Origin of the sequence: Peribacillus acanthi (assembly GCF_003073175.1) — a bacterium.
In the GTDB taxonomy this organism is placed as follows: domain Bacteria; phylum Bacillota; class Bacilli; order Bacillales; family DSM-1321; genus Bacillus_BN; species Bacillus_BN acanthi.
Genome location: NZ_QBBX01000008.1, coordinates 95,116 through 152,786, shown reverse-complemented (window position 1 = coordinate 152,786; position 57,671 = coordinate 95,116). Strand labels below are relative to the sequence as shown.

General features: G+C 37.5%; 60 protein-coding genes (1 of these 60 running past the window's edge). 23 read left to right on the top strand and 37 right to left on the bottom strand.

Translation table 11 applies throughout. The features are described 5' to 3' along the window. On the top strand, nt 1–631 hold the 3' portion of the coding sequence (locus DBX25_RS10380) for a potassium channel family protein (RefSeq protein ID WP_108670722.1). 140 nt of this gene lie to the left of the window's left edge; the window shows 631 of its 771 coding nt (coding positions 141–771); the start codon falls outside the window, past its left edge; its stop codon occupies nt 629–631. 43 nt (nt 632–674) lie between these two features. Here the strand turns inward: DBX25_RS10380 and DBX25_RS10375 are convergent, their stop codons facing one another. From DBX25_RS10375 to DBX25_RS10365, 3 genes are all read right to left on the bottom strand, one after another. Next, on the bottom strand, nt 675–1,079 hold the full coding sequence (locus DBX25_RS10375) for a YugN-like family protein (RefSeq protein ID WP_108670721.1): 405 nt from the start codon (nt 1,077–1,079) through the stop codon (nt 675–677). 262 nt (nt 1,080–1,341) lie between these two features. Next, nucleotides 1,342–2,688: a glucose-6-phosphate isomerase gene (locus DBX25_RS10370; protein ID WP_108670720.1), complete on the bottom strand. Its 1,347-nt coding sequence runs from the start codon at nt 2,686–2,688 to the stop codon at nt 1,342–1,344. 135 nt (nt 2,689–2,823) lie between these two features. Beyond that, nucleotides 2,824–3,987 carry an iron-containing alcohol dehydrogenase gene (locus DBX25_RS10365; RefSeq protein WP_108670719.1) on the bottom strand — a complete coding sequence of 388 codons (1,164 nt, stop codon included), beginning with the start codon at nt 3,985–3,987 and terminating at the stop codon, nt 2,824–2,826. Nucleotides 3,988–4,131: 144 nt separating this feature from the next. Between DBX25_RS10365 and DBX25_RS10360 the strand changes: the two genes are divergently transcribed. Continuing rightward, nucleotides 4,132–4,365, top strand: a complete 234-nt coding sequence (locus tag DBX25_RS10360; protein ID WP_108670718.1) for a DUF378 domain-containing protein — start codon at nt 4,132–4,134, stop codon at nt 4,363–4,365. Nucleotides 4,366–4,402: 37 nt separating this feature from the next. Here the strand turns inward: DBX25_RS10360 and DBX25_RS10355 are convergent, their stop codons facing one another. The 9 genes from DBX25_RS10355 to DBX25_RS10315 all read right to left on the bottom strand — a co-directional run bounded on the left by DBX25_RS10355 (nt 4,403) and on the right by DBX25_RS10315 (nt 17,859). Continuing rightward, a complete protein-coding gene (locus DBX25_RS10355; protein ID WP_157950940.1) occupies nt 4,403–6,262 on the bottom strand; it encodes a S41 family peptidase in 1,860 nt (619 codons plus the stop codon). Nucleotides 6,263–6,384: 122 nt separating this feature from the next. Then, nucleotides 6,385–9,429 carry an efflux RND transporter permease subunit gene (locus DBX25_RS10350; RefSeq protein WP_108670716.1) on the bottom strand — a complete coding sequence of 1,015 codons (3,045 nt, stop codon included), beginning with the start codon at nt 9,427–9,429 and terminating at the stop codon, nt 6,385–6,387. A 264-nt stretch (nt 9,430–9,693) separates the two neighbouring features. Next, on the bottom strand, nt 9,694–10,884 hold the full coding sequence (locus DBX25_RS10345) for an ornithine--oxo-acid transaminase (protein WP_108670715.1): 1,191 nt from the start codon (nt 10,882–10,884) through the stop codon (nt 9,694–9,696). An 18-nt stretch (nt 10,885–10,902) separates the two neighbouring features. Next, the gene (gene pruA, locus DBX25_RS10340; RefSeq protein ID WP_108670714.1) at nt 10,903–12,450 is read right to left on the bottom strand and encodes an L-glutamate gamma-semialdehyde dehydrogenase; all 1,548 of its coding nucleotides are present in this window, start codon (nt 12,448–12,450) and stop codon (nt 10,903–10,905) included. 485 nt (nt 12,451–12,935) lie between these two features. Next, nucleotides 12,936–13,346, bottom strand: coding sequence for a S1 domain-containing post-transcriptional regulator GSP13 (yugI, locus tag DBX25_RS10335; protein ID WP_108670713.1), 411 nt, complete (start codon nt 13,344–13,346; stop codon nt 12,936–12,938). 292 nt (nt 13,347–13,638) lie between these two features. Then, nucleotides 13,639–15,291 (bottom strand): hypothetical protein, encoded by a 1,653-nt coding sequence (locus tag DBX25_RS10330; protein ID WP_108670712.1) that lies wholly within the window; start codon nt 15,289–15,291, stop codon nt 13,639–13,641. After that, the gene (locus DBX25_RS10325) at nt 15,281–15,841 is read right to left on the bottom strand and encodes an RNA polymerase sigma factor (protein WP_108670711.1); all 561 of its coding nucleotides are present in this window, start codon (nt 15,839–15,841) and stop codon (nt 15,281–15,283) included. The genes DBX25_RS10330 and DBX25_RS10325 overlap by 11 nt, the downstream gene beginning before the upstream one ends. 351 nt (nt 15,842–16,192) lie before the next feature. Next, nucleotides 16,193–17,362, bottom strand: a complete 1,170-nt coding sequence (locus tag DBX25_RS10320) for an aminotransferase (protein ID WP_108670710.1) — start codon at nt 17,360–17,362, stop codon at nt 16,193–16,195. Next, nucleotides 17,359–17,859, bottom strand: a complete 501-nt coding sequence (locus DBX25_RS10315) for an Lrp/AsnC family transcriptional regulator (protein WP_108670709.1) — start codon at nt 17,857–17,859, stop codon at nt 17,359–17,361. Before DBX25_RS10315 ends, DBX25_RS10320 begins: the two co-directional genes overlap by 4 nt. A 175-nt stretch (nt 17,860–18,034) precedes the next feature. Here DBX25_RS10315 and DBX25_RS10310 point away from each other — a divergent pair, with 175 nt between their 5' ends. Then, nucleotides 18,035–18,862, top strand: a complete 828-nt coding sequence (locus DBX25_RS10310) for an alpha/beta fold hydrolase (RefSeq protein WP_108670708.1) — start codon at nt 18,035–18,037, stop codon at nt 18,860–18,862. Between the two features lie 715 nt (nt 18,863–19,577). On the opposite strand, the gene DBX25_RS10305 is transcribed toward DBX25_RS10310, so the two are convergent. Beyond that, nucleotides 19,578–19,832 carry a DUF1871 family protein gene (locus tag DBX25_RS10305; RefSeq protein ID WP_157950939.1) on the bottom strand — a complete coding sequence of 85 codons (255 nt, stop codon included), beginning with the start codon at nt 19,830–19,832 and terminating at the stop codon, nt 19,578–19,580. 122 nt (nt 19,833–19,954) lie between these two features. On the opposite strand from DBX25_RS10305, the gene DBX25_RS10300 reads away from it, so the two are divergent. Further along, the gene (locus DBX25_RS10300; protein WP_108670706.1) at nt 19,955–21,124 is read left to right on the top strand and encodes a MalY/PatB family protein; all 1,170 of its coding nucleotides are present in this window, start codon (nt 19,955–19,957) and stop codon (nt 21,122–21,124) included. Between the two features lie 92 nt (nt 21,125–21,216). On the opposite strand, the gene DBX25_RS10295 is transcribed toward DBX25_RS10300, so the two are convergent. The 3 genes from DBX25_RS10295 to DBX25_RS10280 all read right to left on the bottom strand — a co-directional run bounded on the left by DBX25_RS10295 (nt 21,217) and on the right by DBX25_RS10280 (nt 23,464). Continuing rightward, nucleotides 21,217–21,732 carry a superoxide dismutase family protein gene (locus tag DBX25_RS10295; protein ID WP_108670768.1) on the bottom strand — a complete coding sequence of 172 codons (516 nt, stop codon included), beginning with the start codon at nt 21,730–21,732 and terminating at the stop codon, nt 21,217–21,219. Nucleotides 21,733–21,831: 99 nt separating this feature from the next. Continuing rightward, on the bottom strand, nt 21,832–22,050 hold the full coding sequence (locus DBX25_RS10290) for a hypothetical protein (protein WP_108670705.1): 219 nt from the start codon (nt 22,048–22,050) through the stop codon (nt 21,832–21,834). A 673-nt stretch (nt 22,051–22,723) separates the two neighbouring features. Then, nucleotides 22,724–23,464, bottom strand: a complete 741-nt coding sequence (locus tag DBX25_RS10280; protein WP_108670703.1) for a peptidylprolyl isomerase — start codon at nt 23,462–23,464, stop codon at nt 22,724–22,726. Nucleotides 23,465–23,610: 146 nt separating this feature from the next. Here DBX25_RS10280 and kapB point away from each other — a divergent pair, with 146 nt between their 5' ends. Continuing rightward, a complete protein-coding gene (gene kapB, locus DBX25_RS10275) occupies nt 23,611–23,997 on the top strand; it encodes a kinase-associated lipoprotein KapB (protein ID WP_108670702.1) in 387 nt (128 codons plus the stop codon). A gap of 265 nt (nt 23,998–24,262) precedes the next feature. Here kapB and kapD read toward each other — a convergent pair whose 3' ends face one another. Continuing rightward, complete coding sequence (kapD, locus tag DBX25_RS10270; RefSeq protein ID WP_108670701.1) at nt 24,263–24,886, bottom strand: 3'-5' exonuclease KapD; 624 nt, start codon at nt 24,884–24,886, stop codon at nt 24,263–24,265. Nucleotides 24,887–25,132: 246 nt separating this feature from the next. Here kapD and DBX25_RS10265 point away from each other — a divergent pair, with 246 nt between their 5' ends. Then, nucleotides 25,133–26,986: a transglycosylase domain-containing protein gene (locus tag DBX25_RS10265; protein WP_108670700.1), complete on the top strand. Its 1,854-nt coding sequence runs from the start codon at nt 25,133–25,135 to the stop codon at nt 26,984–26,986. Nucleotides 26,987–27,024: 38 nt separating this feature from the next. Here the strand turns inward: DBX25_RS10265 and DBX25_RS20595 are convergent, their stop codons facing one another. Continuing rightward, nucleotides 27,025–27,186, bottom strand: coding sequence for an N-acetyltransferase (locus tag DBX25_RS20595; protein ID WP_157950938.1), 162 nt, complete (start codon nt 27,184–27,186; stop codon nt 27,025–27,027). A gap of 4 nt (nt 27,187–27,190) precedes the next feature. Then, nucleotides 27,191–27,748: a DUF5366 family protein gene (locus DBX25_RS10260; protein WP_108670699.1), complete on the bottom strand. Its 558-nt coding sequence runs from the start codon at nt 27,746–27,748 to the stop codon at nt 27,191–27,193. 207 nt (nt 27,749–27,955) lie between these two features. Here DBX25_RS10260 and DBX25_RS10255 point away from each other — a divergent pair, with 207 nt between their 5' ends. Genes DBX25_RS10255 through DBX25_RS10240 form a run of 4 tightly spaced genes read left to right on the top strand, consistent with a single transcriptional unit; the run spans nt 27,956 to nt 31,845 of the window. Next, a complete protein-coding gene (locus tag DBX25_RS10255; RefSeq protein ID WP_108670698.1) occupies nt 27,956–28,663 on the top strand; it encodes a response regulator transcription factor in 708 nt (235 codons plus the stop codon). Further along, on the top strand, nt 28,660–30,129 hold the full coding sequence (locus tag DBX25_RS10250) for a sensor histidine kinase (RefSeq protein ID WP_108670697.1): 1,470 nt from the start codon (nt 28,660–28,662) through the stop codon (nt 30,127–30,129). The genes DBX25_RS10255 and DBX25_RS10250 overlap by 4 nt, the downstream gene beginning before the upstream one ends. Then, the gene (locus DBX25_RS10245) at nt 30,129–31,250 is read left to right on the top strand and encodes a LolA family protein (protein WP_108670696.1); all 1,122 of its coding nucleotides are present in this window, start codon (nt 30,129–30,131) and stop codon (nt 31,248–31,250) included. Before DBX25_RS10250 ends, DBX25_RS10245 begins: the two co-directional genes overlap by 1 nt. Nucleotides 31,251–31,260: 10 nt before the next feature. Continuing rightward, complete coding sequence (locus DBX25_RS10240) at nt 31,261–31,845, top strand: hypothetical protein (RefSeq protein ID WP_108670695.1); 585 nt, start codon at nt 31,261–31,263, stop codon at nt 31,843–31,845. A 41-nt stretch (nt 31,846–31,886) separates the two neighbouring features. On the opposite strand, the gene DBX25_RS10235 is transcribed toward DBX25_RS10240, so the two are convergent. Continuing rightward, nucleotides 31,887–32,144: a hypothetical protein gene (locus tag DBX25_RS10235; RefSeq protein ID WP_108670694.1), complete on the bottom strand. Its 258-nt coding sequence runs from the start codon at nt 32,142–32,144 to the stop codon at nt 31,887–31,889. Between the two features lie 371 nt (nt 32,145–32,515). Between DBX25_RS10235 and DBX25_RS10230 the strand changes: the two genes are divergently transcribed. The 7 genes from DBX25_RS10230 to mnhG are packed head-to-tail and all read left to right on the top strand — an operon-like array spanning nt 32,516 to nt 38,264. After that, on the top strand, nt 32,516–34,918 hold the full coding sequence (locus DBX25_RS10230) for a Na+/H+ antiporter subunit A (RefSeq protein WP_108670693.1): 2,403 nt from the start codon (nt 32,516–32,518) through the stop codon (nt 34,916–34,918). Further along, on the top strand, nt 34,915–35,340 hold the full coding sequence (locus tag DBX25_RS10225) for a Na(+)/H(+) antiporter subunit B (RefSeq protein ID WP_108670692.1): 426 nt from the start codon (nt 34,915–34,917) through the stop codon (nt 35,338–35,340). Before DBX25_RS10230 ends, DBX25_RS10225 begins: the two co-directional genes overlap by 4 nt. Further along, nucleotides 35,340–35,681 (top strand): Na(+)/H(+) antiporter subunit C, encoded by a 342-nt coding sequence (locus tag DBX25_RS10220; RefSeq protein ID WP_108670691.1) that lies wholly within the window; start codon nt 35,340–35,342, stop codon nt 35,679–35,681. Before DBX25_RS10225 ends, DBX25_RS10220 begins: the two co-directional genes overlap by 1 nt. Continuing rightward, the gene (locus DBX25_RS10215) at nt 35,674–37,152 is read left to right on the top strand and encodes a Na+/H+ antiporter subunit D (protein WP_108670690.1); all 1,479 of its coding nucleotides are present in this window, start codon (nt 35,674–35,676) and stop codon (nt 37,150–37,152) included. Before DBX25_RS10220 ends, DBX25_RS10215 begins: the two co-directional genes overlap by 8 nt. 5 nt (nt 37,153–37,157) lie before the next feature. Further along, nucleotides 37,158–37,634 carry a Na+/H+ antiporter subunit E gene (locus tag DBX25_RS10210; protein ID WP_108670689.1) on the top strand — a complete coding sequence of 159 codons (477 nt, stop codon included), beginning with the start codon at nt 37,158–37,160 and terminating at the stop codon, nt 37,632–37,634. Beyond that, the gene (locus tag DBX25_RS10205) at nt 37,634–37,918 is read left to right on the top strand and encodes a Na(+)/H(+) antiporter subunit F1 (protein WP_108670688.1); all 285 of its coding nucleotides are present in this window, start codon (nt 37,634–37,636) and stop codon (nt 37,916–37,918) included. Before DBX25_RS10210 ends, DBX25_RS10205 begins: the two co-directional genes overlap by 1 nt. Next, nucleotides 37,902–38,264 carry a monovalent cation/H(+) antiporter subunit G gene (mnhG, locus tag DBX25_RS10200; RefSeq protein ID WP_108670687.1) on the top strand — a complete coding sequence of 121 codons (363 nt, stop codon included), beginning with the start codon at nt 37,902–37,904 and terminating at the stop codon, nt 38,262–38,264. The genes DBX25_RS10205 and mnhG overlap by 17 nt, the downstream gene beginning before the upstream one ends. Before the next feature lie 76 nt (nt 38,265–38,340). On the opposite strand, the gene DBX25_RS10195 is transcribed toward mnhG, so the two are convergent. The 5 genes from DBX25_RS10195 to DBX25_RS10175 form a co-directional block, all read right to left on the bottom strand. Continuing rightward, entirely contained in the window at nt 38,341–38,727 is a 387-nt protein-coding gene (locus DBX25_RS10195; RefSeq protein WP_108670686.1) for a hotdog fold thioesterase, read from the bottom strand. 15 nt (nt 38,728–38,742) lie between these two features. Continuing rightward, a complete protein-coding gene (locus DBX25_RS10190) occupies nt 38,743–39,354 on the bottom strand; it encodes a DedA family protein (protein ID WP_157950937.1) in 612 nt (203 codons plus the stop codon). 500 nt (nt 39,355–39,854) lie between these two features. After that, nucleotides 39,855–40,076, bottom strand: a complete 222-nt coding sequence (locus tag DBX25_RS10185; protein WP_240620240.1) for a hypothetical protein — start codon at nt 40,074–40,076, stop codon at nt 39,855–39,857. A gap of 165 nt (nt 40,077–40,241) precedes the next feature. After that, complete coding sequence (locus DBX25_RS10180) at nt 40,242–41,552, bottom strand: Na+/H+ antiporter family protein (protein WP_108670684.1); 1,311 nt, start codon at nt 41,550–41,552, stop codon at nt 40,242–40,244. Between the two features lie 340 nt (nt 41,553–41,892). After that, complete coding sequence (locus tag DBX25_RS10175; RefSeq protein ID WP_108670683.1) at nt 41,893–43,389, bottom strand: leucyl aminopeptidase; 1,497 nt, start codon at nt 43,387–43,389, stop codon at nt 41,893–41,895. 534 nt (nt 43,390–43,923) lie between these two features. Here DBX25_RS10175 and DBX25_RS10170 point away from each other — a divergent pair. Further along, the gene (locus DBX25_RS10170; protein ID WP_108670682.1) at nt 43,924–44,406 is read left to right on the top strand and encodes a divergent PAP2 family protein; all 483 of its coding nucleotides are present in this window, start codon (nt 43,924–43,926) and stop codon (nt 44,404–44,406) included. 12 nt (nt 44,407–44,418) lie between these two features. Next, nucleotides 44,419–45,207: a cobalamin-binding protein gene (locus DBX25_RS10165; protein ID WP_108670681.1), complete on the top strand. Its 789-nt coding sequence runs from the start codon at nt 44,419–44,421 to the stop codon at nt 45,205–45,207. A gap of 54 nt (nt 45,208–45,261) precedes the next feature. On the opposite strand, the gene DBX25_RS10160 is transcribed toward DBX25_RS10165, so the two are convergent. The 6 genes from DBX25_RS10160 to DBX25_RS10140 all read right to left on the bottom strand — a co-directional run bounded on the left by DBX25_RS10160 (nt 45,262) and on the right by DBX25_RS10140 (nt 49,258). Beyond that, nucleotides 45,262–45,957: a 3D domain-containing protein gene (locus DBX25_RS10160; protein WP_108670680.1), complete on the bottom strand. Its 696-nt coding sequence runs from the start codon at nt 45,955–45,957 to the stop codon at nt 45,262–45,264. A 107-nt stretch (nt 45,958–46,064) separates the two neighbouring features. Next, a complete protein-coding gene (locus DBX25_RS20590) occupies nt 46,065–46,223 on the bottom strand; it encodes a hypothetical protein (protein WP_157950936.1) in 159 nt (52 codons plus the stop codon). A 45-nt stretch (nt 46,224–46,268) separates the two neighbouring features. Beyond that, a complete protein-coding gene (locus DBX25_RS10155; RefSeq protein ID WP_108670679.1) occupies nt 46,269–46,592 on the bottom strand; it encodes a YuiB family protein in 324 nt (107 codons plus the stop codon). Nucleotides 46,593–46,868: 276 nt separating this feature from the next. Next, on the bottom strand, nt 46,869–47,000 hold the full coding sequence (locus DBX25_RS20585) for a YuiA family protein (protein WP_205685207.1): 132 nt from the start codon (nt 46,998–47,000) through the stop codon (nt 46,869–46,871). A gap of 147 nt (nt 47,001–47,147) precedes the next feature. Next, entirely contained in the window at nt 47,148–47,630 is a 483-nt protein-coding gene (locus DBX25_RS10145) for an NUDIX domain-containing protein (protein WP_108670677.1), read from the bottom strand. A gap of 401 nt (nt 47,631–48,031) precedes the next feature. Further along, the gene (locus DBX25_RS10140; protein ID WP_205685204.1) at nt 48,032–49,258 is read right to left on the bottom strand and encodes an NAD(P)/FAD-dependent oxidoreductase; all 1,227 of its coding nucleotides are present in this window, start codon (nt 49,256–49,258) and stop codon (nt 48,032–48,034) included. A gap of 452 nt (nt 49,259–49,710) precedes the next feature. Between DBX25_RS10140 and DBX25_RS10135 the strand changes: the two genes are divergently transcribed. Continuing rightward, on the top strand, nt 49,711–50,706 hold the full coding sequence (locus tag DBX25_RS10135) for an NAD(P)/FAD-dependent oxidoreductase (protein WP_108670675.1): 996 nt from the start codon (nt 49,711–49,713) through the stop codon (nt 50,704–50,706). Between the two features lie 60 nt (nt 50,707–50,766). On the opposite strand, the gene DBX25_RS10130 is transcribed toward DBX25_RS10135, so the two are convergent. Further along, complete coding sequence (locus DBX25_RS10130) at nt 50,767–51,129, bottom strand: HesB/IscA family protein (protein WP_108670674.1); 363 nt, start codon at nt 51,127–51,129, stop codon at nt 50,767–50,769. A 210-nt stretch (nt 51,130–51,339) separates the two neighbouring features. On the opposite strand from DBX25_RS10130, the gene DBX25_RS10125 reads away from it, so the two are divergent. Next, nucleotides 51,340–52,032, top strand: a complete 693-nt coding sequence (locus DBX25_RS10125; RefSeq protein ID WP_108670673.1) for a DUF2225 domain-containing protein — start codon at nt 51,340–51,342, stop codon at nt 52,030–52,032. Between the two features lie 128 nt (nt 52,033–52,160). Here DBX25_RS10125 and DBX25_RS10120 read toward each other — a convergent pair whose 3' ends face one another. After that, nucleotides 52,161–52,400 (bottom strand): YuzB family protein, encoded by a 240-nt coding sequence (locus tag DBX25_RS10120; protein ID WP_108670672.1) that lies wholly within the window; start codon nt 52,398–52,400, stop codon nt 52,161–52,163. 323 nt (nt 52,401–52,723) lie between these two features. On the opposite strand from DBX25_RS10120, the gene DBX25_RS10115 reads away from it, so the two are divergent. After that, nucleotides 52,724–53,791, top strand: a complete 1,068-nt coding sequence (locus DBX25_RS10115) for an NAD(P)/FAD-dependent oxidoreductase (RefSeq protein ID WP_108670671.1) — start codon at nt 52,724–52,726, stop codon at nt 53,789–53,791. A 383-nt stretch (nt 53,792–54,174) separates the two neighbouring features. Here the strand turns inward: DBX25_RS10115 and DBX25_RS10110 are convergent, their stop codons facing one another. Then, a complete protein-coding gene (locus tag DBX25_RS10110) occupies nt 54,175–54,498 on the bottom strand; it encodes a YuzD family protein (RefSeq protein WP_108670670.1) in 324 nt (107 codons plus the stop codon). Between the two features lie 136 nt (nt 54,499–54,634). Between DBX25_RS10110 and DBX25_RS10105 the strand changes: the two genes are divergently transcribed. Beyond that, nucleotides 54,635–54,871 (top strand): NifU family protein, encoded by a 237-nt coding sequence (locus DBX25_RS10105; protein ID WP_108670669.1) that lies wholly within the window; start codon nt 54,635–54,637, stop codon nt 54,869–54,871. A gap of 60 nt (nt 54,872–54,931) precedes the next feature. Here DBX25_RS10105 and thrB read toward each other — a convergent pair whose 3' ends face one another. The 3 genes from thrB to DBX25_RS21300 all read right to left on the bottom strand — a co-directional run. Further along, a complete protein-coding gene (gene thrB, locus DBX25_RS10100) occupies nt 54,932–55,846 on the bottom strand; it encodes a homoserine kinase (RefSeq protein ID WP_108670668.1) in 915 nt (304 codons plus the stop codon). Then, nucleotides 55,843–56,904 (bottom strand): threonine synthase, encoded by a 1,062-nt coding sequence (thrC, locus tag DBX25_RS10095; RefSeq protein WP_108670667.1) that lies wholly within the window; start codon nt 56,902–56,904, stop codon nt 55,843–55,845. The genes thrB and thrC overlap by 4 nt, the downstream gene beginning before the upstream one ends. Next, on the bottom strand, nt 56,901–57,671 hold a 771-nt coding region (locus DBX25_RS21300; RefSeq protein WP_240620239.1), incomplete at its 5' end, for a homoserine dehydrogenase. The genes DBX25_RS21300 and thrC, both read right to left, overlap by 4 nt.

Here is a 57,671-nt window from a genome sequence, read left to right as displayed (position 1 = left end):
AATTTGGTGGGCAGTTGTTACAACTTCTACAGTGGGATTTGGCGATTATGCTCCTAAAACTGTCGCAGGCCAAGTGGTAGGGGTGCTGTTAATCATTACAGGCGCTGGATTCGTCACCACATATTTTGTAAGCCTAGCTGCAATCGCCGTAAAATCGGAGGAGAGTTTTATGCACGGAAAGCTTGATTATAATAGAAAAGATCACACGATTGTTGTAGGTTGGAACGAAAGGTCTCGAGTCATTATTGATGCTCTTCTAGAAAGGCAAACACATCCATCCATCGTATTAATCGATCAAACACTTCAAGATCATCCCCTAAGAAAAAAGGACGTTCATTTTATCAAAGGGAATGCCACTTCAGACGAGATTTTAAAAAAGGCAAATGTCCAAAGCGCCGAGAGTGTAATTATCACGGCAGACTTCCAACAAAACGAATTCCAAACAGATATGTTTTCCATTCTTGCCCTACTTTCAGTAAAAGGGTTAAACCCAAGAATTTTTTGTATTGTTGAAATATTAACGACAGACCAAGTCGCTAATGCATACCGGGCTGGTGCTGACCGTATCATCCAAACGAATTCAATCAGCAGTAAAGTGATTTTAGACCAATTAAAAGAATTAACTAATTAATAAAGACCGCTAGCCCATTTTTTGCTAGCGGTCTTTAAACCGATTAAATCCCTAATAAGGTTTCCAGTTCTTTCACAAGTTCTTTGCCAAGGTCGATGTATTTTTCAGGGAAAGTCGCATCAGGATCCTGAGGCTCAGAAAATTGATTGAATGAAGCAGAAAAATTCCCTGAGTCCGCATTATCATCTAAACCAATTTGATACTTGTGGGATAATAATAATGGACGCCCCATTCTCACGGTTGCTCCCCTCGCATCCAGCTGTCCATCTATGGATGTAAAAGGAACCCTTAAGTATTGATAACCAACTTCACTATCTATTTTATAATCAAAATATCCGTGGTCATAATCCCAGTTCCCACCTATATCATAACCTGCTGGTTTTAGCTTCTGTTCCAAATCATATAAGGTATACGTTTTCCCTTCGATCCTTGATGGAATTTCAATCACTCTGCTCACTCCTTGTAGCATTTTCCCTTAGGATAACCAAAACTCGGAAAATAAAACAAAGAAACGAAGAGCAAGCATGGCTGAAAAAGCCGTATGCCTATGGTTATTCCCGACTTGCTGTCAGATAATCCTAACTTCGAATAATATTTTCCCGACTTTCCGCAATATATTCCCGACTCCTAACACTTTAATCCCAACTTGTCGAAAATCCAAAATTCTATTTTAAAAAGGGAACTAGAATAGCCCCTAGTTCCCAAATCGATTATAATCTTTTTTCTAATTCCGCTTTCTTTTCTTCGTACCCAGGTTTTCCAAGTAAAGCAAACATGTTTACTTTGTACGCTTCTACACCTGGTTGATCAAATGGATTGACCCCTAATAAATAGCCGCTCATCGCACATGCTTTTTCAAAGAAGTATACAAGGTATCCGAAAGTGTATGCGTCCATCGCTGGAATACTTACAATTAAATTAGGCACCCCACCGTCAGTATGTGCAAGCATCGTACCCTCAAATGCTTTATTATTAACAAAATCTACTGTTTTACCAGCCAAATAATTTAGCCCATCTAAATCACTTTTCTCTTCCTCAATTGTAAGTTCATGACGTGGCTTTTCAACTTTGATGATGGTCTCAAATAGATCACGTCTGCCTTCTTGAACATATTGTCCTAATGAATGAAGATCTGTCGAGAAGTTCGCAGATGCAGGGAAAATTCCTTTTTGATCTTTACCTTCCGATTCTCCAAAAAGCTGCTTCCACCATTCCGAGAAGTATTGGAGTCCTGGCTCATAATTTATCAGCATTTCGATTGTTTTCCCTTTATTATAAAGAGCATTTCTAACAACTGCGTATTGATATGCAGCATTCACCTCTAACTCAGAAGAGCTATATTCTTCTTGAGCTGCACTTGCACCATTCATCATGCTTTCGATGTCCACTCCACCTACAGCAATCGGCAGTAATCCTACTGCCGTTAAGACAGAATATCTACCACCGACATCATCAGGAATGACGAACGTTTCATAACCTTCTTCATCTGCTAACGTCTTTAAAGCACCTCGAGCTTTATCAGTTGTTGCATAAATCCGTTTACGAGCTTCCTCAACACCATATTTCTCTTCTAACATTTTCTTGAAAATACGGAACGCAATAGCAGGTTCTGTAGTAGTACCCGATTTAGAAATTACATTAACTGAAAAATCCTTATCCTTTAGAACATCCATCAAATCCTTCATATAGGAAGAGGAGATATTATTGCCTGCAAATACGATTTGTGGCGTTTTTCGTTGCTCTTTTGAAAGCACATTATAAAAACTGTGCCCCAGCATTTCGATAGCCGCTCTTGCGCCTAAATACGATCCACCAATCCCAATAACAATTAGAATTTCAGAATCATTTTTGATCTTTTCTGCAGCCTTTTGAATTCGGTCAAATTCTTCTTTATCATAGTTAGTAGGCAGCTCAACCCAGCCTAAAAAGTCGTTTCCAGCACCTGTTTTTTCATGTAAAGAGTGATGTGCTACCTTTACCGCATCACGCAAATATGTAAGTTCATGTTCACCAAAAAAAGACAATGCTTTTGAATAATCAAATTGAATGTGCGTCATCTGAACCCTCCAACTATAAAGATTTACATAATCACTTTAACCAATGACTCATATATAATCAAGAAAACATGGTAAAGTTTAATCGAAAAGGATGGTCAGGTTTAACTGCCAACCTAGACCATCCTGACATAATTTTTATAATGATGCTCTATAGATAGCTAGAACATCCTTACGAGTCAATTTTTTAAAATTCCCAAACTCTCCATATACCATCGCTTTATCAGCCATGGAATCCAACGTAGACTCATCAATATTGTAATCTGCTAAGCAGTTAGGCGCTCCTAACGAACTCCAGAACTCACTAATTTTATCGATTCCTTCTATAGCAATCTGTTCATCCGTTTTTCCTTCAGGATCAACCCCAAATACTCGAAGGGCTAATTGTGTGAAACGCTCGATTCGTTCATGCATCGTATGTTTCATCCAATTAGGGAAAAGAATAGCTAATCCACCTGCGTGAGGGATATCATGAATAGCTGATACCGCATGCTCTATATTATGGGTTGCCCAATCTCCTCGAACACCCACTTGAAGATAACCATTAAGAGCGATTGTACCCGAATATAGAATCGTTTCACGATACTCATAGTTTTCTAAATCATTCAATAGCTTTGGTGCAGTTTCAATAACTGTACTCAAGACCGCTTCACACATACGGTCTTGCAAAGGTGTGTTCGTTGTTTGGTGGAAATACTGCTCAAACACGTGAGACATCATATCAACGATTCCATAAATGGTTTGGTCCTTAGGCACTGTAAAGGTATGCGTAGGATCAAGGATGGAAAACTTCGGATAAACAAGTGGACTTCCCCACCCGTACTTCTCCTGCGTTTCCCAATTTGTGATAACAGAACCAGAATTCATTTCCGATCCTGTCGCAGCTAGCGTCAACACTGTGCCAAAAGGTAGAGCATCTTTGACCTCAGTTTTTTTTGTAACGATATCCCAAGCATCTCCTTCATATTTTGCACCAGCAGCAATCGCTTTTGTACAATCAATGACTGAACCGCCGCCAACTGCTAATAAAAAGTCGATTCCTTCACTTTTACAAATCTCTACACCTTTACGTACTGTAGAAATACGTGGATTCGGTTCGACACCAGCTAACTCATACACTACTGTGTCAATACTCTGTAATTCTGCAATCACCTTATCGTACAAACCACTTTTCTTAATGCTTCCTCCACCATATACGAGAAGAATTTTTTTACCGTATTCTGGGATTTCATTCTTCAATTCGATTAATGTATCTTTACCAAAAATTAATTTAGTCGGATTTCTATAAATAAAACTTTGCATTTTCGCACCTCCACTTTTCATTATGTACATCTACCCTCTCAAATACAAAAAATATGTCCTAAAAAAATTTTTCCTCCATGTATATAATTCTCTCTGGGATACATTCTAAAAGTAAATGAAACATACTTAAGGAGGATTATCACCATGAGTGGAATTCAACGCATTGCACTTGTTTTAACTATCATCGGTGCAGTAAACTGGGGGTTAATTGGATTTTTCCAATTTGATTTAGTAGCTGCCATTTTTGGCGGTCAAGATAGCGCTCTAGCACGTATTATTTATGGTTTAGTCGGAATTGCAGGTCTAATCAACCTTGGTTTACTGTTTAAACCGAGTGAAGAATTTGAACGTGAACCCGAAGCAAGACCAACAAAATAACAAAAATGCAGGCTGATTACTCAGTCTGCATTTTTGTTTAATTCCGAATCACATCCACCCAAGGATCTGATTTTTTCAACAAGGAAGCTTTTGTCCATTCAACTTCAATATCCGGCTTTATTGGGACGTATTGTTCATTTGAAGGTAACGGGGCCTTAGCATGGTTGGTTGGAATAACAGCTGTCAAACCACTTTGGTCCAAATATACGTTTTGAATATTTCCTCCAAAAGATGCATTGTTCCCTGGTGATTGCCCAATAATCTTTCCTAGATTATTGGCCTTAAACACAGTTGCAAAATCTGAACCAGAACTGAATGTCTTGTGTGAAGTTAGTAAGTACACTTTTCCATTAAAACTTCTTATATCAGACACTTTTTCATTCTTGGTGATTACATCGCCAATATTTTTATACTGATTGACATTCAAGTGAGCGATAAACCAATCAATAGTTAAATCTGACCCACCTGTATTCTCTCGTATATCTACAGCTATTTTTTTTACATTTTGTTTATGCACTTCTTTAAAGAATTCTCTTAATGACTCCCTATACCCCTCAGAGGCTATACTCTGGTTAAGTGTGAAAATACCAATCCTATCTTTAATCTCCCAAGAATACGGAGGAATCACCTTTTGCGAAAACAACCTTTCCTCTATGCTACTTTCACTAACTTTGCGTTCTTTAACAAAAATCTCTATTTTTTTATTTCCACGCTTTACTACAATAGGGAGATTTGGTTGCTCTTCGGAAATTAAACCACGATTCATAGCAAATTGTTTTATGCTCAATCTTTCAAATCCAACAGCACGAATCCAACCATCATGTTCAGCAGGTACAATTTCTTTAGCCAACAAAAATAATTCTTCTTTATTTTTTCCTCCAACGGATAGGATTTCATCACCTAAACGGAATTCCCCACTATCTTCCATTACCAAGATTCCTTCATTCCCCCAAAAAACTTTCGGGACTTGAAAGGCTGTAAAACCAATTCCAATTACATTCGTATGTCCATCATGAAGGTTTACCATGATATCTGTAATTAGATGAAAAAATTCCAACTTAGACATAGGCTGAGTTATCTTATTGACAGATTGTTGCCTTAAACTCTCATCAGTGCGCCTTTGATACACATAATGCGTATTTTCTAAAGATGTAAATAATACATCTAAATCCTTTTTCATTTCTTCAGGTTGAAGAACTAGTTCTGGGTTATCCTCTTTTTTAATATTCCCACTGTATATGAATGGGAGAGCCATTCCCCCACTAACCACTCGGGCAAAAAATCTCACTCCCTGGGATGATTCTTCCACGTTCACTAAGTCTACCGGTGCTCCTAATTTTATCTTTGATCCTTGCGGTAATCGAGCCACGATCGCACCAATTTCCGATACAAGGATATAGTCTCCTTTAGCATCTAATTGTTCTAATTGAATGGATACGTTCCCCAGCTCTGTTTTTAGATTTAATTTTTTGATACTAGGTAAGGACGCCCACCAATTCCCCTTTTCAATGGTTCCTCCAATCTCCTCTATAGAGGCAGGGACTAAAATGGTAAGATTCGCTTTACTTTTTCCCTTTTGACCAATAATAATTTCCTCACCATTATCTTTTATAGTGAAAAAGGTATCGGACTTCTCAGACCTATCAGTCAAATTGATTACTAATTTGTCATTGTTAGAAGGTTTGATTTCCACATTTCCAACCCAACTATCCAGTCTCAACGCGGTCTCACCCTTCAAATTATACTCATGTGTGACATAGCTAGTTTCTTCCGAATCCACTGGAACTGAAACTTCCTTTGAAGGAGTCGGAGTTTCTGGCTTTTGATAAATCATGATAATACCTGAGACTGACAATAATAAGATTACTAAAAAAATTAGATTTTGTTTATGTTTCATAATGTACCTATCCGTTTCTAAAAACATTATTCCACTAGATAATTCAATATTATGTTTCTGATTCCCTTCCCATAATAAAGAAAAAGGAGCACATCAGATACAATCCAATGGCTCCTCTGTGATTAAACTGCTTTAGGCAGAGATTCCTCAACGATTTTCTTTTGTTTCTTTTGAGGATGGAATAGACTATATAATACTGGAACGATAATTAAAGTTAACATGGTTGATGTTGCTAGACCTCCAATAACAACCACGGCAAGTGAGGACGAAACGATTCCTGCATGGCTCGAAACTGCCATAGGAATTAATGCTCCAACAGTTGCTACAGCTGTCATAAGAATTGGTCTTAAACGTACCGCTCCTGCTTCTATAATTGCTTCTCGACCGAATATGCCTTTTCTTTCATTTTGTTTCACTCGGTCTATTAGTACGATTGCATTTGTTACAACGATTCCATTTAACATGAGTAGCCCAATCATGGCAGGCATCCCGATTGGCTCTCCTACAGCATACAACCCTAATAATGCCCCAATGATTGAAAACGGAATTGCGAATAAGATGACAAATGGGGCTTTTCCTTCACCAAACGCGATAACCATGGTAATGTATACGAAGAAGATACTCACCCCAATAGCCAATGCCATATTGATGAAACCTTCTTCCATCGCTGCTGATGCACCTTCTTTGTAGTAAGAAACACCTTTAGGAAGTTTTAACCCAGCGATAGCTTCATCCGCTTTTTTCGTCACTTCCCCTGTATTAGCATCAGTAATTTGACCAACAACCATTACATATTCATTTCCATTCAAGTGGGAAATGACCATTCTATTTTCTACTTTTTTAAGCGTTCCAATATCCTTAATTTTCACAGGAAGCCCAAAAGCGTTCTTAATAGTAAGCTCCCCAAGATCCTCAAGTGAATCTAACTGATCCATCTTTACTGTTAAGGCAATATCCTGCTTCTCTTCCTGGATAGTCATAGTTGAAATGGTATCTCCTACAATGACTTCGCGTAATCCTTTTCCGACTAGCGCTGGCATCAAACCATTATTCTTAAGCTTCTCTTCGTTCATTTCCAATTCAATTTCAGGTTCGTCACCTTCCATGGATGTACGCACATCTGCCATACCTTTAATATCCTTCAAGGAATCAACCATTTGATTACTTGCTGTTTGTATGTCTTTTAAGTCAGAACCATTTACAATCAACATAAATTGTGACTCTCCGCCACCCATACCTCCTACACCAGTCAAGGAGACTTCTTTCGCCTTTTTATATCCTTTTAAATCTTGTCTTAATCCCTCGATGAAACCTTCAATATTCTCTGTAGAATCTTTTACTTTAAAACTGATTAAGGCACTCTCATATTCACCATTCACACTCGTACTAATCTTCTCAATCTCTTTCATTTTTAATAACGATTCTTCTATTTCAGCAGCTACATCACTTGTTATTTTTGGTGCTGTCCCTTTTTCCATAGTAACCTTAATATCATAGTTAACAACTTTCTCCTGTGGAAGGAATGTCGTTCCTAGCTTTGGTGCAATGACCGCGACTGAACTAGCAAGTAAAAGAATCGCTACCGCAAGAGTGATTAAACGATGATTTAATACTTTATTTAAGATATTTCGGTATGCTTTCTGTAAAAAACCTTCTTTGTGTTCTTTTTCTGTAATTTTCAAAAGAAACATCTTTGATAGCAATGGAACAATTGTTATCGCTACTAATAACGAGAATAACAGTGATATCACAATAGTCCAAGCAAGCGGAGCAAACATCTTCCCTACAATGCCAGGAACAAATGCCATAGGCAAGAAGACAGCTACAGTTGTAATAGTTGAAGATGTAATTGCTGAAGCCACTTCTCTCGTGGATGTTTCAACCAATTCTTCGTTTCTTTCCTTAGCAGCACGAACTCTTCGAAATACGTTTTCGATTACGACAATGGAGTCATCAACAACTCGACCAACCGCAACTGCTATTCCAGCCAAGGTCATGATGTTCAACGTGTATCCAAGCATGTTCAAGAATGTCAATGAAGCTAAAATGGATAACGGAATGGAAATGACCGCAATCAGTGTAGATCGTATGTTTCTTAAAAATAGCAATGTGACTAAAACAGCCATTCCAGCACCTAAAACTGCTTCTCTTAACATCGCATAAACAGACTCTTTAATCTCTTTAGATTGATCACTTAGAGTTTCAATATCAATATTATTTGGTACTGAAAAATCTTTTAGTTCTTTTTCAATATTTTCTACGATACTTACAATATTTGCACCTGTTTCAGCAGTGACCCTTACACGCAGACCTTCTTTTCCATTGATTCTTGTAAAATTCATGCTGTTTACAGGTTCGTAAACAACTTCAGCAACTTCTTTCAAACTAATAGTTACAACAGCTGGTTTTCTATCTGTTGTAGGAGCTCCAGGTGCAAACATTGTAATGTTCTGTATGTCTTCCACACTGGTAAGCTCTTTGCTAACTCTGACAGGAAGAACTTGACCTGATAATGTAACGTCACCAGTAGGGATAGAAAGGGAGTTTGCTAGGATGGCATTTTTCACATCATCCATGGTCAATCCTTTTTCAGATAATTTATCAGGCAGCACACGAACGAATACTTTTTTGTCTGTAATCCCATCCGCTTCAACCTTGTTCACACCTTCAATACCTTCTAAAAGTGGAATCATTTTACTTTTGACTAGTTTTTCAGTTTCCTCTTGCGCACCACCATATACCCCTAATGTATAAATAGATGGATCAGGTTCAATGCCTTGTTGAACAACTTCAATATCTTTTGCTCCTTCAGGCAAATTGACTTTTTCTGCAGCTGTACGTACTACACTTTCTACTTCCTTCATATTCACACTCATGTCGAACTCGATCGTGGAGTAGGCTGCGTTCGCTACGCCATCTGTATATACATTTTCAACTCCATCAAGCTTCATCAATTCTCGTTCTAAAGGCTCTCCTATATCCGTAATGGATTGCTCTGGAGATGCACCAGGATACGGGACAATTACCGTCATATAAGGGATGTCTACATTCGGATATTTTTCGATGTTAATCATTTTGACCGAATAAATCCCTCCCCCGATAATCATAAACGTTAGCAACAATAAAGCTACTGTGTTTTTCAAACTAAATCTAATAATTGATTTCATGTCAAAATCCCCTTTAAATACACGTTTTCCTTTACCTTCTTTATCTTAATCGAAAAAACAACAGGAATAAATTGGTACTGTAGGTCATTTTTGTCTACGTCTAGAGACCTAGAAGCGGGTGCTACTTCAACTTTTTATGAAATGGTTATCCCCTTTATACTTTTTTTGGGGGAGAGCATTGTTTTTCAGATATCATTCAGAAAGCATAAAGAAAACCCCAAGAAATCCTCAGTTAAAGGGATTCCTTGGGGTTTTTCACTTAAATTATCCTAATATCTTTTGAATTCTTTCAATTGCCCAATCCAACTCTTCTTTTGTAATTACAAGTGGAGGAGCAAAGCGAATTACTGTATCATGAGTTTCTTTACATAGTAAGCCTTCTTCTTTTAACTGCTCGCAGTATTTACGAGCCGGCTCATGTAATTCAACACCAATAAATAAACCACGACCACGAACTTCTTTAATGATTGGGTTTTTGATTTCTTTTAATTTTGAAGCGAAATACTCCCCTAGCTCCAGAGAACGAGCTGCTAAGTTTTCTTCCACCAATACATCCAGTGCAGCTATTGAAACCGCACATGCCATTGGATTTCCACCAAAAGTAGAACCATGGGAACCTGGATTGAAGACACCTAATACATCTTTATTAGCTACTACACAGGAAATTGGGAAGACCCCTCCGCCTAGTGCTTTTCCAAGAATGTACATATCCGGATCAACGTCTTCCCATTCACACGCAAACATTTTACCAGAACGAGCTAAGCCAGCTTGGATTTCATCAGCAATAAATAAGACATTGCTTTCTTTACAAAGTTCGAATGCAGCTTTCATGAAGCCTTCTTTTGGAATGACGATTCCCGCTTCACCTTGGATTGGTTCAATTAAAAATGCTGCTGTATTAGGAGAGATCGCTTCTTTCAAAGCATCCAAATCACCATAAGGAATTAGCTTAATTCCAGGAAGCATCGGTCCGAATCCACGTTTGTACTCTTCTTCAGAAGATAGCGATACAGCCGTCATCGTACGACCATGGAAGTTTCCAATACATGCGATGATTTCAGCTTGATTATCCGCAACACCTTTAACGTCATATGCCCAACGTCTAGCAGCCTTCACAGCTGTTTCCACCGCTTCAGCACCTGTATTCATCGGTAAAGCCATGTCTTTTTTCGTCAGTTCACATACTCTTTCATACCATGGTCCCAATTGATCATTGTGAAATGCGCGTGAAGTCAATGTTACGCGATCTGCTTGGTCCTTTAATGCTTGAATGATTTTCGGATGGCGATGACCTTGGTTTACTGCAGAATATGCACTAAGCATATCCATATATTTTTTTCCTTCAGGGTTCTTGACCCAAACACCTTCCGCTTCTGAAATCACGATTGGAAGTGGATGATAGTTGTTTGCACCATATTTCTCTGTTTGAACAATTAAATCTTCGCTTCTACTCATACTCGTTCCCCTCTCTATTTAAAACATTTCTGAAGTTGTTTTACCTTGCATGTGTTGTACTAGGTAGTCTGGTCCGCCCGCTTTTGAGTCTGTACCTGACATGTTGAATCCACCGAATGGTTGGTATCCAACAATCGCTCCTGTACATCCACGATTGAAGTATAGGTTTCCAACATGGAACTCTTCACGTGCTTTTTCGATGTGTGCACGGTTGTTAGTAATAACTGCACCTGTCAAACCGTATTCTGTGTTGTTCGCAATTTCAAGCGCATGGTCGAAATCCTTCGCTTTGGAGAAACCTACGACCGGTCCGAAGATTTCTTCTTGCATTAAACGTGCTTTCGGGTCTAGGTCCGCAATGATTGTAGGTTGAACGAAGAAACCTTTCGAGTTGTCTCCTTCTCCACCTGCCATGAATTTACCTTCTTGCTTCCCGATTTCAATGTAATCCATGATTTTCTTGAATGAATTGTTATCAATCACTGGACCCATGAAGTTACTTGTATCTACTGGGTCACCTACTTGTAATTCCTTCGTTAATTCAACTGCACGAGCCAATACTTGGTCGTACACATCTTCAACGATAACTGCACGAGAACATGCGGAACATTTTTGTCCAGAGAAACCGAATGCAGATTTCACGATGGATTGTGCCGCTAATTCTAGGTCTGCGTCGCTGTCTACTACGATAGTATCCTTACCACCCATTTCAGCGATAACACGTTTCAACCAGATTTGGCCTTCGTTCACTTTAGAAGCACGCTCGAAAATACGGATTCCCACATCACGAGATCCTGTGAAGGAAATGAAACGAGTACGTGGGTGATCGACTAGGTAGTCCCCAACTTCAGCACCGTTACCAGGAACGAAGTTTAATACGCCTGCAGGAAGACCTGCTTCTTCCATTACTTCTACGAACTTAGCCGCAACGATTGGCGTAGTAGAAGCTGGTTTTAATAGAACTGTGTTACCAGTTACAATCGCCGCTACCGCCGTACCAGCCATGATTGCAAATGGGAAGTTCCAAGGAGAGATAATGATACCTACACCTAGTGGAACGTAGTTGTATTGGTTGTATTCCCCAGGACGGCTTTCTACAGGAACTCCGTCTTTTAATTTCAACATTTGACGAGCATAGAACTCTAAGAAATCGATAGCTTCAGCTGTATCTGCATCCGCTTCATTCCAAGGCTTACCTGCTTCTTTCGTTAATAACGCAGAGAATTCATGCTTACGGCGACGAATGATTGCAGCAGCACGGAACAGGATATCAGCGCGAGATTCTGGCTTTACTTTTTTCCACGTTTTGAACGTCTCATCCGCCACTTTCATCGCTTGTTCAGCTAAATCACGACTTGCTTTCGAAACGCGACCGATTACTTCTTCTTTATTTGCAGGGTTGTAAGAAACAATTTTATCTTCAGTTGTGATTTTCTCTCCGCCAATTACCAATGGGTAATCCTGGCCAAGATAAGACCCGACTAATTTCAAACCTTCTAGATATGCAGCTTTATTTTCTTCATCTTTAAAATTTGTAAATGGTTCATGTTTGTATGGCAGTACCATGTCTGAAACCTCCTAATTTCATGAAGATTAATTTTTCTAATATTTTTTATATGCAAGATATGTGCCAAAGAAAAGCCAGAAACACTAAAACAGAAAACTTGGTTGTACATCCTGTCCTAACTAGCCTTCAAATGATTAGTATTTACTACTTCTTCTTAACAAATCCGATATTTAACGCAAAATATTTTTGCCCCCAAAAGGGGTTCGAGGTGCAAAAAAGCAAAATATTATTGCACCCCCTTCCAGCACTGTTATTATTAACTTGGATTCATCTAAATGAGGTGTCAAGATAAAATATCCAGAAAAAAAATGAGATCTATGTTGGGTTCAGGTTAGAGTACAGAGTTCTTTAGCGCTTTGATTTCAATATCACTAAAGCGACTAACAACTTAGGCATTAGTCGACAAAACCTTCATTACTGAATGTGAAAATAATAACCATAAAAAAAACGGATCAGCGTTTGCCGATCCGTCTTACATTTATTATTATTTTTTAACTTCTTCGCGTTGAGATTGGTCAATCCACTCTTGAAGTTTATCTTTTAACGTATTGAAGCCTTCAGTTGACTCTGTATAAGAAGTCATTTGCTTAGGTGCTGCTGGACGTTTCTTAGCAGCTGGCTTTTTAGGTTGAGCTGCTGGACGCTCTGGAGCTTCTTCCGTAGCACGGATAGAAAGACCAATTTTGCCTGCCGCTTCATCGATTGAAAGAACTTTAACATTTACATCGTCGCCCACTTTTAAGTGGTCATTGATGTCTTTCACAAAACCGTGAGTAACTTCTGAAATGTGAACTAAACCTTGAGTTTTTTCATCAAGTGCAACAAACGCTCCGTATGGCTGAATTCCTGTAACTTTACCTGTTAAAACTGAACCTACTTGGATCTTTTCTGACATGCAAACACTCCTAAATATAATGTAATTTCGTCTCTTTTCACACAATTATATATTATAGCACAAAATATAGAGTATATCAAAAAAACATCAAGATCTATTCAAAAATCAGCATTGTTTATTGTAGATTCCCTCTAATTTATCCAAATATCCCTTTTCTTATAAAAAATCTACAAGCACCATTTTAGGATATCCTTCACATTACCCCCCTTATCCATTTAACCGTTCATTTACTCTTCACTTTCAAAAATTATCGTTTGCTTTTTCTATTCACACTTGCCGCTGAGATATTTCTCTACTGGAAAGGCATGATTTGTACTTTCCAGACTCCGTTCACTTGATCCATCTGGAATACTTTACTTTGTTGTCCATTATTGTAGAACAATTCAATGCCAATCATTTCCCCATCAATCCTGTATTCCTTTGCATGACGATATCCATCTATAGCAGACGGGCCATTGTATAAAGGGTTGGTACTATCTTCATGATATTTTTCCTTCGATAAAAAATCAGCTGGTTTGTTTAATAAATCATATTGCGTACCGAAATCCTTCTCATTTTCGGCATGAAAATACAGTCTCATAACATCAAATGCTGATAATCCATTCAAGATTTCTTCATTACCAGTTGCCTTAAATCCATCGTATTTCGATAGAAGATTAGCAGATAGAGGTAAAATGGGCTCCTCTATGATGTCTGGATTTTGATTATTTGGTACTCCATCCGAAAGAGAAAATGCAGGGTAAGGCACTTCACTTGCCTCGAATTTTTCTGGCTTTTCCCATCCATTTCCCTTTAATTGTTCAACGAATTGCAAGATGGATTTTGCTGTTTGGAATGTAGCATGATTCTCCATGTCTTCCCACGCCTTTTTAATATCCTCATTTATTTTTCCATTCCAATCAAACACAGGGTCATTCGGCAAACCTAATAAATAGATTCCAAAAAATAATCGAAAATCTTGTTTCAAGTTTTCTTTCCAAACTCCATCATTCATATTCAGAATTACTTTTTCGCTTTGCAATAAATAGTCCCCTATTTCATGCCATCTACCTGAAAATGCTCCATCACTTAATTGAGGTCGATCTATTTTCAAAGTAAGATACTGAGAAATTTCTGTATTTGCTTGATCACCCATTCTGTCGTATATAGAGGCGTAATCGATGTTTAGCTCTAATAAACCTTCTATTGTTGTAAATGAATAACCATTTTCTCTCATCGCCTTCACAAATATTGCAGCTTCATCACTTCCATGGTAGATTCCCTCATTCATCTTGGCTACTACCTCTACAATATCCGATGAATCTTCATTTAAGAAAATTTCTGCTAGTTCCATTTGTAGGATAGGCTTAAGTTGATTCATCTGTCGCATATATTCATAAAATAGAACTTCTTGTTCTTCATATGCCAACGTAGAGGCTGATAATTTTTCAAGATAGTAGGAAGGGGCAGTTAAATAGAAATCCACTTCTTCTTTAGTTGTTTGAATAGACTCAAGTACCGCTTCCTCCGTTTTTAAATCCTCTTGAGTTATTAGATTGTTTATTTTTTCCCGTATTTCATTTACCATATCGCTTTCTTTAAAGTCTTTATAACCAAGTCTTTTGGAAGTATCAGCAACTTTTTTATCAAAATAGCTTTCTAACTCCTCATAACTCTTAATTTCTTCGTTCAGTTTTTCTTCTTTACTAGGTGGAACAACTGTTTCTTTTGGTTTTTCCGATTGAAGGTTATTTCCCTTGCTATTATGGAGTATTCCCATCAGTAAAATTCCGGCTATGATTCCTACACCAATTAAGCTTGCCACATAAGGAAAGGACCATTTCTTTACTGGTTTCGTTTCCTTGATTACAACTTTCGCCAATCGGTCGTAATCTGTTTTCGAAGGAATAGACTTATAGGCTTTATTGAGCTGTTCTAATCTTTTTTCCAATTGATTATCTTCCATCCTGTCCGCCCTCCTTTCTTTTATCCTGTTCCATTCTCTTCTTTAGCTGTTCTTTTCCTCGTAAGATTCGTGTTTTAATAGTTGATAGGTTAGAATTTAAAATTTCTGCAATCTCTTCATATCTACAATCATGAAAGTAATACAGTATGATGGGAATACGGTATTTTTCATCTAATTGTTGTATGCATTGATGCAAATACCGATCGTCCTCACTTTGTAGTACACCCTCTTCAGCACCCGGTTCACTAATTTCCATTCTTTGTCTTTGGAAAAAAAATAGTCTTCTAGTTTGACTTTGTTTTTTTCTGTAATAATCCTTTGTGACATTTAATGTGATTTTATAGAGCCAGGTGGTAAATTTCGCTTGTGAAAATTGATTAATAAAACGAAATACTTTTATAAATACCTCTTGGGTAATATCCTCAATATCATTTCTTGAATTCCCCATTTGATAGGCAAATTTTTCTACAATAGGACCATAATGACGAATCAATTCGGTCATAGCTGTCTTATCTCCACGTTTAGCTCGACTGATCAGTTCTTCTTCCAAATGTCTCCCCTCCTTACCTAGTTAGAAGTAGTATAAATTTGCCTATATAACGGCAGTCAGCTCATATTTGTTTCAAAAGAATTACATTTATTTGAAACTAAAAAAGAGTGCTCTTAAAGTTGTTTAGTAAAGAACTTTTCGAGTCACCCTTATTTGATGTATAAATTTTTTTCAAATGGAGATAATGGGAACATAGCTTTCCTACTAATCTTAGCATTAGTACAGGAAACATCATTTGCCCAAAAGGCACTTCTTGTTTTCTGAAGTATTCCCCCCTTTTTGACGGACAAAGGTCAACCTTTGTCCGTTTTTTTATACTTTAGGAAGAATAAATTGAAAACATTGTAAAGATTATGAATGTAAATTGGTAATAAAGCGTTCGATTCTTTTAACGGCCTCTTGCAAATTTTCAATGGAGGATGCGTATGAACATCTAATATGCCCCTCGCCACTTTCTCCAAATACATTTCCAGGCACCACCGCTACCTTTTCTTCCATTAACAATCCTTCTGCAAACTGTTCTGAAGTCAGCCCTGTAGACTCAATGGATGGAAAAGCATAAAAAGCTCCTCCAGGAATGTGGCATTCTAATCCCATTTCATTAAAAGATTTGACTATGTAGTTCCGTCTTGCTCGATAGCTGTTTCTCATCGATTCCACATCGTTCATACCATGCTTTAATGCCTCTAGTGCAGCATGCTGAGCCATTGTGGATGCACACATCATCGTATACTGGTGAATCTTCAACATGGATTCCGAAATATATCGAGGTGCACATACAAATCCTAATCTCCAGCCTGTCATCGCGAATCCTTTTGAAAAGCCATTGATTAGGATGGTTCTTTCCCACATACCCTCAATCGATGCGAAACTTGCAAACGGATCATCATAAGCTAGTTCAGCATAAATTTCATCAGATAGAACTATTAAATCATGCTTTTCAACGATTTGGGCAAGACGAACGAGCTCTTCACGGTTCAATTGAGTTCCAGTTGGATTATTGGGAGAACAAATTAAAAGTGCCTTCGTTTTAGACGTTATCGCTGCCTCTAACTCATCTGGCATCAATTTAAAGCTATTTTCCTTTTTAGTTTGAATGGTGACTGGGACCCCACCAGCTAACGTCACTAAAGGAGAATAAGAAACAAAGCTAGGCTCCACGACAATTACTTCATCACCAGGATTCAGTATTGCACGAAAAGCAAGGTCGATTGCTTGGCTTGCTCCAACTGTCAAGATGACTTCTGTTTCTGGTTGATATTCTACTTGAAAGGAATCTTTCACATATTTCACAATAGCTTTCCGCAGCTCTAGTAATCCAGCATTCGCTGTATAAGATGTATAGCCTTCTTCAAGAGATAAAATAGCTGCTTCTCGAACATTCCAAGGAGTGATGAAATCCGGTTCTCCTACCCCTAAAGAAATAACACCCTCCATATTTGCAGCTAAATCAAAAAATCTTCGGATGCCAGAAGGTTTTAACTCTCTAACCGTTTTTGATAGAAAATTTGTCTTAATCATGGAGACACCACAATTCTTTTATCCTCATCACTCTGTTCAAAAATGATTCCATCATGTTTATATTTTTTGAGGATAAAGTGAGTGGTTGTTGAGATCACTGAATCTAGCGTAGATAATTTCTCTGATACAAATCTGGCAACTTCATTCAATGACTTTCCTTGAATGATTACAGATAAATCATATACACCTGACATTAGATACACGGACTGGACTTCATTAAAACGATAAATCCGTTTAGCGATTTCATCAAAACCTACTCCACGCTTTGGAGTTACCTTAACCTCGATCATTGCGGTAACACCCTCATGCTCAGCCACTTTTGACCAATTAATAATGGTCATATACCTCACTATAATTTTTTGTTTTTCAAGTTTCATTAATGTTTTTTCAAGTTCTTCAACTGGGAGATTCACCATTTTGGCTAAATCATTCGAATCAATTCTGCCATTTTCTTCAATTATTTTCAGAATTTCAATTTCTTTGTCGTCTAGATGCATGTTAATCCCCCTTTAATAACTTAAAACTGAAATCATTATAACAAAAAAGTTTTATTAATATAGTGGTGTATTTAGAATTTTCCTTTAATTTATTTTACAGAAAGCGATAAAAACTTTTATTTTTATAGAAGTTGGGTAAAATACCTATATATTTTTAGTCACGAGGTGAAGAAATATGACTCAAATGGTCTCACAGGCGTTAACAGTAAATGGGAATAATGTATATTACGAGTTATATTCTAATCCTGCCTCTTCCCATACACTGGTCATGCTACACGGCTTTTTATCATCTTCTTTTAGCTATCGTAAGCTGATACCTCTTCTAGTAAAGGAGTATTCCATCTTGACTGTCGATTTACCTCCGTTCGGAAAAAGTGGAAAGGATATATCTTATACGTACTCTTATGAAAACCTAGCAAAAACCGTTTTGCAGTTAACTGCTAATTTGAATATCGGACAGTTTTCAGTTGTGGGACATTCCATGGGAGGACAAATTTCATTGAATATGATGAAACTGGAGCCAGAACGTGTGAAAAATGGAGTATTGTTATGTAGTTCAGGTTATTTAAAGAGGGCAAACCGTCGCCTTATCTATTCAAGCTTCATCCCATATTTTCATTTATACGTCAAGCTTTGGTTAGCTCGCTCGGGCGTTCGGAAAAATCTACAAAATGTCGTACACAATCAAGCATTGATTGACGACGAAATGTTATTTGGATATTTACAACCCTTCTTAGAGGATGACATTTTTAGAGCTCTAACAAGGATGATTCGAGACCGAGAGGGAGACTTATCTCAAGAAATGCTTAAAACTATTTCAACACCATGCTTACTTATATGGGGAGAGCATGATAGGGTCGTACCACTTCGAACTGGCAAACAACTGCATAAAGATATCCCGAACTCCAAGCTTGTCATATTAAAAGAGGCAGGGCATCTCGTTCCAGAAGAAAAACCAGAAGAAGTCGCAAATCACCTAAAACAATTTTTACTCGCTCAATAAGATGAGAGAAGGATTGGATCGGTAAAATTTTTTGTTCTTCTTCCCTACTTATGCAAGAATGGGTATATATTAATAAGGAGGCCGGTACATGATGTTAACGGGTTCTCTTTTGAGGTGCAAAATCATAAATAACAGTACAAATAACGTAGTAAAAAGCATGGTGATTAGCAATTTAATCATCATGCTTTTTTGCCTCCGAGTATTCTCCGTCCTACCCGATCAGATAAATAGACGGAAAAATTCCGCTTAATTAGGAAATAGCATTGAAAATAGCTTAATTAGACGGAGAGATTCCGCCTATTGACTCGAAAAACATGAAAATAGGGGATTTTGCTTGGTATAACCGGAAAACCTCCCCTTATTTAGCCCGAAACGAGCTCCATTCTGAATTTAACCGGAAAATCTCCGCTTATTTTACTTCGCTGGTTACTTAATTAAGGAAGAATAAATATAGCCGAGTTTCCTATCAATTTTATCAAAGTATTAACAACCGTTTTAGCATATAAACTAACAGCATGAGAATGTTTATTCTCACTTTGCTAATTGGTATGCTAATTACAGTGTTAATTCTCAGGTTAAAATACCATAAATGTTGTTAGTCCAATAAAAAATAGCATGCTAAATCATATACGATTTAGCATGCTATTTGTGTTGATTTTTTACATTTTGCACACCAAAAGAGAACCCATTATACATGATGTACGAGCCTCCTGTTTTATGAACAACTTGATTGCTCTTTGAGTATAAGTATTTCTGTAGCAATTCTATTTGCCTCTTCCTTCTTTATCTCTTCTCCGAATGAGAATTCATATATATTTATGATTTTGGTAGCCAATTCCTCAGCTGAATCAACCTCATAAATAGCTTGCATACATTCAGCTATTTCTGTTTCATACCCATGGGAACCGACTTCAAATGGATCCCATTGTTCTAATAGTTTCTGAACTTGAGAATATAAATCTTCGGCCATAAAATTTTTCTCCTCATTTATCTGATAATGAATGATATAATCATCCTCCATATAGTATCATAAAGAAAAACTACATACTGTATAACTTACTTTTCTTCCAAACTAATTGGGTGGTGTTAATAATGATTCAGAATCTTTTTGAACAGAACCTCAATCGTATAAACACAGGGTCCATCAAATGGGATATGACAAAGGAATTTTTTGGTGTAGATGATGTACTCCCAATGTGGATTGCCGATATGGATTTTGCCGCTCCACAAGCAGTTACAGACGCATTGATTGAACGCACAAAACATCCTATTTACGGATATACCGCACCGACTTCGTTTGCATACAACGCTCTTATTCATTGGATGAAAGATAAATATGATTGGAATATTAATCGAGATTCTATTTGTTTTAGTGCAGGAGTGGTTTCGTCACTTAGCACATGCATCCAAGCCTTCACAAAACCTGGCGACCGTATCATGGTTCAATCTCCAGTTTACACCCCTTTCTTTGATTTAGTTCATAAAAATAAACGAGAATTAGTTAATAGTCCTCTTTATATTGAAAATGGTCAATTTCGCATATCGTTTGAAGATGTGGAAGCTAAAATGCGTAATGGCGTTAAGATGTTTTTATTATGTAGTCCACACAACCCTGGAGGAAGGATTTGGACTAAGGATGAGTTAAAGCGACTCGCCGAACTATGCATACAATATGAGGTAATTCTATTGTCTGACGAAATTCATTGTGACCTTACCCTCTCTGGTCAAAAACATTATCCAGTAGCTTCTCTTGATGAACGATTCAGCGATCTGATTATTACATGCATGGCTCCAAGTAAAACCTTTAATATTGCTGGTCTTCAATCGTCGGTCATCATTGTCCAAAATCCTGAGTTTAAAAAGAAAATCAAGGATACTCAATCTGCTCAAGGTTTTCATGGCTTGAATATCTTTGCTTTAGAAGCTTTAGCAGCTGCTTATACGCATGGAAGTCCCTGGCTTACTGAATTGTTAAAATACGTTGAGAACAATTTAAATACAAGCATTCAATTTTTCCAAAAGGAACTACCATTGATCAAACCCATGTCCCCTCAAGCTTCGTATTTATTATGGCTTGATTGCAGGGATATAGGGCTTATAGATAAAGAGCTACAAAGAGTTCTACTTCAAAAAGGAAAAATCGCCTTGGAACCAGGAAGTAAATACGGCCCAGGTGGCGAAGGATGGATGAGGATGAATATAGGATGCACTCATGATGTTTTATTAGACGGACTTAATCGAATGAAGAAAGCACTTTCTTAGGTATTTTGTAATAGTCTAGACACTTTACGATAAAATTTAATTAGGGTGTCCTAAAGGATGATACCATTCACCTTTAGGACACCCTTTCTCACCTATTTTTTCTTTTTACTAATTACGCCACAGGCAATCCTTTTTCCAGAATCTCCAGCTGGTTGAGTCATTCCATCGTCCTTCTTACTAGTAATGACAATGGAAGTACCTTCTTTTTCGAGTAGAGAGTTTTTCTTACCTTGTCGAAGAGTGACTGTAGGAGCAGCAATTTTTACTTTCACACTCCCATCGCCCTCAACAATCAAGTTAGGCAAATCCCCAGCATGAGCCCCCTCTGGATGCAATAAACCATGTTTCTTCTTGTCCGGGTCAAAATGATTACCTGCAGACTTGAATTCAGGAGCTTCACACATAGGCTTTTCATGAATGTGAATGGCATGTTCTCCTGGTTCCAATCCTTCTAAATTAATATCCAACTCGATACCCTTTGACTTTTCAGCTAGCTTAATTGTCCCAAGGGTATCGCCAACTTCATTATGCATTTCTACATCTAACTTTGTGGGATTTTGATTTTGTTGAGTACAACCTGATAGTAATAGTAGTGAGCTTGCAATCATCCAATGCTTTTTCAACTTTTCCACCCCAAAGACATTTTGTCTATATTTTGTCTGTAAAATAAAAAAAAATACCCTTTCACGGGTATTCATGATCAGCAGTTATTGATTTTCAGAAGCGCTTTTAGCTTTCTTCCCAAGAATCTCATCTTCTAGCTCTTTCGCCTTCTTTGCCTCTTTTTTCGATACGTTAATAATAAATCGCATTGTAATTACGGCAGCTACTAAAAAAATGAATGATGTGATTCCTGCTGGAATATATTCACTTTTATCTTCTGGAAAATAAAGAAATAACCCTAAAATAGCTTCGACGACTAGCATACGCTGTTCATCCTTTCATGTTAAGCTCTATACTACCATGGTTTCCCAATTCTTAATAATTGTTCAGCGGTCAACCATAGATTATCTTAACACTTTTCCGTTCTAACACCAATCCGTAATAACAGGAAAAAGTTATCCACTAATACTGGGAGCATTTAGTATATCAATTTTTTATATCTTTTTTTCTATAAAGATCAATGGACTTTTATCCTTCTCCTAAGATCATTAATCAATATTTAGCATAGCCTACAAAAAAAGAATGCAAACTAAAAACGTGGATGCCAATCATATAAGTAATTCGCATCCTTGAAGAAATATACAGCCTAACAACATGGGTGGTGAAAAAATGGCTAAAAATAAAAATAACGTATTTAAGAATAATAAAAACGCCTTACCAAAGGTAGATGTAGAATTCGCTGGAGAAAATGGACTTGAAAAAAATCATTAAAAGCCCAAAAGAGTCAAAATAAGTAAAGGATTAACGCTATATCAAACCATTAGTGCAACTAGAACGGCACTGGCGAAAGCCTGTTTTACTAAAACTTTATTCCTAAAATTGTTCACTGCTTCGACGTACTTTTTTGGTGACAATTTATGCTTTCCATAAAAAATGAGGAGGACTCCAATATGCTCGAGTTCCTCCTCTAATAAAGAATACGATTGTTCAATAAACTTATTGTACAATTTTAATCTTTTTAATGATAATATCCTCTACAGGTTTGTCTCCTTCTGCGGTTTTAACATTTGCCATAGAGTCAACAACATCCATTCCCTCTACCACTTGTCCAAAAACGGTATGCTTTTGATCAAGCCACGGTGTTCCACCATGCTTTGCATATAATTCAACTACTTCTTCAGGAAAGCCTGCTTTTAACATTTGATCTTGTAGACCTTCATCAATCTTACTTGCTTGAACAATAAAAAATTGGCTTCCATTTGTTCCAGGTCCTGAATTCGCCATGGAAAGTGCGCCTCGGAAATTGAAAAGTTGCATGGAGAATTCGTCTTCGAATGGTGCTCCCCAAATGCTTTCTCCTCCCATACCTGTTCCTTGTGGGTCACCACCCTGTACCATGAAATCCTTGATGACACGGTGGAAGGTAACTCCTTCATAGTATCCCTTTTCTGCATGTGTGACGAAATTTTCCACAGCTTTTGGAGCCATTTTAGGGAAAAGCTTGATTTTAATATCACCCATGGATGTTTCCATTACTGCGACCTTTTCGTCAGCTTGGATATCTTTAAATTGTGGGTAATCTCCCGGAGTTTCTACTGCATCACCTTGAGTAGATTCTTCTTTGTTTTCTTCTGAAACAGCTGGCTTCTCTTCCTTCTTTGCTTCATCCTTACTCGTTCCACATGCCGTTAAGACAAACATAATGGAAAGAAAAAGCATTAATAACGATTTTTTCATAGTATCTACCTCCACCAAAAACTTTACATGATTTCCATTCAAAAATCACTAGAGTACACAAAATTTCAATTATGAAGAGAGAACTCTTGTAATCCATTCAGTTCCATATGTATGATGTAAACAAAATTACGAGAGAAGGTGTCATCATGGATGAAGGAATCTTTAAGATAGGTGAAACAGTCACAGCTATTTACAAAACGGGAAAATATATAGGTGAGATCACAGATTTTAGACCATCCTCTTATTTAGTAAAAGTGTTGGCGGTGGAAAAACACCCAATGCAAGGAGATTTACATAATCCAAAGCAAACAGAGGTAGGGATGTTCCATCAACGTCGTGCGCTTGCATTCAGGGAACAGACAAATGTTCCTTTAAATATGGTAAGGCCTTACGAAGGTGATGTACCAGATTATAAGGCTTCTTTGCAAGAAGCAATCGACAAAATGAAAGATAACCTACGGGAAGAAAACAGTCCTTGGAGTCTTAAAAGCCTGGAGCTGCTTGAGGACCTGGAAAAGGATTATTTTAAGTAGGCTGTTTTTGTAAAGTTTGTTGCTTTTTTAGTGTAGTTTACTATTACTAACGGAGTTGATTGGAGAGGAGGGCACTTGACTCCAGCGGGATACAGAGGGAAGTGGGAGACCCCACAGGCGGTACGCCGAGGATGCTCCCACCCTCCCCGCGGAAAGCAAGTGCCTGGAGCGTAAATCAACGGACGAATTATCTAGTCTAAAAACAATAATCTATAAGAAAAGAGCCAAATATAAAAAGCCAAATCACTTTAGAGGATTTGGCTTTTTATAATGCAAATTTATTCATAACCTTAGATAAATCAATTCGATCACCAATTGTAGTTGGCTGATGGTTCTCCATATACTTCTTGTCCTTTTCTACGAGTTTAAAAATATTGTAAGTCGTCATAGCGTCGTCTAGTGCTCGATGATGTTTACCTACTCCTTCTTTGCCGTACTCCTGTACCGCTTTCCATAGGCCCGTCTGATTTTGATCACCAAAAAATCTTTTGTATTCCATAGAAAGGTCTACAAACTTTCCTTTAAACGGGAATTCCACTCCAGCATTTTGACAATTGTTACGTAGGACTTTCATATCCATATTTCCCCAAGTGACAACCACACTTGGTTGATCCATTTCTAAATCCACAAGCATATTCACTAGCTCTTCAAATAAGATACCTTGGTCAACACGGTCTTGACTGATTTTAAGAAAGTTTTTACATCGTTCTGACAGAATAGGGAACTTTTTTGGTTTTACGAATGCAGAGAATTCATGTAAAACCTCTTCTCCCTTCACAAGTATCGCACCTACTTCAATAATTTCCGGAAAAAATCCCTCTGGCTTCGGTTTTCCCTCAGGCATAGTAAACTCAAAATCAATGAATAAATATTTTTGTTCTTTTTCCATTTTACATTCCCCCTTTATTCATATATTTCAATGACTCTTAATCTACTAATATTTCCTTATTGAAAAATTATAGCAGATTCAACGAATAGCAGAGTCAAACTAGATTAATTTTTTTTAAGGGTTTCCCCTTTTTAAGAGATTTGTGCTTTATACTATTTTCTAGAAAACAACTTTATTTGCAGTTTTACATAATCAATCTATGCTTGTCTAACAACAAGGACTGCAACAGACAGGAAGATGAACAACATGCGTACCTTCTTTGGATATTTGCTTACTTTACTACTCGTCCCTTTTTTCGCTCTTTTGACCATATTGACATACGACGAATTGAATACATATCAACCTTTACAAAAATTCTTAGATAAAAACATTGTAATTAACCATGCTTCTCTTCCGGTAAACAGTGTGGTTACTTCTTCGGATGGTAGCATTATTTCCGAAATCTATAATGAACAGAACCGGGTCTACTTACCCCTAGAGAAGATTCCTTCATTCATGAAACAATTGTTCATTATTACTGAGGATCAGCATTTTTATGAACATAAGGGAGTCGACGCACTCGCCATTACGCGAGCTATTCTTGTGAACTCTCAAAGCCAAGAGCTAGAACAAGGTGGTAGTACCATCACACAACAACTTGCAAGGAATCTATTTTTAAACCATGAAAAAACTTATAATCGTAAGCTATCTGAACTACTGTACTCCTACCAGTTGGAAAGAAATCTTTCAAAAGAAGAAATACTAGAGCTTTATCTCAATGCAATCTATTTCCAGAATGGTGCATATGGAATTGAAGCTGCTTCCCAGAAGTATTTTAATAAATCGGTTTCTAAGTTGTCCGAAGCAGAAATGGCTTTCATTGCTGCAATACCTAACAATCCGAATTTATATAATCCTATTAAGCACTTTGAAGCGACTAAGGAGCGACAGGAACGACTTCTTGAACAAATGGTCACTGCTGGTAAACTCAATCCATCACAATTTAAGGAACTGATCCAAGAAAAAATTTTAATTCGAATAGATCACCGGATAGATCTATATCCTGATTACGTCACTTATGTGGAAGAAGAGCTTCGTGAATTAGTCGCACAACAGGAAGGCTTATCCCTTTTGGAACCAGACACTGTCCTACTCAAAAAGAACCAAGACATTGTCGAACGAAAAGTAAAAGATTTGCTAGAGTCTGGGGTAATAATAAACACGGCACTGGATACTGAATTACAGCTCCAAGCAAAAAGGTCTATGGAAAATGAACTTTCTGCTACTGGTGTACAAGGTGTTGCTGTAGTTATACAACATCATACGCGCGAGCTTGTCTCTTTGACTGGGGGAAAGTATTATAAAAAATATTCTTTTCATCGCGGTTTTCAAAGCTTTAGACAACCTGGATCTGCCATCAAACCGTTGCTGGTCTATGCTCCTTATATAGATCAAACAGATGCTTCACTTAATGAAAGCATCGACGCTAGTAACTTTTGTGAAAAAGGCTATTGTCCGAATAACTATGGGAGAGCAATTTACCATCATGTCACATTGGAAAAAGCATTCGCCAAATCCATTAATACACCGGCTGTGAGGCTACTGAACAAAATAGGGGTTCAAAAAGGCTTTTCATATTTAGAGCCATTCCATTTCACAAAGGTTTCTAACCAGGATCATGGATTGGCCGCAGCTGTTGGTGGATTTACTTATGGTATGAGCCCAATTCAATTAACCTCTGCCTATACATCTTTTCAGGATGGTACTTATGCTCCTGTGAGGACAATCCGTAGTGTAACAGATCAACAGGGTAATATCCTTTATCAATGGAAAGACAAACCCGTTAGAGTATGGAAGGATTCTACTGTAGATAAAATGAGGAAACTATTTCAAAGTGTGGTCCAAGAGGGGACCGCACAAAAAGCCTATTTCCCAAGTTCTTATATAGGTGGGAAAACAGGGACAACCAACGATGTGAAAGATTTATGGTTCATTGGAATGGATGCCATGTATACGACAGGAGTGTGGATTGGCAAGGACCAACCTGCGAGCATAGAAGCATTTTCTCAATCATCCCCTCATTTAATAGCCTGGAAAAAAATCATGCAAGCAGCTCAATAGTGAACAGGGAGACAAAACAAAGTCTCCCCGTTCACTATTTATTTTTCAAATAAACTTAAGAAAAAACCTGGTGCAACTTCTAAGTCTTTCAACCAACGAAAGCCATTTTTTTCATACAACGATTTTGCAGGTGCATTGTCTTTTCCTGTAGAAACTTTATATCGCCAAGAAGGATACAGCGTTAGCAGCTCCTTGTTCATCCTCCTAAACTGGTAAGCTTGCAATCAAACTGTTATATAGCTTCATTAATGACAAAAACACTGTTAAAAGTAGTATGGACCAAATCATAGTATGAAAGAAAATTAATCCAATTAACCCAGCATTAGATAACGTAGGACTAATGATATTCACGAAATACACAAAAGCCACAATCGTTGTAATGATAAAGATAGCTATAATCAACAAAATGGATTTCACCATCAATAAGGACAATATCCCTCCAATAACGTAAATCGATGAGACTTTACGTACGCTCTTCAGACTTTCTCCCTCAGAGTCCTTGGAAAAGAACAATAACGAAAATTCAAGAATCGTATCTGAAATGAGTTTTAAGGCAGCGAATAGCATAAAGAAACAAATAAAGGCTGCTAGTAACAAAGATAATTTTATACCCGTTACAGAAAAGAACTCACGCATCCCATCGTATACTCCGATGCTTTTCAATAGTATAAGGGCTTCCATTTCGCCATAAATCGCGAAAGATAACGAGAAAAGAATAATTGAAATCAAGGGAAAATACCCTATCAAATATGTATTTTTCATTGCCAATCTCCAATTTCCAAACTATTTTCACCTTCTCATTATGCTAAACCTTACGCTAAAGAACAAATTTATTTTTTCCACCTCCATCTTCCCTTACAATAAAGCTAATAGTAAATACATTTTTTACTAAAAAAGAAAAAATAAAGAAATTATTAAATTTCATGTTAGGTGATTTTTTATACATACAATGATGATGAGGGGATCAATATGGTACAACATTCTATTTTGGTAGTTGAAGACGACAAAGAGATTGCCACAATACTTGTAAAGTTTTTAAGAGAAAGAGATTATCAGGTCACCTGGGCCTCTACTGGTAATGAAGGATGGGAGGATTTTAAGAGTGGGAAGTATGATATGGCTATCATCGATTTAATGTTACCTGGTATGGATGGATTTACTCTATGCCAAAACATTCGGTGGTCCAGTCAAATCCCTATGTTAATACTTAGTGCTCGACATGAAGAAGATGACAAGGTTAGGGGGTTAAAAATTGGAGCTGACGACTATATGACCAAACCATTTAGCCTTCGGGAGCTTGGAGCTAGAGTGGAATCACAGCTAAGAAGATATGGTAGATATCAAGAGGAGATCCATCATGAGGATATGCTTGAATATGATGGTGGCTTAACAATATACCCTGAAAAAAAAGAAGTAATTCTTAATAGTAATTCAATCTCCTTAACATCAAAAGAATTTTCTTTACTTCTACTATTTTGTCAAAACCCTCAACATGCTTTTACGAAGAAAGAGCTTTATGAGCACATTTGGCAACAACAGGAGGTATCTGGAAATAATACCGTAACTGTCCATATTAAGAGCTTGCGTGACAAATTAAAGGATCCCTTAAAAAATCCATTATTTATCCAAACGCTTTGGGGTCAGGGATATCGTTTTGTTGGAGTACCCAAAAAATGAAAATGAAAACATGGCTAATGATTTCTTACTTTCTCATTATGTGTATTCCGGTACTTATTTTCATTATGTTAGTCTCTATGCTTCAATTATGGGACAAGAAAAAAGATATTGCCGACTATCTCTCAGTCCAATCTAAACTTTCTTACTATGAAAGTGTTTTAGACAATCCGATCTTATATGGTTGGGAAGATTCAAAAAGGCAGAGAATAAATGAGTTAAAAAGGTTAGAGGATTTATCTCGAACTGGTGTTAGATTTGCTTTGTATGATTCGTCAGGCTTTCCCCTCTTTTCAGCACCACATTCACCTGGTTCGAAAATTTCGAGTAAGGAATTATTCCAAGATTTATATGAGCTTAAAGCAGGTTACCAATCTTTTCAATTCAAAAAGCCAGTCATCGTCGAAAAAGAAACAATCGGCTTTTATACAGTCATTTTCCCAAGAGATGAGTGGATTTCTGGAGTCGAATTTCGCAAAAATGTTGCGATTACACTCTTTATTATTACCTTTCTACTCTTGTACGTTTTAAGTTACCTATTTCTCAAAAAGAAGTGGCTACATCCTATTCGAGAGTTACTTTTAGATATGGACTCCTTTGCGAAAGGTAAGTCTGTCCCAAGACGATCTCACCGAGGAAGAAAAGACGAGATTGGCGAATTGTTCCTAGGCTTCAGCTCCATGCAAGAAGAAATCTTCACCCAACAAGCTGCTTTGCTCGAACAACAAAAACAAAAAGAGTATATTGCAGCCTCTATTGCGCATGACATAAAAACTCCTTTAACTTCAATTCGGGCATCTGCAGAACAACTTACCATAGAAAAGCAAATGGAATGGGAAAACTTTAGAACAACAATCTTAGAAAAATCCGATTATATCCATAGTCTTATTGATGATTTGAGCATCTTTACGATTTTACAAGGTGCAGAGTATGAATTACCTAAGATTAATGTCGATGCAGAAGAATTTTTCGATATGCTCCTCTCAGGCTTTGAGGACTTAGCAATTGAGCAAAATATACAGGTTACAACTACCGTTACAGTGTCGGAAGAGGTCTATGTTCACCCAAATCAATTAATTCGAGTTGTGAATAACCTAGTTTCCAATGCATTTAATCATGTAACTCCTAATGGAAAAGTATGGATAGGTGCACTATCAACCCATTTACCCCTTCCAGAATGGATCTTTTGGCCACACCACAACCTTATTGATTTAGATGATAAGAAGGTCTTATTAATTGTTCAAAACGAAGGAGATTTTGTTCCTTTCGACGAAATCGAAAAGCTGTTTGAGCCTTTATACCAAAGAGATTCTTCCCGCACTAATCGATCATCTGTTGGAAGCGGACTTGGACTTCCGATCGTAAAATCAATCATTGAAAAACACGGAGGAGCTATATCCTTTTTATCAACAGAAGGCTATGGATCTACTGTAATCTGCTATTTACCTCTAACGAAGGAGGTAAAGTGATGATGCGACCTATACTCGGTGTTCTAATTGTTACTTGTTATCTTTTATCTGGATGCTCTAAAGGACCTCAATCTGATGAGTCTATGCTGTTTTCTATTATTGATCAGAAAAAATCTTTGTCCTACCCCACATTTTATTTAGAAAAAGAGATTTCTGTATTTAAAAACGGGGCGCTTATCAGTCAAGAAGACATCCGCTGGTGGAGAGATTCAATCAATAGAAAAGAACGAAAAGATATCCTTCGTTCAAACGGGGAACAAGAGATTGTCATTACAGATGATAACCAATCTGTTCACTGGAGACATAACAAACAGCTAATTCAATATCAAATATTAACACCTCAAGAATTAGAAAGTGCATTTTTCTTAAAAGAACAAACCATACAATATTTAGAAAACCTTAGAGATCAATATGAACTTACCTTAATCGAAGAAGATCGATTTGGTGCTTTCCATACCTACCGTATCGACGCACTTCCCAAAAAAGGATCAGCAAATTTAGATGATATCTCAATTTGGATTGATAAAAAATCTTGGATGATCGTTAAGGAAATCAAACGTACAGGGGATATACGAACAGCGACGAGAGTAACGAAATTCCAAAAAAACCCTATTTTCTCGGCTAATACATTCTTTTTACACACTGTTAAAGCAAATGTGCCTATTCCAGGACATAAGAAGATTATGAAACCATTAGATTCTATCGATCACGAAAAAAATGAGGTTCATGGTCGTTTTCAGAAGGAGAACTGGAGAATTTTTACAGATAACAATAGATTCAATCAGGATTTTAAGGGGGCTTATACTCTTCCTATAAAAGATGATTTAATTTTATACAGCCTTCATTTAAATGACAGGAATGATTCATTTTTAGCTGTGTATTCAAAAGACCTGAAAAAAAGATATGAACTCGTCGTGGCTAAAGGAAAAGTACAAGAGGAAAACAAAAAACAAGCTGTGCAATTTGTGTTTAATGCTTCACCAGTTTATTACAATATAGAGTCTGAAAACCAGATAGAGCTTTCTTGGTACTATAAAAATTTCTCATATCAATTAACCGTATATCATCCAGAGATAGACAATATGCAGTCTTTGTTAAATAGTTTGATACCTATAAATTGAGGTGAAACAAATGAAAAAATGGCTAATATACTATTCATTCATATTGGTGTTCAGTTTTGGTTTTAATATCTCTGATATGTCAGCTAGTACGAAATATTCTTCAACGATGGAAAAATACCTTGAGGAAACAATCCACTATTATCATGATAATTCAATGAATACAATCGCATTGAAAGAAGTAAATGATGGAACAGTCACAAAAATTCTAAGAGTTGATGATCCCCTTACTGAGGAAGACGAAGAAAGAATTGAAGAATACAAAAGTGATTTAGTTATTGCCTTTGTCGAGTTTGAACAAGTTAGAGATTCCATTTTTTACTTCACAAAAAAAGATTTCCTCTACTATGACAAAAAACGTGATGAATTTCTTCTTCCTGGAAACGTATTAGGGAATAATGAAGTAAAAGAATTCTTTAATAAGTACCTAGAGGATATGGGAAAGGAAATGCAAACAGCCTCATTGATAAAATTTATGGTTATGTTATTCCTAGCTTTATTTATACCAGTAGTGATCCTGATTCGTAAGGAAGCTTCTCATAAGGAATCTACCTTTTCTATCCATCAACGACAATCAAAATTCAACAGAGACGTTTAATATTATACATGCGGACCACCGTCAAAACTGACGGTGGTTTTTTAATTCCCGATTGTTTCTGGTTCGACTGACAATGATTGTTTAGGTGGAAAATGCATATAGTGTCTTGTTTTGACAATAATAATATTTTCATCAAATGCCCCTAAAACTCCATCCCCTTGCGGAAGGACAATTTGAGTAGTCAATGCTTTGGAACTCACTTTTACAATGTTTCGTTCCAAAGAATGATTCGCTACTAAGGCTGATAAAAATAATCCCCCAAAGATGCTCACCGAAATTATTGCCTGTTTTTTGTACATGCCTTTCGCCTCCTACTCATAGTGTGACAAAATTAGACAAGTACTATTCAAAATTGATGAATAAAAAAATTTTTTTAGGGGGAAATATACTTGTTTCTTCCTATTTATTAATTAGGGTAGAAAGCTTACAATATAAGGCTTTCCGAAATGCAAGCCCTATTGTTTTAGGTTATAATTTTTTTAAATAGGCTTTTTATCACTGAATGGCAGGTAATTTCATTTTCCATACTATAGCCATAACTAGCTATGTTCAAATGGTAGATCATTAATAAAATTAAACTCTATGGGTTTGTTTCCTAAGGTGGACAAATTGTAGAGATCCCAATTGCCATTATCTTTGTTGAAAGCGAATTTGCTAGAGGGGGGTACATATGTCTTGGATACACTTGGCCATCTTAGCACCATTTTTATTGGCCATTTTCATACCGATATTTTATAAACAATTTCGTTCTATACATACTGGATGGTTCGTTCTATTACTACCTGTGCTACTATTTGTGTTCTTTTTAAGATTCATTCCTATTACCAGAAATGGAAAACAAACGATTCAATCCTACGATTGGATTCCATCCTTAGGCATCAGGTTCGATGTCTATGTGGACGGACTTTCATTATTGTTTGCATTATTAATTACCGGTATAGGCGCACTTGTCGTTCTTTATTCGATTTATTACTTAGCGAAGGACAAAGAAAAACTAAATCATTTCTATGTATACTTACTTTTATTTATGGGAGCCATGTTAGGAGTCGTTTTATCCGATAACTTAATTGTCTTGTATACATTTTGGGAATTTACAAGCTTTTCTTCCTTCCTTTTGATTGGTTATTGGTCCCATCGAGAAAGATCTCGATATGGTGCCCAAAAATCGATGTTAATTACAGTATTTGGTGGATTAAGCATGTTAGGAGGTATCATCCTCCTTTACATCATGGGAAATACATTCAGCATTCGGGAATTAATCTCACAATCGCAAGAGCTATTTAACCACTCTTTATTCATCCCTGCATTATTGCTCATTTTACTTGGAGCCTTTACAAAATCGGCACAGTTTCCATTTCATATTTGGTTACCTGATGCTATGGAGGCACCAACACCGGTAAGTGCTTACTTACACTCTGCTACGATGGTCAAAGCAGGGATTTATTTAGTGGCAAGAATGAGTCCTGTTTTTGCAGATTCAGGTATTTGGTTATGGCTAGTCGCAGGCTTCGGAATTGTGACATTATTCTGGGGTTCATTCTCTGCAGTTAAGCAAACCGATCTTAAAGGAATCCTCGCCTATTCAACTATAAGCCAACTAGGATTAATAATGTCTCTGTTAGGAATCGGTGCAGCCGCATTGCACTATGATCATTTAGAAGAGAATTTGTACATGGCTGCCACAGTAGCTGCCATTTTCCATTTAATCAATCACGCAACATTCAAAGGAAGTCTTTTCATGGTTGTTGGTATTGTGGACCATGAGACGGGAACAAGAGACATTCGTAGATTAGGCGGGCTTATGCACTTCATGCCTATAACGTTCACTCTTGCTGTTATTGGGGCTTTATCTATGGCAGGTCTTCCACCATTCAACGGGTTTTTAAGTAAGGAAATGTTCTTTACTGGCATGGTAAGAGTATTGGAGCTTGATATTTTTAATCTCGATACATGGGGAATTCTTTTCCCAGTCATTGCATGGGTAGCATCCGTTTTCACCTTTGTATATAGTATGGTCATTATTTTTAAGACCTTCATGGGTAAACCACAACTAGAAAAATTAGAGAAGAAGCCACATGAAGCACCGATTGGAATGCTGATTTCACCAGTCATCCTTGCTTCCCTTGTCATCATTTTCGGGTTCTTCCCTAATTTGCTTGCCCCGACGATTATCGAGCCTGCCGTTACAGCTATTATCCCGAGTATTTTCGGCCCTGATAACCATGTCCATATTTCCTTCTGGCATGGTTGGTCACCAGAACTGCGAATGACATTAGGTGTCATTGTAGTGGGAGCCATTTTGTTCAAAACTCTTTCAAAATGGAATGCTATTTATAAAATTTTTCCAGAAAGACTGTCTCTAAACTTCTTATATGATTCCATGCTTGTAGGTTTGGAGAAATTTTCAATTAGAATGACTAAGATTTTTATGACAGGATTCATTAGAAACTATTTAGTGTACATCTTCCTGTTTTTCATTTTTTCATTAGGTGCAACTTTGTATACAAAAGATGGATTCAATTTCAGCCTAGATAATACGGCACCAATTGGAATCTATGAGGTTATATTAGCGATCGTGATTGCGGTTGCTTCCGTTTCAATCCTTTTCGTCAAATCACGATTGACCTCTATCATCCTACTAGGTTCGGTTGGTTATACCGTATCCCTATTTTTTGTATTATTTAGGGCACCTGATCTTGCTTTAACACAGCTGGTTGTTGAAACCGTCTCAGTAGCTTTGTTCCTACTATGCTTCTACCATCTACCAAAGAAGTTAAAGAAAGAAGAAAGACTTACATTTAGATTGAATAATGCAATAATTTCTATAGGGGTTGGGGCAATTGTTACTTTGATCGCCCTTTCTTCTCACAGTACTAAGTTGTTTGAAAGTATTTCTCAATACTATATAAAAGCAACATATAAAGAAGCTGGTGGGGAAAATATGGTCAACGTAATCCTTGTGGATTTTCGTGGCTTAGATACCCTGTTTGAAATTACTGTTTTAGCTATAGCTGCACTAGGAATTTATGCCATGATTAAACTACGTCTAACGAGGGGGAAGGAAAACGGATGAGAACTAACGACATTATTTTACAGACCGTAACGAAAATCACTTTTTTCGTCATTATCCTTTTCTCTGTTCAGATATTTTTTGCAGGACATTATTATCCTGGTGGAGGCTTTATCGGTGGACTTATGACATCCGCTGCTATCGTACTTTTATTGTTAGCCTATGATTTAAAAACGGTGGCACACATCCTGCCGATTAATTATCGGATTGTGGTAGCCATCGGATTACTAATCGCTGTACTGACGGGTACAGGGGGACTGTTCTTTGGTGCCCCTTTCCTTACCCATGCTTATAACTATTTCCACCTGCCACTTCTAGGGAAAACATCCCTTCACACAGCTGCATTATTTGATTTAGGTGTATACCTTGTGGTTATTGGCGTAACGATGACCATTATTCAAACGATTGGGGAGGACGATGAATAATGGAAATATTAATGGCTATTGTAGTTGGAATATTATTTACTTGTGCAACGTATCTCATGCTTTCAAAAAGTATACTCCGGATCATTATTGGAACAGGGCTATTAAGTCACGGTGCACATCTACTCATCTTAACAATGGGTGGTCTAAAACGTGGAGCTGTCCCACTTTTAGGGGAACATGCTAAAAACTATGTTGATCCGCTTCCACAAGCTCTAATCTTGACAGCGATTGTCATCAGCTTTGGGGTGACCTCCTTTTTCTTGGTATTGGCATACAGGGCCTATCAGGAGCTGGGGACGGATAATATGGATATGTTGAGAGGTACGGAAGCTAATGAATAATCTTGTGTTTTTGCCCGTTTTATTGCCCTTATTAACAGGAATCATCTTGATTTTCTTCTCAAAATCTATTCGTATACAAAGAACACTATCTGTCATTTCATTCGTAATCGGTGTGCTTCTTTCCACATATCTCGTTTCTCAAGTGTACACGAATGGTATTTTGACACTTGACGTCAGCAATTGGAAAGCTCCATTTGGAATTACTCTTGTAGCTGATATGCTTGCTGCGTTGCTTGTTTTAACGACAAATATTATTGCGCTCTGTGTACTTCTTTATTCATTTACTAGTATAGGGATCGAACGTGAGAAATTTTATTATTATTCCTTTTTCAATTTCTTGATAGTCGGAGTGAATGGAGCATTTCTTACAGGAGACGTTTTTAACCTTTTTGTATTTTTTGAAGTTATGCTTATGTCTTCCTACGTGTTATTAGTGTTAGGTGGAACAAAAATTCAGCTACGAGAGTCACTGAAGTACATTTTAGTTAATGTCATTTCCTCAGCCCTTTTTGTTATTGCCGTTGCTATGTTGTATTCCATTGTAGGAACTTTAAATATGGCGGACATTTCAAAAAGAGTGGCTGAAGTTGGACAACCCGGTCAGTTGACAGTGATTGCTATTCTTTTCTTAATAGTGTTTGGACTAAAAGGGGCTATTTTCCCTTTATTCTATTGGCTACCTGGATCTTATGCAGCTGCACCTACCCCAGTCTTAGCCCTTTTCGGTGCATTACTGACAAAAGTAGGTATCTATTCGATTTTCAGGACGTATACATTAATTTTTTATCATGATTCTGGTTTTACCCACCAATTCCTTGGAGTGTTATCCCTTGTCACCATCATCATTGGAGTGATTGGCGCTGTTGCATACTGGGATCTTAAAAAAATCGTGATTTACAACATTGTCATTGCTGTTGGCGTCATTGCATACGGAATTTCACTGTTGAATGAAGCTGCGGTTATGGGTTCCGTTTTTTATTTACTTCATGACATGATCATAAAAGCGGCTCTCTTCCTCTTGATTGGCATCATGGCAAAGATAGCTGGAACGTACAACTTAAGAGAATTTTCTGGTCTGATTCATAAGTACCCTTACGTAGGATGGGCATTTTTTATTGCGGCACTTAGCCTTGGGGGAATTCCTCCATTAAGTGGATTTATTGGCAAGCTATTAATTGTTCAAGGGGCTTTCCAAGCGAAGGATTATTGGGGAGCAGGCATTGTTTTAATGTCCAGTCTTCTTGTCCTATACTCCATTATGAAAATTTTCATCCATGGTGTTTGGGGTAAGCCACAAGAATATAAAGGCTCTCCTATCGGTATAAAAAGCATGCTTATCCCATCAGCTATCTTAGTCGCAATATCAGCGTTGTTTGGACTAGGTATTGAATTCCTATATCCTTATATTTCAACAGCAACTGATACATTGATGGATCCAACGATTTATATCGAAGCAGTTTTGAAGGAGTAGTGGGAATGGCATTTCAAATTTTGTTAAATTTCTTTCTGGCATTGGTATGGATGTTCTTAAAAACCACCTATGATACGAAGACTTTTCTAGTCGGCTATTTATTAGGACTAATCATTATATATGGGATGAGAAGATTTTTCGGATCTAGATTCTATCTATATCGAGTTTGGGCAGTCATTGTCCTTATCCTCATCTTCATAAAAGAATTACTCTTATCCAATTTATCCGTACTATCTGTAATATTAAAACCCAAGCTAGATATTAAACCAGGTATTTTCGCATTACCGACCGAACTAAAACAAGATTGGGAAATCACCATCCTTGCCAATCTAATTACGCTAACACCAGGGACGTTGGTAATTGATGTATCGTATGACAACAAAATCTTGTATATTCACGCAATGGATATTCAAGATGTAGAAGACTCCATACAATCCATTAAAAATACGTTTGAAAAAGCGATTATGGAGGTGAGCCGATAATGTTTGAGACCATATTGATGATTTCTCTATTATGCATCTCCATCTCGATGCTCGGCTTAATCTATCGAGTTATTAAAGGACCAACAATTCCTGATCGAGTAGTTGCTCTAGATGCGATAGGCATCAACCTTATCGGCATTATTGGTCTAGTATCAATTTTACTTAATACTAGCGCCTTTCTAGAGGTTATCCTATTATTAGGAATTCTTGCTTTTATAGGAACGGTCGCCTTCTCCAAATTCCTTGAGAAAGGAGAGATAATCGAATATGATCGAAATAGGTAAGCTAATTGCTGGTCTTCTAATATTGATAGGTGCCTTTTTGAGCCTTGTCACTGCTTTTGGACTTCTTAGATTGCCAGATGTGTATACGAGGAATCACGCTGCATCTAAGAGCGCTACGTTAGGAGTAATGTCTGTGTTATTAGGGACACTCATTTATTTTTATGTAGAACATGGACATTTCAATTCTCGAGTTCTCCTAGGAATTTTATTCATTTTTATCACTTCTCCTGTTGCTGGTCACTTGATTAGTCGTGCCGCTTATAATTCAGGAGTTCCTCTTTGGGAAAAATCCGTTCAAGACGACTTAAAAAATAGTGTAAGATACCCTGATAAGGATCAACTTTAAGTTGAAATTCAGACGTAATTAGAAAACATAAAACAGTGCCATTTTTTTATGGCACTGCTTTTTTATGTAGTCATTATTATTTCTTTAATTGAATCACTGCCATTGTACAACGAGAAATACAAATCAGCTGCTCTTGTTCGTCAACAATTCGAATATCCCAAACCATGGTTGACTTGCCTTTATGGGCAACTGTCCCTATTGCCGTTACGACTCCATCCCTTTTCCCTTTAATATGATTGGCATTAATCTCTAAACCTACAACTGCTTCAGTCTCTTGATTCACAAGATGATAGGCACCGATACTCGCCACCGTTTCTGCAAGCGCGACAGAAGCACCCCCATGTAATAGCCCAAATGGTTGCCTAGTTCTTTCATCTACCGGCATGGTAGCAATGACCTTTCCATCGGATAATTCTACAATCTCCATCCCTAATGCACTAATCATCGTATTACTAATATTCATATGTTTTCCCCCTTGTTATTTTTGCTTACCTAATTCGGTACGTGGAAGCCACTTATTCCTTACCAATTTTACCGCAATAAATAAAATAATTATCCCTACTAGGAATGCCATGGCTCCTTTCTCATATTTTAATAATCCTTCAAGTTCATCCCCTATGAAATAAGCAGAAATATAATATGTGCTTAACCATACCACGGCCCCACTATAAGAATATAATGCAAACTTCTTAAAGGGAAGTTTACTGAATCCAAAGATAAAAGGTAAAAGCAAACGAATCCCAGGAATAAAATAACTTATGGATAAGGAAAAAGCATGATATCGTTTTAATAGCCTATTAGATCGGTGATACATTCGTTTAAACTTAGTCTTTTTCATTAACACTTTAAGGATTTTCCGGCCAAATACTCTACCTAATATATAGGCAGTCGTCAATGCTCCCACAATACCGAGGTATGCAGTAATGAAAGTCCATATTGGATGCATCAATCCGTTCGAGGAAGCCACTGAGATGGAAATAATCATAATTTCATTCGGAATCGGAAAAGCGAATATACCTATCCAAAGATAGATAAATAATCCCATATAGCCAAAATCGGTTAACCATCGAATGAAGCTTTCTATTTCCATTCTCCGCACCTCTTTTCTATATTTCAATCTAAACTTACATTTATGAGATATACATTTGAACATGCATTTTCAACGATGAAATAATAAAATCATACGTAGGTAGAAGGCATGGTGTGATTAAATGTACAAAATCTTAAAATGAACAACCTTTGTAATTCTTACCCTAAATTGATACATTTGAAAACTTGATTGTTTTCTTGTTTGATTTATAGGTATTAGACATTTCAATTGAATATCCTTTTAACATTAGAAAGTAATTTTTTGTTAGATAAAGTGAGCATCCATCAGTCGGAGTTTTTTATCACCCACTGATGGATAGTCGAACGAATTGGGCATTTACAGACCGATGTCCCCCACTTGAATTTCTCGTTTTCTCAACTTCTAAACGGGGTCCGACTGTCCGTTAACGCGGAAAAATAATTTTTCTCCCAAATCAAAACATAAGGCTAACCTAATAAGCCTTTTCATAAGACTCTAGGTCAGCCTAGAAAATTTATTGATTAATAGTAATATCCTCCGTAATACGGTGGGTAATAAGGGTATGGAGCGTAAGGGTAATAATATGGAGGTCTAACTCCTCCAATAAGGGCTGATCCTAACAAACCACCCAGTACACCTCCAACAAATGGTCCACCAAAGAAGAACGGACGTCTTCCAAATCCACCATATCCTCCAAACCCTCCAAAACCACCAATCGGTCTTGGCCTACTATAATTATTCATCTAGAACCCTCCTATTTTCTATATTCATTTACATTATTTACATATGCAAAAACCTATTAATATGCGTGGGCACTGCCGTGGTCCTTTAGTCCTCAAAATATAAAAGCACTCATACAAAAACACCTCATGCCTGAGGCATGAGGTGCACATCTTGATGAAACTTTTTTATAAAACTAGTGCTGCAATCCATCCGAAAATAATGAGTGGAATGTTATAAAAAATGAAGGTTGGTACACAAGTATCCCAAATGTGATTATGTTGCCCGTCTGCATTTAATCCTGAAGTCGGTCCGAGAGTACTATCAGACGCTGGTGATCCTGCATCTCCTAAAGCAGCTGCCGTTCCTATGATGGCAATAGTAGCCATTGGTGAAAAACCGAGTTGCAAACAGAGAGGAACAAAAATGGTAGTGATAATTGGAATAGTCGAGAATGAGGATCCAATCCCCATTGTCACTAATAATCCAACAATTAACATTAAAAATGCGCCAAGTGATTGATTGTTCCCAATCATGTCAGTAGCCTGCTTAACCAAACCATCTACATCTCCAGTAGCTTTCATAACTTCAGCGAAACCGAAAGCCGTCAACATTACGAACCCGATAAATGCCATCATCTTCATACCATCAGTTAATAGCTCGTCTGCTTCCTTCCATTTGACCGCTCTAGTTATATAGAGAACAGCTAAACCAGCCAATGCTCCCATAATCATAGAATCCAATTTAATTTGTACGATTAGTGCACTAACTACAGCAATCAAGGAAAATACAATAGCCCCTTTGGAATAGTTACCTTTCTTGAATTCCTCAATCTCACTATTAGCGTAAGTTCGTGGTTTACGATATACAAAAATGGCCAAGATAAGTCCGGCAACCATACCTAGTGTAGGAATAATCATAGCTGTTGGAATATCTGCTTGATTTATGGTTAACCCAGCTGATTTCATGTTATCTGCCAAAATACCGTGGAAAATCTTTCCGAATCCAGCAGGTAAAAGAATATATGGTGCTGTCAAACCAAAAGTCAGAACTGATGCAATCAATCTTCTATCAATTTTTAATTCATTCATCACGATTAGCATGGGAGGAATTAATATAGGAATGAATGCGATATGAATAGGAATTAAATTTTGCGAAAAGCATGCCATTAACAAAACAAAAAATACAATAAGTGCTTTTGAAAGTTTTTTATTAGAAGCTTCCCCTTCTTTTCCTACTTTAGAAATGACCCATTCGACCAATAAATTAGGTAACCCCGTCCTAGATATCGCAACAGCGAACCCCCCCAATAAGGCATAGCTTAATGCAACATCTGCACTACCTCCAAGCCCTCCAGTAAATACCTCGATGGTTTTGCTCATACCTAGGCCACCGGTCAGGCCTCCTACTATTGCTCCTATAATGAGCGAGAAAACGACGTTGACGCGTAATAAACTTAAAATCAACATTGTCATTACCGCAATAACTACTGCGTTCATAAGTGTGACTCCCTTCTATGTTGAAAACTTTCGCTTTAGTTTGGTAAATTGGTAGAGAATTAAAATACTTTATTAAACTACCATACTAAAATATTTGTGTCAACATGTTCTTAACCTACCCAATGTCGTTGTTGAATAGCTTCTCATTAGAAAACTAGGCTAACGCCACACCTTAGCTGACGAAACCATAATTGCACTTTAACATTATTCCTAAAATTGGCTACTACGTCATAAAAGTCTTTGCTTCTCACTTAAACTATCTTAAAGTATAAAAAATAGCCAAACCTTAATAGTCCATATAGACTTTAAGGTTTGGCTCTCATTAGTAAATCATATATTATTAGACTTCGAAACGTTCCACGAACAATGCCAATGTACGAGTCATGACTCCTGTTGCTCCAGATGGTCCTAAATCACTTGTTTTATTTGTTGTTGCAGTTCCTGCAATATCCAAGTGAACCCAAGGAGTACCTTCAGCAAATTCACCAATAAATGCGCCACCCATGATTGCATGACCCTCTCTACCTGGTGAATTGTTAAGATCTGCTATTTTACTATTACGTACACGTTGTTTATCCTTTTCTGTAAGAGGTAGTCTCCACATCGGCTCCCCTGCTTCTACAGATGCTTCTAATACTTGTTCAAACAAGCTCTCATTATTCGTCAATGCCCCAGTCATTTCTGTTCCTAAGGCAATAATCACTCCTCCAGTAAGAGTAGCAACATCGACTAAATAATCTGCTCCATGTTGTTTTGCATACGTCATTGCATCCGCCAATACTAGTCTGCCTTCAGCATCCGTATTTAAAACTTCTATAGTTTTTCCATTCATCGCCGTAATCACATCATCCGGCTTAAATGCTGCACCACTTACCATATTATCTGTAGAAGGAATAACAGCTACCACGTTTTGCTCTGGCTTTAATTCACCGATGATTTCCATTGCACCTAGTACTGCAGCTGCACCGCCCATATCAGTTTTCATGCCCACAATTCCATCTTTAGGTTTGATGGAATAACCGCCTGTATCAAAAGTAATACCTTTACCAACTAAACCAATGACATCTTTCCATTCGTCTTTTCCTTGGTATTTCAACACAATCATCTTAGGAGGTTCAACAGATCCTTGGTTGACCGCAAGGAATGCACCCATGCCTAACTTCTCCATATCTTCCTTTTCAAGAATTTCTACTTCAAAGTCATATTTTTCAGCAAGTTCAACTGCATATTTAGCCATTTCCGTTGCAGTAAGCATATTGCCTGGAATATTTACTAATGAACGCGCGGAATTTGTTCCTTTACCGTAAACATAACCAACAGTTAATGAAGCAGAAACTTCATCAGTATCATTTGCTGTAATAACCGTTACGTCTTCTATTTTCTTTTCTGGTTCATTCGATTTTTGCTTGTAGCCATCAAACTTATAAGTAGCTAAAGCAAATGCTTCACTAAGTGCATAGGCTGCGTCAGCTACTTCTACTTGTTCACTAGAAAAAGAGTCTAAATCCACTGTAACAGTTTGATATTTAGCCTTATTCACATAAGAAAAAGCCTTTCCATAAGCTTCCTTCAATTCTTCAAAGGTCAATTCTTTAGCTTTACCCAATCCAACGAAAATAACTCGTTTTGTGCCAGATTGACCTAGTGTATGTATACTTGAAATCGCTTTTTTCTTTGTGGAGATATCTCCATCTTTTAATAATTCACTTACTTGTCCATTTAAGGCTAAGTTGACTTCTTTAATTATTCCATTTTCAAGAGAAGTATGTTGCGTTACCCCAATTAATAAACATTCATGCTGCTCTTTTGCTGACCAATGATTTTTCACTGTAAACATAGTAGCACCTCCAAATAGTTTCTATCCCTATTATAACTGACTACAGGGTCGGTGACGATGGATAAATTTCGACTGTCTAAAGAAACGTTTAGATTAGCATCAAAATGTATAAACATATGTTAAGTTGAAAATTGGCTTTTTTCGCATAGGTTGTTGTAGTTTGTTACATTTAAAATGTAATTTAACTTTAACTCTCTGAGTTGATTGTAGTGGAGTGCACTCTCCTCCTCGAAAATGCATACGCATTTCCTTCATGCGATGTTAATTCGAGGAAGATTATTCAATGTCCTGCGGGAAATAGAGGGAAGTGGGAGACCCCACAGGCGGTTACACGAAAGGAGGCTCCCACCCTCCCCACGGAAAGCAAGTGCCTGGAACGGAAATCAACGGACAAACTTTACAGTGTAAAATAGAACAGCCTAAAAAGATTTTGAATCATTTTATACCTGAAAATTTACATTAATAAGAGATTTTTATAACACAGTTTATGACATAATGGTTATAGACTACTATTCTAATGAAGCAGGTGATTAGATGGATTTATTGACAAATTTTCCTTTTATCGCTTCTCTGATCGCAATTTTTTTCGCGCAATTTGTTAAAGTCCCTATCCAATACATAGCCCTGAAAAGATTAGACTGGACTTTACTGACGAGCACTGGAGGTATGCCAAGCTCCCATTCTGCAGCCGTTACTGCACTTGCAACGGGGGTAGCGCTTGAAACAGGAGCAGATTCTGCTGTATTTGCGGTTTCTGCAATTTTTGCCATCATTACTATGTTTGATGCGACTGGGGTAAGAAGGCAGGCTGGTGAGCAAGCAGCGGTTTTAAACAGATTGGTGAGCGATTTCAACACTTTTCTAAAAGAAGCTAAAAAGTGGGAAGAAAACGGTGAGAGACAAAAACAAATCAAACTAAAAGAATTACTCGGTCATAAACCGATTGAAGTGTTCTTCGGTGGTTTAACAGGAATCTTTATTGCCTTACTTTTACATGTGTTTATCTATGGGGTATAGGAGGTTGCTATTATGAAAATCATTTCATTATGTCCGAGCAATACAGAAATATGTACCTATCTAGGGATTGAAGATAAACTGATTGCAATTGATGATTACTCTGATTATCCGCTTCATATTCAACATTTGCCTAAAGTTGGACCAGACCTTTCCATTAGGATGGATGAGGTGGAAGCTTTGGAGCCAGATCTTGTGCTTGCTTCCCTTAGTGTACCCGGCATGGAGAAAAATGTGGAAGAATTAGTGGCTCGAGGAATTCCTCACCTTGTACTAAATCCTCAAAGCCTTCATGATATTGGTGAAGATTTACTCAAGGTGGGAAAAGCAACAGGAAACGAGGATTTAGCAACAGCAAGGGTTAGGGAGTACCAGCAGACGATTGAAGCGTTTCAAAACATCTCAAATCAGATTGATAACAAACCCACCCTTTATTGGGAATGGTGGCCGAATCCAATCTTTACTCCTGGAAAGATTAACTGGCTTACTGAAATTAGTGCATTTTCAGGAGGAAAAAATGTCTTCGAGGACGTTGAATTAGCAAGTGTCCAGACTACACCAGATGACGTCCTTAGTCGCAATCCTGATTATATATGTATGGCTTGGGTAGGGGTTCCTATAAAAAGGATTCAACCAAAGAAGGTGAAGGAGCGTCAAGGCTGGAGTGAAATGAAAGCCATCCAAGAAAACAAGATTTTTGTAATGGAAGAGCCTTTATTTTGCAGACCGTCCCCAAGACTTCTAGAAGGACTAAAGAAATTAGCTGGCCTTCTTCATCCTGAAGAATACAAAAAAATTTTATAAGTACTATAAAAAGGATGACTCGAAACATCAAAACGAGTCATCCTTTTTTATGAGTTATTCTTTTGATTTATCCAAATATTGTTGTCTAAACACTTGTAGTTCTTCGTTTTCATTAAGTGCTGATAATTCTTGTTCAGAAAGGCTACCACTGCCCATTTGTACAATGTATACATCTAAATGTTTCTTTCCCCATTCAGCGTATACATCTTGGACTGTTTCAAAATACAAATCAAGCTTGTTGCCTTTAATTGCTCCACCTTTATCGGCCACTACACCATATCCGTATCCAGGGATAAATAGAATGGTGCCAATCGGATACACCCTTAAATCTGCTGCGATTGTAGAATACAAATCCCTTTTTACTTTCACTCCAGAGTATGTAATTCCATAGGATGGATGGTTTGGACTTTTACCTGTAGATTCAATTCCCGCCGTGTACCCTGTCGCGGTAACTTTCGCTGTTGGGTATTGGCTGAAATCAATCGTATCTTCCAAAGTCTTTGGTCTTGTTAATACTTCTTGTGAGGAAATCTCCGTTTTCATTGCGGAAATATGTTTTACATATTTATAGCCTAATGCTACTTGTCTGCCACTATGAGATTGGACTGCTTCATCACTAAACCTTAAATAGGAATCAAAGGGAATCACCCTTGCTTCCACACCAGTGATTTGTAAATACGTGGACTGAATCGCTAACACAAACAAAATAGAAAACACGAGCTTTTTAATACCTATCTTTATTTTTTTCATATAGGTTGTTTCTTCACTCCTCTCACAAGAATATTTCTTTCCCAAAAAATAAGAAAATATTCATTTTCCATAAAAAAAGAGAGATTGTAAGAAATTCCCTAATAGAATCATTGGATAAATAAACCAATTTTGATTGAGGTAATTACTGCTGTTTCATTAAACAGAAAAAGGCTTAAAATCTGCATGATTAGATGAGATTCGAAGTAGCATAATCCTATTCTAAGCTTATGATTTAACGTAATCTCTTGGTTTAGCTCTGACAACAAAAAAAGCCTCCAACATTGTTGAAGACTTTTTTTATAATTATCGAATTAGAACATTCTATAGCCCATTTTTCGTAGCAAGCGAATCGTAACGCCGGAAAGGATGGCCCCAACTAAGCCACTTAACAGAATAATAATATCAGCTAATGCTAATGAAGCGACTTTCCCTGGAATACCGGTAAAGGCTTCTGTTGGAGTATTGAAGTAGTTAATAAGTTTCATGTCATTAACAATATAGATGGCAATTAACGGATAAATGATAACCATGATCCATGATTGACGAAACAGCATGTTCAAAAGGAAACCAATCCCGAAAAATAAAATCAAGAATAGTACGACAGATATAATAAGTATAGGTATCGACATTTGCATTGTTTAGGCCCCTCCCTAGAAGCATCAATACTAGTTTACTTATTGAAACATATCTCGTCAATAACATGGCAATATTGTCACAGAAACGACTAGAAATCTTCTCTGACAAACAAGTGATGTAACAATTTAGTGTACATTAGAAACTAGACATTTTCCAAGCCTTAGTGCTATAGAATGCCTAGTTACACAATACTCCTAAAATCGGAAACTTTGCATCATATATTTATTCTGTAACAAAAAAATAAACTCCTAAATAGGAGTTTCGAAAATATATCTCTATTTTTCTACTTTTTTCCCACTTCCTCCACAGCAAGTGCATGTTTCAGAACCGCCTAATAATAATTGGAAATATCCTTTCCCTGAACAATAATTACATGTAGATGGTTTTGTTGTCGTCATTGTCGTCACCCTCCGAAAATTTAATTGAATTTTCTGATAATATAACAAATATTTAATTTCTTGAAAACATCCATTTTCGGTTGAAAACCACTCATGTAAACGCATACAACTTGTTTTCTCTTCTTTTTTCTTTTATTATCTTAAATTTACAGAAAATTATAAAAATAATTTATATGAAGTATATCCAAATTGGTTTCCAGGGTTAATTCCATCTAAAATCTCCATTGCTTTTTCTGATTTAAAGTTAATTAAATGATCGAGCATGATGGAATGGTTTTCACTGTTTAACAATTCTTCTGGAGTCATAAATGCTACATCATAAAGTTCACTCTCTTGTACAATTATGTTTTTATGTAGTGGTTTCATAAGAAAAATGAGCATATTATCACTGATTTCATCTTTGATTACACCGCTTCTCATACCTACTAGTCCAATATTTTCTGCATCTATTCCTGTTTCTTCATAAACCTCTCGCTTTACTGCTTCATCGACCGTTTCATTTGCATGGACGAAGCCTGCCGGTAAGGACCACATTCCTTTTAAACCACTGTATTTCTTCTTCACTACCAACCACTTGCCATCATCTGAAATGACAAGTCCAGCCACAGCAAGCCAAACGTTTTTACATTTTTCTTTCATAACTTAGAGCTCCCTTAAATGGTTTTTTCTTTATTGTATAATATGATTTATTAAATAAAAAACCCTGTCTCAAACTAGACAGGGTCTAACTGTAGATAATCTTTAAGAATTCAGCGCATTTCTTTTAGAGTGAAAATAGAACTAGAGAAGTTGATTTCCGCTCCGGGCGAACGCTTTCCGCGGGCGTGGCTTGAGCCTCCTCCTTCGCTTCGCTTCGTGCGGGGTCTCAAGTATCACCCTTTTCCCGCAGGAGTCGTCGCCCTCCACTCCAATCAACGATTTGTATAAATAATTTTGAGGTGATAAAAGATGATGTCAAAAATGACAAAAGGTATCGAGAGAGCGTATTCTCGATACCTTTTGTCGACAATCTGACCCTGTCTAAAACAGGTTTTTGTATATTAGATAAATTTAAATTTACCTTTTTTCACAACAAGAGATGGACCGCCAATCATGTAAAGTGCACGGTTATCAATCATTTTCTTCATGAATGAAGCTTTCGTACCAAATAGCTTTTTGCCAAATACCATACCAATCGCATCATCTTCACCTAGAGAACATACCGTACCTTTAATGTCAGGTGTGAATGTGCCTAGCTCTTCAGAATTACGAACAAGTGCAGTTAGGTTTTTAGCTGTTAATTCTGCTTGTTGCATTGCGATTTGAGCCGTTGGTGGATATGGACGGTTAATCTCTTCATTGATAATTAGAGAGCAATCACCAATAATGAACATTTCGTCATGCCCTGGTACTCGTAAATCTGGGTTAACTTTAACGCGTCCACGCATAGCTTCAATACCAGATTTTTCAATTACAGAATTACCTCTAACACCAGCTGCCCAAACGACTGTTCCAGCTTTAATTTCTTCTACTTCGTCCTCACCTTTAGCCACGATAATTCCATTAGGAGTACATTCTTTAATGGCTGTTCCGATGCGGAATTCAACACCTTTTTTCTCTAGGTGGGAAACTGCATATTTTACTAATTCTGGATCAAAACCTGGTAAAACCATTGGTGCCGCTTCTACACAGATAATTTTCACTTTATGGAAATCAATATCATAATCCTTGCATAGTTCCGGCATACGGTTACCTAGCTCACCAAGGAACTCGATACCTGTGAAGCCAGCTCCACCTACAACGATTGTTAAACGTTCTTCTTTTTTCTCTACATCTGTTCCGTATTGGGCAAATTGATATTCGATATGCTCACGGATTTGGCGTGCTGAGTTTATGTTTGTAATAGAAAATGCATATTCCTTTAATCCTTGAATTCCGAAAGTCTCAGGTTCTCCTCCAAGAGCAATGACTAAGTAATCATAAGATACTTCGCCATTTTCTAAAACGACAACTTTCTCTTCAGTTTTCACTTCAACAACGGAATCTTGGATAAAATCAACCTTGTGACGATCGACAACGTCTTTGATATCGTATCGTACACGGTCATGGTGCATCGTTCCTGCTGATGCTTCATGTAACCAAGTTGTTTCGTAGTGGTAAGGGTTTTTGTTAACAAGAACAATATCCGCTTCATTCACACCTAAAGATTTTTGCAAACGTACAGTAGTCAATAAGCCGCCATAACCAGCGCCAAGAATTACAATTTTCGGCTTTCTCAAGTGTATCACTTCCACCTTTTAAGTAATTTTCTAGCGATGCTGTTCAATCCAAATCTCACCGCATATAACCTTATGCCAAAACGGAACATAATAGTTTGTGATATTATTCACTAAACAATTCAAAAAAATGTTCGAAAATTGTCATAAAATCTTTATCCTATATAAATATTATATGCTTTTTTACTGATTTTCAAGTAAGAAAAGCAGGTTTTACTATTGTGAATATTTTAAAAATAATCCTATTTGACTATAAAAATGGATAAATATGTTATGAATTTATCTATTTCAAAAGTTTCCTTCCTTATTCTATATGAGTTGAGAAAATAAATCGGTTATATTATTTGTCTATTTCAGTAATTTTTTTCAGTTACAGTTATTTTTTGTTTCGTTTTCGAATAATTCACACTTCTTTTATGATAGTATTGAAAAGAGTGTCCATTTATTTATTGGGGGGATATGGCGTGAAAGAAGATCAAAAAGTTTATGACATTACAATAATTGGTGGGGGGCCAACTGGGTTATTTACCGCTTTTTATGGAGGAATGAGACAGGCTTCTGTAAAAATTATAGAAAGCTTACCTCAACTGGGTGGACAGCTTTCTGCCCTATATCCAGAGAAATATATTTATGATGTCGCAGGATTCCCAAAAGTGCGTGCACAAGAACTTGTAAATAACTTAAAAGAGCAAATGGCAAAATTCAGTCCAACAGTAGCGTTAGAAGAAGCTGTAGAAAAACTGGAAAAACAGGATGATGGAGTATTCAAACTAACGACCAATAAAGCAACTCACTATTCCCGTACTGTCATCATCACTGCTGGAAATGGGGCATTCCAACCACGCCGAATTGAACTGGAATCTGCTGCTCAATATGAAGGGAAAAATCTTCACTATTTTATCGATGATTTGAATCAATTTGCAGGGCAAAAGGTAATCGTATGTGGTGGCGGAGATTCTGCTGTCGACTGGGCATTAATGCTTGAACCAATTGCAAAGGAAGTAACAATCGTTCACCGTCGTGACAAATTTAGAGCACATGAACACAGTGTAGAGAACCTGAAAAATTCTAAAGTTGTCATCAAAACTCCTTATGTCCCAACTGAAATAATCGGAGATGGAGAAAGAATTTCCCATGTTGTCCTCGAGGATGTTAATGGAGAAAACAAAGAAACTATCGATGTGGATGCAGTCATCGTCAATTTTGGATTCGTTTCCTCTCTAGGTCCAATTAAAGAATGGGGCTTTGAAATTGAAAAGAATTCTATTGTCGTGAACTCCAAAATGGAAACGAATGTTCCTGGAATTTATGCAGCTGGTGACATTTGTACATATGAAGGAAAAGTAAAATTGATTGCTTGTGGCTTCGGTGAAGCTCCTACAGCGGTAAATAATGCAAAATCATACATCGATCCAAAAGCTAAAGTACAGCCTTTACATAGTACATCTATGTTCTCATAATTAAAGAAAGAGCCATTCGGAAGGTGAAGTGATTCTCCCTTTGAATGGCTCTTTCTTTAATTAGCACTCTTCTGGCTTCCCTGCATTTGTTGCAGTACGGAATGAAGACCCGCATCCACATGTCGCAATGGCATTGGGATTTTCAATCGTAAATCCTCCACCTAACATGGATTGCTTATAATCGATAACGGTCCCTCTTAATATCCCCACGTTTTCTTTTTCAACAAGAATTTTTACACCATGTACTTCAAATACAAGATCATCTTCCCCTTGTTCCTGGTCAAACCCCATCCCATAGGAAAGACCGCTACAACCTCCACCCTTAATGGCGACGCGAATATATGACCCTTCTTCACCGTTAGCTACCATCATTTCTTTAATTTGCAAAGCAGCTGCTTCTTTTAAGATTATGACTTCATTCATTGTAATACCCCCCTCCTCACCAAATAACATCCTTTTCATATTAGTATATACCATTGTTTTTCCCTTGCTCAAATTAACTGCATCTTTGTGTTGTTAACCTAATATAAATTAGTAGTACTTTAGTTTTAGAAAATAAGCTATAATATACTCATAGGTACTTTATACCATGAACACATTAGTAATTTAGTCACATCAAAAGGGTGATGCTAAATGGATGCACTTGAACCGTTATTTGATCGAAACCTTGATTGTCATATGTGCCGACATAAATTCACTTCCAAAAAGCTTAGGTCTAAGTTTGTAAAAGTAGATTCCTATGACACTGATTTTTGCCCGAGCTATAAAGAAGAAGAAATAAATGGCCTATTATATAATATTTACGTTTGCCCTAAATGTGGATTCTCTTTTTCAGATGACTTTTCTAAATACTTTCCGCCTGGAACAAAAGAAGAAATTCAAGCAAAGATTTGCAATCAATGGTCTCCTCAAGACTTCGGCGGGATAAGAACCATTGAAGACAGTATAAAAACATATAAACTCGCTGCCTATTGTGCTGGACTGAAAAAGGAAAAGTACATTGTGACCGCAGGGCTATATTTAAGAATCGCTTGGTTATATCGCTTACTTAAAAATAAAGACCAAGAATGCAGATTTTTAAAAATCGCGATTGCTAACTATAACGAATCTTATTCAAGAGATGATTTTAAAGGCACTCAAGTTTCTGAAGTCCGAATTTTATATCTGTTAGGTGAATTGTCCAGAAGAGTTGAGGATATTGAAAAAGCAGTAAAATTCTTCTCCATGGTAATTGAGAGACAGAACCGTTCTGTCGAGACCACATTAGTAGAAATGGCACGAGATAGATGGCACGATATTAGAGAACAACAAAAGAAGGCTAATTAAATTTGAAAACTAAGCTTTATTTCTAAAATTGTAACTAACCCCACTTACCTCTTTTCAGTCAATTTTTGTTTTCATACGGTCATAACAAAGGGTGCCCCTTTTCATTGGGACACCCTTTACTTTCTTTATTAAAACATTGGATTTTCATCCAAGTACACATAAATGTTATCCACTAACTCCTCGGGTGTGCTACCAGTAACAATTTCCCCGTTCACCATTGCGAACAAACCACTCGCACATTTCCCACAATAGCCTAAACAGCCGTATTCTAAAACATCTAAATCTAGATCTCTTTCTAGTATTTCAAACGCCCGCTGCGCTCCACTAGCCAAATTACTGACGCAAAATTCAATGATAGGTTTTATCACGATTGTTCACCTCTCTGGTCTACCTTTCCCTCTTTATCATGCTATCTTTTTTCCCTTTTTTCGTCAAATATGTATTCATTTTGTTACAGGGCGGGAATAGTAGCAAAAAAGGGTAAATTTTACGATGAATTCTGAAATATCCATATCTTAAGGTGTTGTGATTTTAGTACAAGTTCGTTATACTTTTTAAGGGAATTTGTAAAGTAACTTGTCTTATTTTAATACTAGTTACGAATGTATCGGTTTCAATTATCCATTTATTTATTTCGAATTTATTTTTTATATGCGAGCAGCTTGATATTTTTCACAAAGGGGACCTTCACATGAAAAACTTAGTGCTTTTAGGCGGTGGCTATGGTGGCATGAGAATTCTTCATCGCCTACTACCAAATCAGTTACCTGAAGATGTAACTATTACATTAATTGATCGAAATCCGTATCACAGTTTAAAAACGGAATATTATGCATTAGCTGCTGGAACAATCCCTGATAACCACATCCGTGTATCTTTCCCTGAACATCCTAGATTAAAGTACGTTTCAGGTGAAGTAGAGTCTATTGGGATGAATGAAAATAAAGTTTATTTGAAAGACAAAGAAGCTGTCCAATATGATGACTTAGTAATCGGTCTTGGATGTGAAGATAAGTATCACAACGTACCTGGAGCTGATGTATATACATACAGTATCCAGACAATCGATAAATCTCGTAGGACTTACCAAGCATTAAACAATTTAAGCCAGGGTGCAAACGTTGCCATAGTAGGGGCAGGGCTGAGTGGAGTCGAACTGGCAAGTGAACTTTGTGAAAGCAGACCTGACTTAAAGATTAAAATCTTTGACAGAGGAGAGCATATTCTTTCGTCCTTCTCTCCAAAGTTAAGTTCTTATATTGAAGAATGGTTCCATAAAAATGGTGTAGAAGTAATTAATCACTCGAACATCACCGCAGTTGAAGAAAATCTTCTATTTAATCATGGTGAACCGGTATCCTGCGATGCAATAGTATGGACAGCAGGAATTCAACCATCAAAAATCGTCCGCGATATGGATGTAGAAAAAGATTCGCAAGGACGCGTAGTTCTAACTCCGCAGCACTTCATCCCTAATAGGGAAAACGTATTCGTAGTAGGAGATTGCGCAAGCCTCCCTCACGCTCCAAGTGCTCAATTAGCAGAAGGACAAGCTGAACAAATCGTAACGGTCTTGTTAAAGAAATGGGCTGGAGAACCGCTTCCAGAGAGCTTCCCTGCCATTAAACTTAAAGGTGTACTAGGTTCACTAGGAAAAAAACAAGGATTCGGATTAGTTGCTGATCGTGCCATTACTGGACGTGTAGCCCGCTTACTAAAATCCGGTATTCTATGGATGTACAAGTATCATAATGGTTGATCTGATAAGCGGGGGAGAAATCTCTCGCTTTTTCTTTTACATATAGCTCGCTATTCAAATAAAAAGCTTTCTAACATATTTCCAAGGGGGGCTACCAGAAGCTATTTTAAGTTATCCACTTTTTATCCACCAATTATCCATCACTCCCCTTTGGTATCCTGCACTTTCGCTCTCCAATTCCTTCACTTTTCAAAATTCATCCTGCACTTTTTTGGAGAATTCGATTATTATCCACGGGAAAATTCTTTTATTCACTTTTCAAGAAACTTATCCACTGCAATCCCTTTGTTATCATACAGCCCACTAATCTTTATCTTGTTAATCTCATTTATCCACAATAAAAAAGGGATGACCAAATCTAATAGGTTCATCCCTCTTAATAATTAAGCTTTATATCCGTACTTTTCCATCTCAGCTGCGACGGTCTTTAGTTTCGGATTGCCTTCCCCGACAATTTTACCATTAATGACTACTACAGGATAAAACAAATCTTCTACAATGACCCGCTTCGCGAATTCTGCTTTTGCTGGATGAGGCTGTTCTTTATGTATATCGATATAACTAATTTGAAAAGGCTGCTCTGGAAACTTTCTAGCTAATGCAGCTTGGAGCCATTCATAAGTCTCGATGGAAGAAGGCAAGTTTACACAGCTTGGGCAAACTACTTCTGCACCATATACTTCAATTTCTATTTGTTCATTTCCCATTTTGCTTCGCTCCCCTTTGTTTAAAGTTTCTCCTCTCCATATATTGTACTGAAGTCTATGCTGTTTCACAATTTTGTTTGTGGATTTTTCAGATTGGAATGATTATAATAATAATAATAGGAAAGGAGCGATTTAAATGGCTGAACAAACAATGGTAGAACAAGTACAAGAAGTACTTGATAAGCTTCGTCCGTTCTTACTTCGTGACGGAGGAGATTGTGAATTAGTAGACGTGGAAGATGGTATCGTTAAGCTTCGCCTTCTAGGTGCATGCGGTAGCTGCCCAAGCTCTACAATCACTTTAAAAGCTGGTATTGAGCGCGCTCTTCTTGAAGAAGTACCTGGCGTTGTAGAAGTTGAACAAGTATTCTAATTGAAAAATAACGATATAATAAAAAGGCTAAAGCCGTTCCATTACGGTTTTAGCCTTTTATTAATTTTTCCGAAGGTGATGAGCGACGACACTTCCAACGTGATCAACTTGAAGCTTTAATACCGTATCCTTAGTAAACTGGCTTCTCAAAGCTCTCAGCACCTCTTCTGAATAGCTTTTTTCACATAATGCCACTATAGTAGGTCCAGCCCCACTAAGTGCGACTCCAAAGGCACCAGCTTCAATAGCCACTGTTTCTGCGTTTTGCATATGGGGTACCAACTTTTTTCGATAAGGTTGGTGAAAACGATCTTCACTCATCATTTTTCCTGCCAACATGTAATTTTTGGTTAATAATGCGGCCAAAAATGTATTGGCTATTGCACTTGCCTTTACTCCTTCTTGATATGAAAAAGCGGAGGGGAGCACTTCTCTAGAATGAGAAGTTGAAAGCTCGTACATTGGAATAAGGGCGATAATGTCTAATCCGTTCAACGGTATTGACATTAGATGGGTTTCGTTGTTCATTTGAACACCCACTACTAATCCTCCAAGTACAGAGGCGCCTGCGTTGTCTGGATGACCTTCTATACACGAAGCTAAATGAGCTTTGTCCTCCTTGGTCAATTCCAAGCCACACAATACATCTGCGAGTTCCACTCCAGCAACTATGGCTGAAGCACTGCTTCCAAGTCCACGTGTTAGTGGAATATCGCTTGTGACTCGTAATGTACAGGTAGGTAGTGCCTTGCCAAATTTACGTGCGATTTTTTTTGCGATTATAAAGATATAGTTTTGATCGTCTTTAGGAAAACCCTCCAGCTCTTTGGAGAGAGGAACTACCTTCCAATCAGTACTCTCATAAACATCGACCGTTAAGTACAAATTCAATGCTAGACCTATGGAATCGAATCCGGGTCCAAGATTGGCAGTGCTTGCTGGTACACGGATACTAAACATTTTGCCTTCGTTCATCGCAATGCAACGCCTTGCAAATGACTAAAAATCACTGTTTCATCCATCGGAAGAAGTGTCGGTTTAATATGACTATATTCAACCGCGACATTTGGGTCTTTCAAACCATTCCCAGTCAAGACTGCTACAATCCGGCTTCCTTTAGAGATTTCTCCAGTCTGTATTTGTTTCCAAATCCCTGCGATAGAAGCACACGAAGCAGGTTCTGCAAAAACCCCTTCCTTACGCGCCAACAGTTGATACGCCTGTAAAATTTCTTCATCGGATACCTCATCCATTTTCCCATTGGATTGGTTCACAGCATTTACTGCATAGCTCCAACTCGCAGGATTTCCAATCCGAATGGCCGTTGCAATTGTTTCAGGATTTTCAAAAACTTTGTTATGAACAATTGCCGCTGAACCTGCAGCTTCAAATCCCCTCATTTCAGGAAGACCAGTGCTTTTTACTTCATTGTATTCTTTGAAGCCCTTCCAATAGGCTGTAATGTTGCCTGCATTTCCGACTGGTATAGCCAAAACATCAGGAGCACTTCCTAATGCATCACAAATTTCGAATGCGGCTGTTTTTTGACCTTCTATACGATAAGGATTTACAGAGTTCACTAAGGAAATCTGTGATTTTTCACTGATTCCTCTGACCAGTTCTAGTGCTTGATCAAAATTCCCATCAATCGATACAATGTCTGCACCATACATGACAGCTTGAGCAAGTTTTCCCATAGCTACCTTTCCATTAGGAATTACGATTATACAACGTAACCCAGCTCTTGCAGCATAAGCAGCAGCGGCGGCGGATGTATTGCCCGTAGAGGCACAAATGATAGAGTCACTACCACCCTCAATTGCTTTCGCAACAGCCATGACCATGCCTCGGTCTTTGAAGGATCCTGTAGGATTCGCACCTTCATATTTCACATACAACTCTACTTCCCATTCCTTTGACAGATTCTCGCACTTTACTAGCGGTGTATTGCCCTCCAGCAAAGAGAGGGAAGGTGTCTTTTTTGTGACAGGTAAAAATTCTTGATACTCACGGATTAATCCTTTCCAACTCATAGTACTCCCTCTCCTTCCACACGGTATGTGCTTTTAATGACCTGTACTTTGTTGTAGTCTTGAAGCTGTTGTAGGATTTGTTCAAAATTTTGTTGGGAAGCAAGGTGAGTAACAAGTACAATTTCTGCCATTTCTTGATCCTTTAATGGAAGTTGCAAAATTTTCTCGAAACTTACTCCATATTCTGAAAAGATAGCAGTAATGTTTGCAAACACCCCTACTTCATCTTTAACATGCAATCTGACAAAATACTTGGAATAGATTTCAGATGAATTTTTTAAATTCTTTTTATATTGAGGGGCAACCGCACTTCTTCCATTGACCCCGAGTCTCATATTCTTCATTACCCCAACTAAGTCTGAAACGACCGCTGTAGCTGTCGGAAGGCTTCCCGCACCGGGACCATAAAACATCGTTTCCCCTACCGCTTCTCCATAAACATAAACGGCATTGTATTCATCGTTCACCGATGCTAGTGGGTGAGATTCTGCTAACAATGTAGGCTGTACACTAACCTCCACCTTTTCACCTGTACGAGATGCAATGCCAATTAACTTCATCGTATAGCCTAACTTTTTGCTAAAATCAAGGTCCTCTTTAGAGATTTCAGTAATCCCTGTAGCTCTTACATCATCCAAATCAATATTCATGGAAAAGCCTAATGTAGCCAATATCGCCATTTTCCTTGCGGCGTCAAGGCCATCCACATCAGCGGAAGGATCGCTCTCTGCATACCCTAACTCTTGTGCCTCTTTTAATACTTCTTC

Excerpts from the sequence above, each read along its gene's own strand:
- DBX25_RS10370 (WP_108670720.1), bottom strand. The coding sequence starts at position 2,688 with ATGACGCACATTCAATTTGATTATTCAAAAGCATTGTCTTTTTTTGGT.
- DBX25_RS10365 (WP_108670719.1), bottom strand. The coding sequence starts at position 3,987 with ATGCAAAGTTTTATTTATAGAAATCCGACTAAATTAATTTTTGGTAAA.
- DBX25_RS10360 (WP_108670718.1), top strand. The coding sequence starts at position 4,132 with ATGAGTGGAATTCAACGCATTGCACTTGTTTTAACTATCATCGGTGCA.
- DBX25_RS10355 (WP_157950940.1), bottom strand. The coding sequence starts at position 6,262 with ATGAAACATAAACAAAATCTAATTTTTTTAGTAATCTTATTATTGTCA.
- DBX25_RS10350 (WP_108670716.1), bottom strand. The coding sequence starts at position 9,429 with ATGAAATCAATTATTAGATTTAGTTTGAAAAACACAGTAGCTTTATTG.
- DBX25_RS10345 (WP_108670715.1), bottom strand. The coding sequence starts at position 10,884 with ATGAGTAGAAGCGAAGATTTAATTGTTCAAACAGAGAAATATGGTGCA.
- pruA (WP_108670714.1), bottom strand. The coding sequence starts at position 12,450 with ATGGTACTGCCATACAAACATGAACCATTTACAAATTTTAAAGATGAA.
- yugI (WP_108670713.1), bottom strand. The coding sequence starts at position 13,346 with ATGTCAGAAAAGATCCAAGTAGGTTCAGTTTTAACAGGTAAAGTTACA.
- DBX25_RS10330 (WP_108670712.1), bottom strand. The coding sequence starts at position 15,291 with ATGGAAGATAATCAATTGGAAAAAAGATTAGAACAGCTCAATAAAGCC.
- DBX25_RS10320 (WP_108670710.1), bottom strand. The coding sequence starts at position 17,362 with ATGATTAAGACAAATTTTCTATCAAAAACGGTTAGAGAGTTAAAACCT.
- DBX25_RS10315 (WP_108670709.1), bottom strand. The coding sequence starts at position 17,859 with ATGCATCTAGACGACAAAGAAATTGAAATTCTGAAAATAATTGAAGAA.
- DBX25_RS10310 (WP_108670708.1), top strand. The coding sequence starts at position 18,035 with ATGACTCAAATGGTCTCACAGGCGTTAACAGTAAATGGGAATAATGTA.
- DBX25_RS10305 (WP_157950939.1), bottom strand. The coding sequence starts at position 19,832 with ATGGCCGAAGATTTATATTCTCAAGTTCAGAAACTATTAGAACAATGG.
- DBX25_RS10300 (WP_108670706.1), top strand. The coding sequence starts at position 19,955 with ATGATTCAGAATCTTTTTGAACAGAACCTCAATCGTATAAACACAGGG.
- DBX25_RS10295 (WP_108670768.1), bottom strand. The coding sequence starts at position 21,732 with ATGATTGCAAGCTCACTACTATTACTATCAGGTTGTACTCAACAAAAT.
- DBX25_RS10290 (WP_108670705.1), bottom strand. The coding sequence starts at position 22,050 with ATGCTAGTCGTCGAAGCTATTTTAGGGTTATTTCTTTATTTTCCAGAA.
- DBX25_RS10280 (WP_108670703.1), bottom strand. The coding sequence starts at position 23,464 with ATGAAAAAATCGTTATTAATGCTTTTTCTTTCCATTATGTTTGTCTTA.
- kapB (WP_108670702.1), top strand. The coding sequence starts at position 23,611 with ATGGATGAAGGAATCTTTAAGATAGGTGAAACAGTCACAGCTATTTAC.
- kapD (WP_108670701.1), bottom strand. The coding sequence starts at position 24,886 with ATGGAAAAAGAACAAAAATATTTATTCATTGATTTTGAGTTTACTATG.
- DBX25_RS10265 (WP_108670700.1), top strand. The coding sequence starts at position 25,133 with ATGCGTACCTTCTTTGGATATTTGCTTACTTTACTACTCGTCCCTTTT.
- DBX25_RS20595 (WP_157950938.1), bottom strand. The coding sequence starts at position 27,186 with ATGAACAAGGAGCTGCTAACGCTGTATCCTTCTTGGCGATATAAAGTT.
- DBX25_RS10260 (WP_108670699.1), bottom strand. The coding sequence starts at position 27,748 with ATGAAAAATACATATTTGATAGGGTATTTTCCCTTGATTTCAATTATT.
- DBX25_RS10255 (WP_108670698.1), top strand. The coding sequence starts at position 27,956 with ATGGTACAACATTCTATTTTGGTAGTTGAAGACGACAAAGAGATTGCC.
- DBX25_RS10250 (WP_108670697.1), top strand. The coding sequence starts at position 28,660 with ATGAAAATGAAAACATGGCTAATGATTTCTTACTTTCTCATTATGTGT.
- DBX25_RS10245 (WP_108670696.1), top strand. The coding sequence starts at position 30,129 with ATGATGCGACCTATACTCGGTGTTCTAATTGTTACTTGTTATCTTTTA.
- DBX25_RS10240 (WP_108670695.1), top strand. The coding sequence starts at position 31,261 with ATGAAAAAATGGCTAATATACTATTCATTCATATTGGTGTTCAGTTTT.
- DBX25_RS10235 (WP_108670694.1), bottom strand. The coding sequence starts at position 32,144 with ATGTACAAAAAACAGGCAATAATTTCGGTGAGCATCTTTGGGGGATTA.
- DBX25_RS10230 (WP_108670693.1), top strand. The coding sequence starts at position 32,516 with ATGTCTTGGATACACTTGGCCATCTTAGCACCATTTTTATTGGCCATT.
- DBX25_RS10225 (WP_108670692.1), top strand. The coding sequence starts at position 34,915 with ATGAGAACTAACGACATTATTTTACAGACCGTAACGAAAATCACTTTT.
- DBX25_RS10220 (WP_108670691.1), top strand. The coding sequence starts at position 35,340 with ATGGAAATATTAATGGCTATTGTAGTTGGAATATTATTTACTTGTGCA.
- DBX25_RS10215 (WP_108670690.1), top strand. The coding sequence starts at position 35,674 with ATGAATAATCTTGTGTTTTTGCCCGTTTTATTGCCCTTATTAACAGGA.
- DBX25_RS10210 (WP_108670689.1), top strand. The coding sequence starts at position 37,158 with ATGGCATTTCAAATTTTGTTAAATTTCTTTCTGGCATTGGTATGGATG.
- DBX25_RS10205 (WP_108670688.1), top strand. The coding sequence starts at position 37,634 with ATGTTTGAGACCATATTGATGATTTCTCTATTATGCATCTCCATCTCG.
- mnhG (WP_108670687.1), top strand. The coding sequence starts at position 37,902 with ATGATCGAAATAGGTAAGCTAATTGCTGGTCTTCTAATATTGATAGGT.
- DBX25_RS10195 (WP_108670686.1), bottom strand. The coding sequence starts at position 38,727 with ATGAATATTAGTAATACGATGATTAGTGCATTAGGGATGGAGATTGTA.
- DBX25_RS10190 (WP_157950937.1), bottom strand. The coding sequence starts at position 39,354 with ATGGAAATAGAAAGCTTCATTCGATGGTTAACCGATTTTGGCTATATG.
- DBX25_RS10185 (WP_240620240.1), bottom strand. The coding sequence starts at position 40,076 with ATGAATAATTATAGTAGGCCAAGACCGATTGGTGGTTTTGGAGGGTTT.
- DBX25_RS10180 (WP_108670684.1), bottom strand. The coding sequence starts at position 41,552 with ATGAACGCAGTAGTTATTGCGGTAATGACAATGTTGATTTTAAGTTTA.
- DBX25_RS10175 (WP_108670683.1), bottom strand. The coding sequence starts at position 43,389 with ATGTTTACAGTGAAAAATCATTGGTCAGCAAAAGAGCAGCATGAATGT.
- DBX25_RS10170 (WP_108670682.1), top strand. The coding sequence starts at position 43,924 with ATGGATTTATTGACAAATTTTCCTTTTATCGCTTCTCTGATCGCAATT.
- DBX25_RS10165 (WP_108670681.1), top strand. The coding sequence starts at position 44,419 with ATGAAAATCATTTCATTATGTCCGAGCAATACAGAAATATGTACCTAT.
- DBX25_RS10160 (WP_108670680.1), bottom strand. The coding sequence starts at position 45,957 with ATGAAAAAAATAAAGATAGGTATTAAAAAGCTCGTGTTTTCTATTTTG.
- DBX25_RS10155 (WP_108670679.1), bottom strand. The coding sequence starts at position 46,592 with ATGCAAATGTCGATACCTATACTTATTATATCTGTCGTACTATTCTTG.
- DBX25_RS10145 (WP_108670677.1), bottom strand. The coding sequence starts at position 47,630 with ATGAAAGAAAAATGTAAAAACGTTTGGCTTGCTGTGGCTGGACTTGTC.
- DBX25_RS10130 (WP_108670674.1), bottom strand. The coding sequence starts at position 51,129 with ATGAATGAAGTCATAATCTTAAAAGAAGCAGCTGCTTTGCAAATTAAA.
- DBX25_RS10125 (WP_108670673.1), top strand. The coding sequence starts at position 51,340 with ATGGATGCACTTGAACCGTTATTTGATCGAAACCTTGATTGTCATATG.
- DBX25_RS10115 (WP_108670671.1), top strand. The coding sequence starts at position 52,724 with ATGAAAAACTTAGTGCTTTTAGGCGGTGGCTATGGTGGCATGAGAATT.
- DBX25_RS10110 (WP_108670670.1), bottom strand. The coding sequence starts at position 54,498 with ATGGGAAATGAACAAATAGAAATTGAAGTATATGGTGCAGAAGTAGTT.
- DBX25_RS10105 (WP_108670669.1), top strand. The coding sequence starts at position 54,635 with ATGGCTGAACAAACAATGGTAGAACAAGTACAAGAAGTACTTGATAAG.
- thrB (WP_108670668.1), bottom strand. The coding sequence starts at position 55,846 with ATGAACGAAGGCAAAATGTTTAGTATCCGTGTACCAGCAAGCACTGCC.
- thrC (WP_108670667.1), bottom strand. The coding sequence starts at position 56,904 with ATGAGTTGGAAAGGATTAATCCGTGAGTATCAAGAATTTTTACCTGTC.